The 51,995-nt window shown below is 65.4% G+C and carries 55 protein-coding genes (1 of these 55 running past the window's edge); 22 read left to right on the forward strand and 33 right to left on the reverse strand.

Features of this window, described 5'->3' with window-relative positions; genetic code table 11:
- Positions 1-97, forward strand: partial view of an antibiotic biosynthesis monooxygenase family protein gene (locus tag N5A93_RS07435; protein WP_268954444.1) — the 3' end only. 191 nt of this gene lie to the left of the window's left edge; only the last 97 of its 288 coding nucleotides appear in the window; its start codon lies off the left edge, out of view; it ends in the stop codon at positions 95-97.
- Positions 98-135: 38 nt separating this feature from the next.
- Here N5A93_RS07435 and N5A93_RS07440 read toward each other — a convergent pair whose 3' ends face one another.
- Both N5A93_RS07440 and uvrB read right to left on the reverse strand, forming a co-directional pair.
- Positions 136-447: an aspartate aminotransferase gene (locus tag N5A93_RS07440; RefSeq protein WP_328405721.1), complete on the reverse strand. Its 312-nt coding sequence runs from the start codon at positions 445-447 to the stop codon at positions 136-138.
- 47 nt (positions 448-494) lie between these two features.
- A complete protein-coding gene (gene uvrB / locus N5A93_RS07445; RefSeq protein WP_328405724.1) occupies positions 495-2,693 on the reverse strand; it encodes an excinuclease ABC subunit UvrB in 2,199 nt (732 codons plus the stop codon).
- Between the two features lie 177 nt (positions 2,694-2,870).
- Here uvrB and N5A93_RS07450 point away from each other — a divergent pair, with 177 nt between their 5' ends.
- The 5 genes from N5A93_RS07450 (at position 2,871) to N5A93_RS07470 (ending at position 7,367) form a co-directional block, all read left to right on the forward strand.
- Complete coding sequence (locus N5A93_RS07450) at positions 2,871-3,182, forward strand: ETC complex I subunit (protein ID WP_268954445.1); 312 nt, start codon at positions 2,871-2,873, stop codon at positions 3,180-3,182.
- Between the two features lie 166 nt (positions 3,183-3,348).
- Positions 3,349-4,212: a polyphosphate kinase 2 gene (ppk2, locus tag N5A93_RS07455; protein ID WP_268954505.1), complete on the forward strand. Its 864-nt coding sequence runs from the start codon at positions 3,349-3,351 to the stop codon at positions 4,210-4,212.
- 89 nt (positions 4,213-4,301) lie between these two features.
- Positions 4,302-4,961, forward strand: coding sequence for a DUF1007 family protein (locus tag N5A93_RS07460; protein ID WP_268954446.1), 660 nt, complete (start codon positions 4,302-4,304; stop codon positions 4,959-4,961).
- The gene (locus tag N5A93_RS07465; protein WP_268954447.1) at positions 4,943-5,914 is read left to right on the forward strand and encodes a nickel/cobalt transporter; all 972 of its coding nucleotides are present in this window, start codon (positions 4,943-4,945) and stop codon (positions 5,912-5,914) included. The genes N5A93_RS07460 and N5A93_RS07465 overlap by 19 nt, the downstream gene beginning before the upstream one ends.
- 67 nt (positions 5,915-5,981) lie before the next feature.
- Complete coding sequence (locus tag N5A93_RS07470; protein ID WP_268954448.1) at positions 5,982-7,367, forward strand: MATE family efflux transporter; 1,386 nt, start codon at positions 5,982-5,984, stop codon at positions 7,365-7,367.
- Between the two features lie 10 nt (positions 7,368-7,377).
- Here the strand turns inward: N5A93_RS07470 and N5A93_RS07475 are convergent, their stop codons facing one another.
- The 6 genes from N5A93_RS07475 to N5A93_RS07500 all read right to left on the reverse strand — a co-directional run bounded on the left by N5A93_RS07475 (position 7,378) and on the right by N5A93_RS07500 (position 11,837).
- Positions 7,378-7,803: a DUF4864 domain-containing protein gene (locus tag N5A93_RS07475; RefSeq protein WP_268954449.1), complete on the reverse strand. Its 426-nt coding sequence runs from the start codon at positions 7,801-7,803 to the stop codon at positions 7,378-7,380.
- A 70-nt stretch (positions 7,804-7,873) separates the two neighbouring features.
- A complete protein-coding gene (locus N5A93_RS07480; RefSeq protein ID WP_268954450.1) occupies positions 7,874-8,284 on the reverse strand; it encodes a c-type cytochrome in 411 nt (136 codons plus the stop codon).
- An 18-nt stretch (positions 8,285-8,302) separates the two neighbouring features.
- Positions 8,303-8,716, reverse strand: a complete 414-nt coding sequence (locus N5A93_RS07485; RefSeq protein ID WP_268954451.1) for a c-type cytochrome — start codon at positions 8,714-8,716, stop codon at positions 8,303-8,305.
- A 97-nt stretch (positions 8,717-8,813) separates the two neighbouring features.
- Positions 8,814-9,797: an Ldh family oxidoreductase gene (locus N5A93_RS07490; RefSeq protein WP_268954452.1), complete on the reverse strand. Its 984-nt coding sequence runs from the start codon at positions 9,795-9,797 to the stop codon at positions 8,814-8,816.
- Positions 9,798-9,904: 107 nt separating this feature from the next.
- Complete coding sequence (locus N5A93_RS07495) at positions 9,905-10,576, reverse strand: ABC transporter ATP-binding protein (protein WP_268954506.1); 672 nt, start codon at positions 10,574-10,576, stop codon at positions 9,905-9,907.
- Positions 10,577-10,586: 10 nt separating this feature from the next.
- Positions 10,587-11,837 carry a lipoprotein-releasing ABC transporter permease subunit gene (locus N5A93_RS07500; RefSeq protein ID WP_268954507.1) on the reverse strand — a complete coding sequence of 417 codons (1,251 nt, stop codon included), beginning with the start codon at positions 11,835-11,837 and terminating at the stop codon, positions 10,587-10,589.
- A gap of 194 nt (positions 11,838-12,031) precedes the next feature.
- On the opposite strand from N5A93_RS07500, the gene N5A93_RS07505 reads away from it, so the two are divergent.
- A complete protein-coding gene (locus N5A93_RS07505; protein ID WP_268954453.1) occupies positions 12,032-13,354 on the forward strand; it encodes a ferredoxin reductase family protein in 1,323 nt (440 codons plus the stop codon).
- A 102-nt stretch (positions 13,355-13,456) separates the two neighbouring features.
- Here the strand turns inward: N5A93_RS07505 and N5A93_RS07510 are convergent, their stop codons facing one another.
- Both N5A93_RS07510 and proS read right to left on the reverse strand, forming a co-directional pair.
- Positions 13,457-13,975 carry a DUF2937 family protein gene (locus tag N5A93_RS07510; RefSeq protein ID WP_268954454.1) on the reverse strand — a complete coding sequence of 173 codons (519 nt, stop codon included), beginning with the start codon at positions 13,973-13,975 and terminating at the stop codon, positions 13,457-13,459.
- Between the two features lie 44 nt (positions 13,976-14,019).
- Positions 14,020-15,414, reverse strand: coding sequence for a proline--tRNA ligase (gene proS / locus N5A93_RS07515; RefSeq protein ID WP_268954455.1), 1,395 nt, complete (start codon positions 15,412-15,414; stop codon positions 14,020-14,022).
- Between the two features lie 152 nt (positions 15,415-15,566).
- Here proS and N5A93_RS07520 point away from each other — a divergent pair, with 152 nt between their 5' ends.
- The 4 genes from N5A93_RS07520 (at position 15,567) to N5A93_RS07535 (ending at position 21,142) form a co-directional block, all read left to right on the forward strand.
- Positions 15,567-16,631, forward strand: a complete 1,065-nt coding sequence (locus N5A93_RS07520) for an AI-2E family transporter (RefSeq protein ID WP_268954456.1) — start codon at positions 15,567-15,569, stop codon at positions 16,629-16,631.
- A complete protein-coding gene (locus N5A93_RS07525; protein ID WP_268954457.1) occupies positions 16,631-17,296 on the forward strand; it encodes a P-loop NTPase family protein in 666 nt (221 codons plus the stop codon). The genes N5A93_RS07520 and N5A93_RS07525 overlap by 1 nt, the downstream gene beginning before the upstream one ends.
- Before the next feature lie 58 nt (positions 17,297-17,354).
- Positions 17,355-19,529 (forward strand): RNA degradosome polyphosphate kinase, encoded by a 2,175-nt coding sequence (locus tag N5A93_RS07530; RefSeq protein WP_268954458.1) that lies wholly within the window; start codon positions 17,355-17,357, stop codon positions 19,527-19,529.
- Between the two features lie 62 nt (positions 19,530-19,591).
- The gene (locus N5A93_RS07535) at positions 19,592-21,142 is read left to right on the forward strand and encodes a Ppx/GppA family phosphatase (protein ID WP_268954459.1); all 1,551 of its coding nucleotides are present in this window, start codon (positions 19,592-19,594) and stop codon (positions 21,140-21,142) included.
- A gap of 7 nt (positions 21,143-21,149) precedes the next feature.
- On the opposite strand, the gene N5A93_RS07540 is transcribed toward N5A93_RS07535, so the two are convergent.
- The 8 genes from N5A93_RS07540 to N5A93_RS07575 form a co-directional block, all read right to left on the reverse strand.
- The gene (locus tag N5A93_RS07540) at positions 21,150-21,527 is read right to left on the reverse strand and encodes a hypothetical protein (RefSeq protein WP_268954460.1); all 378 of its coding nucleotides are present in this window, start codon (positions 21,525-21,527) and stop codon (positions 21,150-21,152) included.
- A 31-nt stretch (positions 21,528-21,558) separates the two neighbouring features.
- On the reverse strand, positions 21,559-22,596 hold the full coding sequence (locus N5A93_RS07545; protein WP_268954461.1) for an endonuclease/exonuclease/phosphatase family protein: 1,038 nt from the start codon (positions 22,594-22,596) through the stop codon (positions 21,559-21,561).
- Positions 22,577-23,275 carry a molecular chaperone DjiA gene (locus tag N5A93_RS07550; RefSeq protein ID WP_268954462.1) on the reverse strand — a complete coding sequence of 233 codons (699 nt, stop codon included), beginning with the start codon at positions 23,273-23,275 and terminating at the stop codon, positions 22,577-22,579. The genes N5A93_RS07545 and N5A93_RS07550 overlap by 20 nt, the downstream gene beginning before the upstream one ends.
- Positions 23,276-23,316: 41 nt before the next feature.
- Positions 23,317-23,805, reverse strand: coding sequence for a GNAT family N-acetyltransferase (locus N5A93_RS07555; RefSeq protein WP_268954463.1), 489 nt, complete (start codon positions 23,803-23,805; stop codon positions 23,317-23,319).
- On the reverse strand, positions 23,802-24,413 hold the full coding sequence (locus tag N5A93_RS07560) for a VOC family protein (protein WP_268954464.1): 612 nt from the start codon (positions 24,411-24,413) through the stop codon (positions 23,802-23,804). Before N5A93_RS07560 ends, N5A93_RS07555 begins: the two co-directional genes overlap by 4 nt.
- A gap of 19 nt (positions 24,414-24,432) precedes the next feature.
- A complete protein-coding gene (locus N5A93_RS07565; RefSeq protein WP_268954465.1) occupies positions 24,433-24,936 on the reverse strand; it encodes an MAPEG family protein in 504 nt (167 codons plus the stop codon).
- Positions 24,937-25,024: 88 nt separating this feature from the next.
- Complete coding sequence (gene scpA / locus N5A93_RS07570; protein WP_268954466.1) at positions 25,025-27,154, reverse strand: methylmalonyl-CoA mutase; 2,130 nt, start codon at positions 27,152-27,154, stop codon at positions 25,025-25,027.
- Positions 27,126-28,073 carry a hypothetical protein gene (locus N5A93_RS07575; RefSeq protein ID WP_268954467.1) on the reverse strand — a complete coding sequence of 316 codons (948 nt, stop codon included), beginning with the start codon at positions 28,071-28,073 and terminating at the stop codon, positions 27,126-27,128. Before N5A93_RS07575 ends, scpA begins: the two co-directional genes overlap by 29 nt.
- A 214-nt stretch (positions 28,074-28,287) precedes the next feature.
- Here N5A93_RS07575 and N5A93_RS07580 point away from each other — a divergent pair, with 214 nt between their 5' ends.
- On the forward strand, positions 28,288-28,710 hold the full coding sequence (locus N5A93_RS07580; protein WP_268954468.1) for a DUF4174 domain-containing protein: 423 nt from the start codon (positions 28,288-28,290) through the stop codon (positions 28,708-28,710).
- A gap of 13 nt (positions 28,711-28,723) precedes the next feature.
- On the opposite strand, the gene N5A93_RS07585 is transcribed toward N5A93_RS07580, so the two are convergent.
- The 8 genes from N5A93_RS07585 to N5A93_RS07620 all read right to left on the reverse strand — a co-directional run bounded on the left by N5A93_RS07585 (position 28,724) and on the right by N5A93_RS07620 (position 35,034).
- On the reverse strand, positions 28,724-29,266 hold the full coding sequence (locus N5A93_RS07585) for a hypothetical protein (protein ID WP_268954469.1): 543 nt from the start codon (positions 29,264-29,266) through the stop codon (positions 28,724-28,726).
- A gap of 4 nt (positions 29,267-29,270) precedes the next feature.
- The gene (locus tag N5A93_RS07590; protein WP_268954470.1) at positions 29,271-31,271 is read right to left on the reverse strand and encodes an acetyl-CoA carboxylase biotin carboxylase subunit; all 2,001 of its coding nucleotides are present in this window, start codon (positions 31,269-31,271) and stop codon (positions 29,271-29,273) included.
- Positions 31,272-31,388: 117 nt separating this feature from the next.
- Positions 31,389-31,598, reverse strand: a complete 210-nt coding sequence (locus N5A93_RS07595) for a hypothetical protein (RefSeq protein WP_268954471.1) — start codon at positions 31,596-31,598, stop codon at positions 31,389-31,391.
- A gap of 382 nt (positions 31,599-31,980) precedes the next feature.
- Positions 31,981-32,340, reverse strand: coding sequence for a hypothetical protein (locus N5A93_RS07600; RefSeq protein ID WP_268954472.1), 360 nt, complete (start codon positions 32,338-32,340; stop codon positions 31,981-31,983).
- A gap of 201 nt (positions 32,341-32,541) precedes the next feature.
- Positions 32,542-32,685 (reverse strand): hypothetical protein, encoded by a 144-nt coding sequence (locus N5A93_RS07605; RefSeq protein WP_268954473.1) that lies wholly within the window; start codon positions 32,683-32,685, stop codon positions 32,542-32,544.
- Positions 32,686-32,899: 214 nt separating this feature from the next.
- Positions 32,900-33,319, reverse strand: a complete 420-nt coding sequence (locus N5A93_RS07610; protein WP_268954474.1) for a DUF6497 family protein — start codon at positions 33,317-33,319, stop codon at positions 32,900-32,902.
- A 13-nt stretch (positions 33,320-33,332) separates the two neighbouring features.
- Positions 33,333-34,865, reverse strand: a complete 1,533-nt coding sequence (locus tag N5A93_RS07615) for an acyl-CoA carboxylase subunit beta (RefSeq protein WP_268954475.1) — start codon at positions 34,863-34,865, stop codon at positions 33,333-33,335.
- A 10-nt stretch (positions 34,866-34,875) separates the two neighbouring features.
- On the reverse strand, positions 34,876-35,034 hold the full coding sequence (locus tag N5A93_RS07620; RefSeq protein WP_268954476.1) for a hypothetical protein: 159 nt from the start codon (positions 35,032-35,034) through the stop codon (positions 34,876-34,878).
- Positions 35,035-35,068: 34 nt separating this feature from the next.
- Here N5A93_RS07620 and N5A93_RS07625 point away from each other — a divergent pair, with 34 nt between their 5' ends.
- Complete coding sequence (locus tag N5A93_RS07625) at positions 35,069-36,286, forward strand: multidrug effflux MFS transporter (RefSeq protein ID WP_268954477.1); 1,218 nt, start codon at positions 35,069-35,071, stop codon at positions 36,284-36,286.
- A gap of 6 nt (positions 36,287-36,292) precedes the next feature.
- Here N5A93_RS07625 and N5A93_RS07630 read toward each other — a convergent pair whose 3' ends face one another.
- Positions 36,293-36,886 carry a LysE/ArgO family amino acid transporter gene (locus tag N5A93_RS07630; RefSeq protein WP_268954478.1) on the reverse strand — a complete coding sequence of 198 codons (594 nt, stop codon included), beginning with the start codon at positions 36,884-36,886 and terminating at the stop codon, positions 36,293-36,295.
- A gap of 267 nt (positions 36,887-37,153) precedes the next feature.
- Between N5A93_RS07630 and N5A93_RS07635 the strand changes: the two genes are divergently transcribed.
- Both N5A93_RS07635 and N5A93_RS07640 read left to right on the forward strand, forming a co-directional pair.
- The gene (locus tag N5A93_RS07635; protein WP_268954479.1) at positions 37,154-38,041 is read left to right on the forward strand and encodes a BRCT domain-containing protein; all 888 of its coding nucleotides are present in this window, start codon (positions 37,154-37,156) and stop codon (positions 38,039-38,041) included.
- A 203-nt stretch (positions 38,042-38,244) separates the two neighbouring features.
- A complete protein-coding gene (locus N5A93_RS07640) occupies positions 38,245-38,751 on the forward strand; it encodes a fasciclin domain-containing protein (protein WP_268954480.1) in 507 nt (168 codons plus the stop codon).
- 110 nt (positions 38,752-38,861) lie between these two features.
- Here the strand turns inward: N5A93_RS07640 and N5A93_RS07645 are convergent, their stop codons facing one another.
- The gene (locus tag N5A93_RS07645) at positions 38,862-39,611 is read right to left on the reverse strand and encodes a YebC/PmpR family DNA-binding transcriptional regulator (RefSeq protein WP_268954481.1); all 750 of its coding nucleotides are present in this window, start codon (positions 39,609-39,611) and stop codon (positions 38,862-38,864) included.
- Between the two features lie 124 nt (positions 39,612-39,735).
- On the opposite strand from N5A93_RS07645, the gene N5A93_RS07650 reads away from it, so the two are divergent.
- The 3 genes from N5A93_RS07650 (at position 39,736) to N5A93_RS07660 (ending at position 42,680) form a co-directional block, all read left to right on the forward strand.
- Positions 39,736-41,517 carry an SLC13 family permease gene (locus tag N5A93_RS07650; RefSeq protein ID WP_268954482.1) on the forward strand — a complete coding sequence of 594 codons (1,782 nt, stop codon included), beginning with the start codon at positions 39,736-39,738 and terminating at the stop codon, positions 41,515-41,517.
- Between the two features lie 112 nt (positions 41,518-41,629).
- Positions 41,630-41,833: a hypothetical protein gene (locus N5A93_RS07655; RefSeq protein ID WP_268954483.1), complete on the forward strand. Its 204-nt coding sequence runs from the start codon at positions 41,630-41,632 to the stop codon at positions 41,831-41,833.
- A gap of 10 nt (positions 41,834-41,843) precedes the next feature.
- Positions 41,844-42,680, forward strand: a complete 837-nt coding sequence (locus N5A93_RS07660) for a 5-bromo-4-chloroindolyl phosphate hydrolysis family protein (protein ID WP_268954484.1) — start codon at positions 41,844-41,846, stop codon at positions 42,678-42,680.
- A 28-nt stretch (positions 42,681-42,708) separates the two neighbouring features.
- Here the strand turns inward: N5A93_RS07660 and N5A93_RS07665 are convergent, their stop codons facing one another.
- The 5 genes from N5A93_RS07665 to mgtE form a co-directional block, all read right to left on the reverse strand.
- Positions 42,709-44,487, reverse strand: a complete 1,779-nt coding sequence (locus N5A93_RS07665) for an SLC13 family permease (RefSeq protein ID WP_268954485.1) — start codon at positions 44,485-44,487, stop codon at positions 42,709-42,711.
- Positions 44,488-44,637: 150 nt separating this feature from the next.
- A complete protein-coding gene (locus tag N5A93_RS07670; protein ID WP_268954486.1) occupies positions 44,638-45,450 on the reverse strand; it encodes a TIGR00282 family metallophosphoesterase in 813 nt (270 codons plus the stop codon).
- A gap of 62 nt (positions 45,451-45,512) precedes the next feature.
- On the reverse strand, positions 45,513-45,983 hold the full coding sequence (locus N5A93_RS07675) for an OsmC family protein (RefSeq protein ID WP_268954487.1): 471 nt from the start codon (positions 45,981-45,983) through the stop codon (positions 45,513-45,515).
- Entirely contained in the window at positions 45,970-46,536 is a 567-nt protein-coding gene (locus N5A93_RS07680) for a 5-formyltetrahydrofolate cyclo-ligase (RefSeq protein ID WP_268954488.1), read from the reverse strand. The genes N5A93_RS07675 and N5A93_RS07680 overlap by 14 nt, the downstream gene beginning before the upstream one ends.
- Complete coding sequence (gene mgtE, locus N5A93_RS07685; RefSeq protein ID WP_268954489.1) at positions 46,533-47,927, reverse strand: magnesium transporter; 1,395 nt, start codon at positions 47,925-47,927, stop codon at positions 46,533-46,535. The genes N5A93_RS07680 and mgtE overlap by 4 nt, the downstream gene beginning before the upstream one ends.
- A 135-nt stretch (positions 47,928-48,062) precedes the next feature.
- On the opposite strand from mgtE, the gene guaD reads away from it, so the two are divergent.
- The 4 genes from guaD to N5A93_RS07705 all read left to right on the forward strand — a co-directional run bounded on the left by guaD (position 48,063) and on the right by N5A93_RS07705 (position 51,926).
- Entirely contained in the window at positions 48,063-49,355 is a 1,293-nt protein-coding gene (gene guaD, locus N5A93_RS07690) for a guanine deaminase (RefSeq protein WP_268954490.1), read from the forward strand.
- A gap of 287 nt (positions 49,356-49,642) precedes the next feature.
- Entirely contained in the window at positions 49,643-50,089 is a 447-nt protein-coding gene (locus N5A93_RS07695) for a hypothetical protein (RefSeq protein ID WP_268954491.1), read from the forward strand.
- The gene (locus tag N5A93_RS07700; protein WP_268954492.1) at positions 50,089-51,471 is read left to right on the forward strand and encodes a tyrosine-type recombinase/integrase; all 1,383 of its coding nucleotides are present in this window, start codon (positions 50,089-50,091) and stop codon (positions 51,469-51,471) included. Before N5A93_RS07695 ends, N5A93_RS07700 begins: the two co-directional genes overlap by 1 nt.
- 140 nt (positions 51,472-51,611) lie before the next feature.
- Entirely contained in the window at positions 51,612-51,926 is a 315-nt protein-coding gene (locus N5A93_RS07705) for a hypothetical protein (RefSeq protein WP_268954493.1), read from the forward strand.
- Positions 51,927-51,995: the final 69 nt, after the last annotated feature.

Genomic DNA, 51,995 nt, shown 5'->3' on the forward strand with positions numbered 1-51,995 from the left:
CGACAAGGTGACCGCGCTCTGGACGCGGATGGCGGACCACCTGGCCGAGACACCCCAACCCGAAGGGTTCGACGTGCGCGCGCATTGGACAAATTGACAAGGCGTGCGGCCTGCCACCCGGCGGGCCGCGCTTCATCATCGGTCCGGGCGTGCCGTGGCGCCGAAATCCTGAAAGGATTTCCGACCGATTTCTTTTGAAGAAATCTGGTCTGCGCCGGGGGTGAGCCAGCGGACCGGCGCACGGTTGCAGAATATCACGATCTGCCCCGAATTTTCCACCACCTGGTATCCGCGCCGGTGAATTTCACGCATGAACCGCTCCATCCCCGCGAAGCGCTCGATATCGCGCGCCTTGCGCCGGATCACTTCGCCCTGCTGCACCGCCTTGGATGCAAAGAGGTCACGCAGCCAGATGTCGGGCGAGAGGGGCGAGTTTCGGTTCTTCATGCGGCTCAGGATGGGACCAGCGTGGTAAAGGCGGGGTTAACGGCTGATCACCGCCCCCGCCGCTTCACATTCCCGCCCCGTTGCCCCGGACGTCCCGCCGTCGAGCGGCCGCGCGATTTGGTGGCCTCCGCCGAGGCCTTTTCCACCGCCTGCTGGCGCGCCAGCGGGTCGTCATGCACCGCCAGATCCACCGCCTCGAGCCGCTTGACCTCGTCGCGCAGGCGCGCCGCCTCCTCGAATTCAAGGTTTTCGGCGGCCTTGCGCATCTCGCTGCGCAGCCCGTCGAGATGCGCTTGCAGATTTGGCCCCATCAGGGGCGTGTCGATGGTGGCGGTGACGCGGTTCATGTCCACATCGCCCTGGTAAAGACCGGCCATGATATCCTCGACGTTCTTCTTGATCGTCGAGGGGGTGATGCCGTGCTCCTCGTTATAGGCAATCTGCTTGGCGCGGCGCCGGTCGGTTTCATCCAGCGCGCGCTGCATCGAGCCGGTGATGCGGTCGGCATACATGATCACCCGCCCCTCGGCATTGCGCGCGGCGCGCCCGATGGTCTGGATGAGCGAGGTTTCCGAGCGCAGGAAACCTTCCTTGTCGGCATCCAGAATCGCCACAAGCCCGCATTCGGGGATATCCAGCCCCTCGCGCAGAAGGTTGATGCCGATGAGCACGTCAAAGGCCCCGAGGCGCAGGTCGCGCAGGATCTCGATCCGTTCGATCGTGTCGATATCGGAATGCATGTAGCGCACGCGGATGCCCTGTTCATGCAGGTATTCGGTCAGGTCCTCGGCCATGCGCTTGGTCAGGGTGGTGCACAGCGTGCGCATCCCCGCCGCCGACACGCGGCGCACCTCTTCGAGCAGGTCATCGACCTGCATGTCCACAGGGCGGATCTCCACCTGCGGGTCCAGAAGCCCCGTGGGGCGGATCACCTGTTCGGTGAAGACCCCGCCGGTCTGCTCCATCTCCCAAGAGGCGGGCGTGGCGGAGACGAAGACCGATTGCGGGCGCATGGCGTCCCATTCCTCGAATTTGAGGGGGCGGTTATCCATGCAGCTGGGCAGGCGGAATCCGTGTTCAGCCAGGGTGAACTTGCGCCTGTAGTCGCCCTTGTACATGCCCCCGATCTGGGGGACGGACACATGCGATTCATCGGCGAAGACGATGGCGTGGTCGGGGATGAATTCGAACAGCGTCGGGGGCGGCTCGCCGGGGGCGCGCCCGGTCAGATAGCGCGAATAGTTCTCGATCCCGTTGCACACGCCGGTCGCGTCCAGCATCTCGAGGTCGAAATTCGTGCGTTGCTCCAGCCGCTGCGCCTCCAGCAGCTTGCCCTCGCCGACAAGCTGGTCGAGCCGCTGACGCAGCTCCTTGCGGATACTGACGATGGCCTGCTGCAGCGTCGGTTTGGGCGTCACGTAATGCGAGTTGGCATAGACCCGGATCTGCTCGAAGCTGCCGGTCCTGGCGCCGGTCAGCGGGTCGAATTCGGTAATCGCTTCAAGCTCTTCGCCAAAGAAGCTGAGCTTCCAGGCGCGATCCTCCAGGTGGGCGGGCCAGACTTCGAGGCTGTCGCCGCGCACCCGGAAACTGCCGCGCTGGAACGCTTGGTCATTCCGCTTGTATTGCTGGGCGACGAGATCGGCCATGATCTTGCGCTGGTCGTAATCCAGCCCGACCTTGAGGTCCTGGGTCATCGCGCCATAGGTCTCGACCGAGCCGATCCCGTAAATGCAGCTGACCGAGGCGACGATGATCACGTCGTCGCGTTCCAGCAGCGCGCGTGTGGCCGAGTGGCGCATCCGGTCGATCTGTTCGTTGATCTGGGATTCCTTCTCGATATAGGTATCCGAGCGCGGCACATAGGCTTCGGGCTGGTAATAGTCGTAGAAGCTGACGAAGTATTCCACGGCATTGTTGGGAAAGAAGTGCTTGAACTCGCCGTAAAGCTGCGCCGCCAGGGTCTTGTTGGGGGCGAGGATGATGGCGGGGCGTTGGGTTTCCTCGATCACCTTGGCCATGGTGTAGGTCTTGCCGGTGCCGGTGGCGCCCAGCAGGACCTGATTGCGCTCGCCCGCATCGACCCCGCCCGCCAGCTCCCGGATCGCGGCGGGCTGGTCGCCGGCGGGCTGGAATTCGGTCACCATCTCGAAGCGGATGCCGCCTTCCAGCTTTTCACGCGTCTCCACATCGGGCGCGGCGGCATGCATCAAAGGTTCGGATTTGTCGGAATGGGCGTAGGGCATCTGGGTCCGGTCCTTGCTGTCGTTCCACACTTGTTCCGTTTCGCGCGGTGTTCAAGGGGTGTCGGCACCGCACAGGCCCGGTTTCGCGCAGGCCGCACGGCGCGCTCGCGGCGATTTGTTCCCTTGCCCCGTCCCCGCAATTTTGGAATAACCACCCCACAGCAAGGAGGCACGACCATGTCCGCCCGTATCTACAAGCCCGCGCGCAGCACCACCCAATCGGGCAATGCCCGCTCGCAGCACTGGGTGCTGGAATATGTCGCCGAGACCGCGCGCGAGGTCGATCCGCTGATGGGCTGGACCAGTTCCGCCGATACTCAGGCTCAGGTCAGGCTGACCTTTCCCACCCGCGCCGCCGCCATGGAATACGCCGAGGAACATGGCATCGACGCCATCGTGCTTGAACCCCATAAACGCAAGCCCAATATCCGCCCCGGCGGCTATGGCGAAAATTTCGCCACCAACCGGCGCGCCACCTGGACCCACTGAGGCAGACGCGCAACATGCGCCCGCCCCGACCCCGGACTTGAGCGGGATCAACGCGCATTCCGGCCTGATCCGTTAGGCTTCTTCACCCGGACAGAGCGTGAAGGAGACGCAGATGACCGCCAGCCCCAAGGCCAACGCCGCAGCAGCACCGCAGAACCCCGAGGATATGAAACCCGCCGACAAGCTTGCCGAGTTCCGGCAGGCCTTCGAGGCGGGCGAGTATCCCTATCAGGACAAGATGAGCGGGCGCAGCTATGAGAGCCGGAAGGCCAAGCTGCAGGCCGAGCTGCTGAAGGTTCAGCTTTGGGCGCAGGAGACCGGCGAGAAGTTCATTCTGATCTTCGAGGGGCGCGACGCGGCCGGCAAGGGCGGCACGATCAAGCGCTTCACCGAGCACCTGAACCCGCGCCAGGCCCGCGTGGTGGCGCTCAACAAGCCCACCTGGGAGGAAAAGGGGCAATGGTTCTTTCAACGCTATATCGAGCATCTGCCGACCGTGGGCGAAATGGTGTTCTATGACCGGTCTTGGTACAACCGCGCCGGAGTCGAGCGGGTAATGGGCTTTTGCGAGCCCTGGGAATACCTCGAATTCATGCGCCAGACCCCCGATCTTGAGCGGATGCTGGTGCGCTCGGGCATCCGGCTTTACAAATACTGGTTCTCGGTCACGCAGGATGAACAGAAACGCCGCTTCGAGTCGCGCGCCACGGATCCGCTCAAGCAATGGAAGCTGAGCCCGATCGACAAGCAGAGCCTTGGCAGATGGGACGATTACACCGAGGCCAAGGAGGCGATGTTCTTTTACACCGACACCGCCGATGCACCCTGGACGGTGATCAAGTCGAACGACAAGAAGCGCGCGCGCCTCAATTGCATGCAGCATTTCCTGAGCACGCTGGATTATCCCGGCAAGGATCCCAGGATCGCGCGGGCGCCGGATCCGCTGATCGTGTCGACCGCGCAGCATGTGCTGCATGGTTCGGAGCATATCCTGGGCAAGTCGATGCATCCCGAAACGCGCAAGAGCTGACCAGCGCAGCGGCGGGCACGGCGGCGGGCGCGCGCGCATGAGGCGCGCCCCGACTTGCCCGCTCGCCCGCATGGCCCTAAACCTGAGCCATGATCCGCCGGTTGTCCCTGATCCTTGCCATTGCCATTGCCCTGCCCCTGGGGCTGTTCGCGCGCGCCCCTGCGGCGCTGGCGCATCCGCATGTCTTTGTCGATGTCACCCTGCGCTTTCTGCCCGATCAGGACGGGCGGCTGACCGGGGTCGAGGTCATCTGGCGCTATGACGATTTCTTTTCGCTGCTGGTGCTCGAGGATATGGGGCTCGACCCTGACGGCGACATGGAGCTGACCGGCGAGGAACGCGCGGCGCTGAAGGGATTTGACCTTGCCGATTGGCCCGAGGGGTTCGAGGGCGCGCTGTTTCTGGAGGCGGGCGGCGAGACGATCGCACTGGAGCCGCCCGAACCCATTTCTGCGCATCTGGATGAAGGGCGCATCGTGACCCGCCACCTGCGCCGGTTCACGCCGCTTCGCCCCGCGTCGCTGGTGGTGCGCCCCTATGACCCCACGTATTACGCGGCGCTGACGCTCTCGCGCGTGGGCGGGCTGCCCGATGGCTGCAAAAGGCGCATCGAGGAGGCCGACAAGGATGCCGCCGACGAGATCGTCGCCGGGCTGGGCGGGCCGGCGAATGAAAGCCTGTTCGAAGAGGTCGAAGTGGGCATCCATTACGCCGATACGCTGGAGATCGCATGCGCGCCCTTGTCCTGATCGCCTCGCTGGGGCTGATCGTGCTGGCTCTTTGGCTGTGGGGTCTGGGCGGCGCCGATATCGTCACGCGATGGGCCGCCGAAAGCCAGCGCGAGGTGCAACAGGCGATGGCGGGCTACCTGCGCCGCCTGCGCGGCGGCGACAGCGCGGCGATGGCGGGGCTTTGGGCCTTGTGTTTCGCCTATGGGTTCTTTCATGCCGCCGGGCCGGGCCATGGCAAGCTGTTGATCGGCGGCTATGGGCTGGGCGCGGGGGTGCCGGTGCTGCGCCTGTCGGGGCTGGCGCTGGCGTCGAGCCTTGCACAGGCGGCGACGGCGGTGGGGCTGGTCTATGCGGGTGTGTTCGCGCTGGGGCTGACGCGCCAGGCGTTGGTCGGCGCCAGCGACCGGATCCTGGCCCCCGCCAGCCATGGCGCGATCGCGCTGGTGGGGCTGTGGCTGGTCTGGCGCGGGCTGCGGCGCTGGCGCGCGATGCGGCGCGCGGACCGTCGCCATGATCACCACGGGCACGGGCGCGGGCAGGACCACGATGATGATCATACCCATCACCACCACACCGGGGGCCTCTGCGATACATGCGGCCACCGCCACGGCCCGACCGCCGAGGAGGCGGCGCAGGTTCACAGCCTCGGCGCGGCGCTGGCGCTGGTGGCGGCGGTGGCGATCCGGCCCTGCACCGGGGCGATCCTTCTGCTGATCCTGACTTGGCGCATGGGTCTGGACATGGCGGGGATCGTCGGCGCCTTCGTCATGGGACTGGGCACCGCGAGCGTGACCGTGGCCGTCGCCGTGGCCGCCGTGACCCTGCGCAAGGGGCTTCTGGCGCGCCTTGCGGGGGGCGAAGGCGGCGCGGCGCGCATGATGCTGCCCCTGATCGAGATCGCCGCCGGGCTGATGGTGGCGCTTCTGGCGTTCGAACTCATGCGCGGCGCGCTTCAGGCCCCGGCGTTCTGAGGCACGCTGCCGCCTGTCGTCCCGGCTCCCTCTTGCGCGCCCGCGCGCGCCAGCCTAAGGGCGTGGCATGACGACGCGCCTTTCATATCGCCAGCATGTCCGCGCGACGCTGGGGCTGGGCCTGCCGCTGATCGGCAGCCATGTGGCGCAATTCGCCATCACGCTGAGCGACGCGCTGATGCTGGGCTGGTATTCGGTCGAGGCGCTGGCCGCCGAGGTGCTGGGCGGCACGTTGTTCTTCGTTCTGTTCATCATGGGATCGGGATTCGCCTGGGCAGTGCTGCCCATGGTCGCCTCGGCGCGCGCCGCCGGGGACGAGACGCAGATCCGCCGCGTGACGCGCATGGGGGCCTGGGCGTCGATCCTGTTCGGGCTGGCCTGCCTGCCCTTCATGGTCTTGTCCGCCCCCATCTTCCGGGCGCTCGGACAGGATCCGGCCATTGCCGGATTGGCAGGGCAATACCTGTCGATCATGGGCTGGGGCATCCTGCCCGCGCTGCTGGTGATGGTTCTGAAATCCTATCTTGCCGCGCTGGAGCGCACTCAGGTCGTGCTGTGGATCACGGTGGCCGCCGTGGGGCTGAACGTGCTGGTCAACCATGCGCTGATCTTTGGCAACTGGGGCTTTCCGGAACTGGGCGTGCGCGGTGCGGCGATCGCCTCGCTGACGGTCAACACCGCCTCGCTGATCGCACTGGCGATCTATGCCGCGCTTGTGCAGCCCGATCATGCGCTGTTCCAGCGGGTCTGGCGCCCCGACCCCGAGGCGCTGGCGCAGGTGTTTCGCCTGGGATGGCCCATCGGCATCACCAACCTGGCCGAGGTCGGTCTGTTCGCCGCCTCGTCGATCATGATGGGATGGCTGGGCGCGCTGCCGCTGGCGGCGCATGGGATTGCGCTTCAGGTGACATCGGTGGTCTTCATGGTGCATCTTGGCCTTTCGAACGTGGCCACCGTGCGCGCCGGGCAGGCCTATGGACGCTCGGACGCCGTGGCGCTGCGCGACGGGGCGGCGGTAGTGCTGACGATGTCGGGTGTGGTGGCGCTGGCGACGGTGGCGCTGTTCCTGGCCGTTCCGGAATGGATGATGGGCCTGTTCATGAGCCCTGATGAGCCGAGCCGCGCCGATGTCATCGCCATCGGCACCGGGCTGCTGGCGGCGGCGGCACTGTTTCAGCTGGTGGATGCAGGACAGGTGATGGCGCTTGGCCTGTTGCGCGGGGTGCAGGACACGCGCGTGCCGATGCTGATGGCGGCGCTGAGCTATTGGGTGATCGGGGTCCCGGCAAGTTACCTCATGGGATTCACCTTCGGGCTGGGCGGTGCGGGTATCTGGCTGGGACTGGCGGTCGGGCTGGCCTGCGCGGCGGTGCTGATGCTGGCGCGCTTCATCGCCTGGTCGGGACGCGCCGACGCCGCAAGCGCGACCACCACACCGCCAACGGCCCGCTGACCGCGTCGGCTCAGGCCGCGCCGGCGGCGGGTGCGCGCAGGCGCACGCCGTCGATCTTCCAGCCCTCCGCGCCCTCGATCATCTCGTATTCCAGGATATGCAGCGCCCCTGCCCCGTCGCGGACCATGACATTCTGAAAGAGCCGCCCGCCGCGTTCTTCGGTCGCCAAGAACGTCACCTCGGCCGGGCGCCAGACCATCGGATAGCCCCGCTGCACCATGTCCCCAAAGCGTTCGGGCGTGCCGAAGATCTGCCTGATCGTCGGGCTGGCATGCTCGAAGGCGGCCTCTACGTCATCGGCCAGGAACGCGTCGATCTGCGACGAGATCACATCGCGGATCGCCTGGCTGTCGGCCCGCGCCGCTGGCGCAAGGCCAAGCGCGACACCCGACACCAGCAGAAACAGCGCGGCGGTGGCAAGACGTAAACGGACCATGGCGCATCTCCCTTGAACTGATCCAAGGATAGCGCCGCCGCCGCGCGTTTCAAATCGCCCCTGAAGGGGCTCAGGGCTGCTGAACCGATTCGATATAGGCGATCAGGTCGGTGACAGGGGTGCTGGTCAGGATCGGCTGGCCGCTTTCGGTCTTGAGCGAGGCATCGGAACCCTCGAAGAAATCGCCATAGACCGGCATCTCGCTGCCATGCGCCACCAGCGGGTCGCGCCCGTCGATGCGCTTGACCACGCGGGTCATCGGAAAGGTGCCGCCATTGTCGGCGCTGAGCGCGGTGAGGTCGCTGGGCTGCACCGTCAGCACCGCGCGCATCGGCCCTTGGCCGGTGGCCTCACTGCCGTGACAGGCGGCGCAGTAGCGGTCATAGATCGCCTCGCCGGTATCGGCGTCGCCCCCTGCATCGGCAGGCAGGCCCGGCAGGGCGGCGACAAGAAAGGCTGTCAGAATGGCTTTGCTGTTCATGATCGGTCTCCCTGAAAATTATCCGGGCGCGGGCGCCTGGATGGTGGAAAGATAGGCCGAAAGAGCAACCAGTGCACGCGGCGTTTTCATGGCCGCGCCGGTATCGGGGTCGCGCCAGATCGCGGTTCTGTCCGCGAAGAGCGGGCCATATTCGGGCATCACGTCGAACTGGCCGGGATAACCGTGGATTCGCGCGATGACATCCTGCGCGGGGTATTTGCCGCCATTGCGCGCCGCGAGCTGCGTCAGGTCCGAGGGCGCGGTGTCGAGCATCGGCGCCATCACCCCGTCACCGCGCCCCGCGTCACCATGACAACGGGCGCAATAGACTTCAAACAGCCCCTGCCCTGTCATCGCCGCGTCATCGCCCGGCCGCGTGACAGTGCCGCCATCGGGCGCACAGCCCGCAAGGACGGGCAAGGTCAGGATCATGATCAACGGCAAGACAAGACGCATGGGTTTCTTTCGGTATTCGCCCCGATCCTGACCAATGCGGGCGGCGCGCGCATTGACCTGTATCAGCCGCAGATCAGGCGATCCCGGCCAGCGCGCGGGTCTGCTGCCAGATCGCGTCCTCGAGCGTGACCGGATCAGCGGCCTGCTTGCCCTGCCCCGGCATCCGCGCCCCCGAATCCTGCGCGACACCCGCGCCGACCGCAGCGAGCCGCTCGAAGAACACGCCCGACACGTCGGGATCGAGCAACAGGTAATATTGCCCAAGGTCATGCGGCTTGCCCTCGGGCACCTTCAGGGGCGCCACGTCGCGGCTGACGACGCCGCCGGTCATGCCCGCCGCCAGCAGTTCGGCCATCAGGCCGAACCCCCAGCCCTTGTAGCCCCCGATGCTGACCAGCGACCCGGCCAGCGCGGCTTCGGGGTCGGTCGTGGGGCGGCCCTCGGCATCGACGGCCCAGCCTTCGGGGATGGGCTCGCCCGCCGCCTTGGCCATGGTGATCTTGCCCAGTGCCACGGTCGTGGTGGACTGGTCGAACTGCATGGCGATCCCGCCCGCGTCGTCAGGCACCGAAAAGGCGATCGGGTTGGTGCCGATCACCCGCGTCTTGCCGCCAGGCGGCGCCACTATGGGCGAGGCATTGGTCACCCCCAGCCCGATCAGCCCGGCGCGGGCGATCTGTTCGGTGAAATAGCCAAGCGAGGTGCAGGTATGCGCATGGCCCACGGCAAGGCTGGCGACACCGCATTCGCGCGCCGCCGCCACCGCCTTTGGCAGGGCGCGGGCAAATGCGGGCTGGGCAAAACCCAGACGCGCATCGACCGCGACCACGCCGGGGCGCGGCTGGCTGACCTCGGGAGTCACATCGCCCCGCACACGGCCAGTTTCCAGCTGCTTGCAGTAGCTTTCAAGATAATAAAGGCCGCAGATCCGGTTGCCGACGCTTTCGGCCTTGCGCACCGCGTCGGCCACATGGGCGGCGATCCATTCGGCCGCGCCGTGGCGCATCAGCGCCGCCTTGGTGGTGCTTTCGATTTCGTCGAGGGTGACGGCAACCATGTCGCTCTCCGGCTGTTCTGAACGTCGCGGCAGATTGGGTGCCGGGGTCGTTGAGGTCAATTCAAACCTTCTGAAGCTCGGTTCAGCCGCGCCGTAACGTGGCGGCCCTACTGCCCGACCACACGGCCTTGATCCAGCTTGACCACCCGGTCCATCCGCGCCGCCAGTTCAAGGTTATGTGTGGCGATGAGCGCCGCCAGTCCGGTGCCGCGCACCAGCGCCACGAGGGTGTCGAAGACCTGCTCCGCGGTGGCCGGATCAAGATTGCCGGTCGGCTCATCCGCCAGCAACAGGCGCGGCGCGTTGGCCAGCGCGCGGCAAAAGGCGACGCGCTGCTGCTCGCCCCCCGACATGGCCGAAGGGCGGTGCCCGGCGCGCCCGCCAACCCCCACCCGCGCCAGAAGATCGGCGGCGCGGGTTTCGGCCTCGGTCTTCTGGATGCCATTGGCCAGTTGCGGCAGCACGACGTTTTCAAGCGCGGTGAATTCCGGCAGCAGGTGGTGAAACTGGTAAACGAAGCCCACCTCGCGCCGCCGTGCCACGGTGCGGCGGCGATCGCCAAGGCCTGTGTAATCGACCCCGCCGATCTCGACCGTTCCGGTATCGGGCGTATCGAGAAGCCCCGCGATATGGAGAAGCGTCGACTTGCCCGCGCCCGAGGGCGCGACCAGCGCCACCATCTCGCCTGCTGCGAGCGTGAGATCGGCCCCGTCCAGCACCCTCACTTCGTTTTCGCGGCCCTGATTATAGGTCTTCGAGACCCCGGACAGGCGCAGCATCGCCTCACCACTACTCATAGCGCAGCGCCTCCACCGGGTTCATCCGCGCAGCACGGCGCGCGGGAAAGATCGTCACCACGAAGCTGAGGCCCAGCGACAGCGACACCGCCGACATCACGTCGCCCAGTTGCAGCTGCGCAGGCAGGTAATAGATGCCCCGGATTGAGGGATCCCAGACCTCGCCGCCCATCATCATGTTCACGAAGCTGAAGATCGGGTCGATATAGATCGCGAAGAGACACCCCAAAGCCACCCCGGCGGCGGTGCCGATCAGCCCGGTGAAGGCGCCGCAGATGAAGAACACCCGCAGCACCGCGCCTTCGGTCAGGCCCATGGTGCGCAGGATGCCGATATCGCGGCCCTTGTTCTTGACCAGCATGATCAGCCCCGAGGTGATGTTCATCGCCGCGATCAGCACGAGGATCGAAAGGATGATGAACATCACGTTATCCTCGACCTCGAGCGCGCGCAGATAGCCGCCCGAGGCGTCGCGCCATGTCCAGATCTGCGCCCGCTCGCCCGCCGCGCCAAGCAGCCGGTCGCTCATGGCCTCGACCCGTTCGGGGTCGGCGACCATGACCTCAAGCTCATCGGCGCGACCTTCGCGGTTGAAGAACCCCTGCGCCTCTTCGAAGGGCAGGTAGACGCGCACCTGGTCGATGTCATAGCGCCCTGCCGAGAAGATATAGACCACCTCGTAGGCGTTGATGCGGGGCGTGGTGCCGAAGGCGGTCTTGTTCCCGTTGGGCGAGATCAGCTTGATGCGGTCCCCCAGATCGACATTGAGCTCGCGCGCCACGCCTGAACCGATGGCGATGCCATCGGGAAACTGGCCGATATCGCCGCGCGCGGTTTCGGGGTTGGCAATGCGCGGGATGGTCGCAAGATCGCCGGGGGCGATGCCGAACACCTGCACACCGGCGTTGCGCTCGCGGGCATTGGCCATGACCTGCCCCTTGATCAGCGGCGCGACACGGGTCACATCCTCGACCTCGCGCAGACGCGCGGCCATGCCCTCGTAATCGGCGATGGTGCGGTCGAGGCGGCCGGTCTGTTCGTCGACCGCGCCGATATTGTAGACGGTGACATGGGCATTGGCCCCAAGGATCGTATCCACCAGCTCGGCGCGGAACCCCGAGCGCACAGCCAATGTGGCGACCAGCGCAAAGACCGCCAAAGTGATGCCGACAAGGCTGATCCAGGTCATCACACTGACGCCGCCCTCGGCCCGCTTGGCCCGCAGGTAGCGCCATGCGATCATCCATTCGAAGGGCGCGAATGGCGCGGGGACGGGTGTGCGACGCTCGGAGCCTGCCACGTGGAAACCTCGGTTTTCATTTTGCGCGAACACTGCGTTTTATCGGGGTCAGGGTCAAGACCGGCGACCCTGTGCCAAAGGCGCGTTAGCATGACCGGGAATCGAGACGATTCGCCATCCGGAAGGAGCAATCGGCAATGCCCGCAGCCGCGCTGATCGCGATCTATCTCGGCCTTGTGCTGACGCCGCTGGCGCTGGTCTGGGCGCAGGGGCTGGCGCCGCGCACGCCATGGGACGAACTGGCCAGCGGGCTGGGGCTGCTGGCGTTGGCGATGATCCTGGTGGAGTTCCTGCAGCTGGGCCGCTTCCGGGCGGTCACGTCGCGGGTCGGCAGCGACGTAGTGATGCGCACCCACCAGTTGCTGGCGCGCGTGGCGCTGATCTTCGCGCTGGCGCATCCGTTCTTCTATGTCTCGCCGCTGGCGCCCGCACCCGACTGGGATACGACGCGCCGGATGGCGGTGGAATATTCATGGCCCGCGATCTGGCCCGGCATCCTGGCGTGGCTGGGGCTGGGCGCGGTGGTGGCCATGGCGCTGGCGCGTGACGTCGCGGGATACCGCTATGAGATATGGCGTTTCCTGCACGGGCTGGGCGCGGTGCTGGTGGCGGGCGCGGGCGTGCTGCATGCGCTGCGCGCGGGGCGCTACAGCGCCGATCCCACGCTTGGCTGGGTCTGGGTGGCGGGGCTGGTGCTGGCACTGGCGGCGCTGGCGCAGATCTACCTGGTGGCGCCCCTGCTGCGGGCCCGGCGGCCGTGGCGGGTGGCCTCGGTCACGCCTGCGGCGCTCAACACCTGGCGGCTGCGGCTCATGCCCGAGGGCGGACACCGGCTCAACTATCGCGCCGGGCAGTTCGCATGGCTCAATATCGGGCATTCGCCCTTTTCGCTGAACGAGAACCCGTTCTCGATCGCGTCGGCCCCGTCAGAGGGGCCGCAGCTGGAGTTCATCATCAAGGAGCTGGGCGATTTCACCGACCGCATCGGGCAGATCGCGCCGGGCACGCGCGCCCATGTCGAAGGCCCCCACGGCCATCTGACGGTGCAGGGCCATGCCGATGCGCCCGGTCTTGCGCTGATCGCCGGGGGCGTGGGCATCGCGCCCTTGCTGGGCATCCTGCGCGAACTGGCCGCAACCAATGATCCGCGCCCCACGCTGTTGATCTATGGCAACCGCGAGGAGTCGCAGATCGTCTGCGCCGACGAGCTTCAGTCGCTGGCGCGCGATCATGGGACCGAAATCCTGCATGTCCTGTCCGAGCCGCCCGAAGGCTGGCAGGGGCCGCGCGGCCTGATCGACGCGGATCTTCTGCGCCGTCATGTGGCCGATGCGGGACGGCAGGACTGGCTGTTCGTGCTGTGCGGGCCGCCGCCGATGCTGCGCGGGGTCGAGGCCGCGTTGATTGACATTGGCGTGCCTGCGCCGCGCATCCTGTCGGAACAATTCGTCTATGATTGACCTGAAGCGATCCCCCGCCGCAAGGCGCATCCGGCTGGCCCTTGGTCTGATACTGGTGCTGCTTTGCCTGGCGATGGCCGTCTTTGCCCTGCGCGGTCTTTTCTAGGCGCCCGGAAGCGCACGGCTGCGACGGCTGGCCAGACGGCCCAGCGCGCCCAGACCGGCCAGCGCGCCGCCTGACAGCCCATAGCCCAGCATGAAGCCCACCGCGCCAAAGCCGACACCCGCGCCGCTGACCGGCAGCGCCGGGCGAAAGGCCGCCCAGGCCTCACGCGCGATCGCGGGATCGCCAAAGCGCCAGCCATTGAGCGCCAGGCCCGCCGGACCCGCGCCGCGCAGATGCGCCAGATCGGCGCTCAGCGCCGCGTGACGCGCCAGAACCTCGCCCATGGACTGCGCGCGCGCCTGGCCCATGCGGCTGCCCCGGCGCAGATCGTCAAGCGCCGCCGCGCGATCGAGCCCCAGCCCGGCGGCATCGGCATCGAACCGCGCCACCACACCGTCAAGTTCATGCACCGCGCCTGCAAGGCGCTGCGTGTATTGCTGCGCATATTCGGGAAATTGCGAAAGCCCGGCCGCCCCGGCCAGGCCACCCGCCAAAGCGATGGCCCTGAAAAGCATCGTTTCTCTGTCCTGCCTCGTTTTTTATGAGGCAGTATAGCGGCTCAGAGCCAGGTGTGGAACGACCGTTTCGCCATCGGCTCGCGCAGCGGCGCGCCGTGATGGGGCGCATAGATCTGCGCTATCTTTTCAACGGCTTTCTCGGGTGGCAATTCTTCGCTTGCGCCCGTGCGGCGGCTGGTCAGTTCGACCACCCCGTTCTTGAGCCCGCGCGGCCCCACCGTGATGCGCCAGGGCAGACCGATCAGGTCCTGCGTCGCGAATTTGGCCCCGGCCCGGTCGTCGGTGTCGTCATAAAGCGGCTCAAGGCCCAGCGCCTCGACGGATTTGTAGATCGCCTCGCAGGCGGCGTCGGCCTCGGAATCGCCCTGCTTGAGATTGACGATCCCCACATGGAAGGGCGTGACCCCCTCGGGCCAGATGATGCCCTTGTCGTCATGGCTGGCCTCGATGATCGCGCCCACAAGGCGGCTCACGCCGATCCCGTGGCTGCCCATATGCACCGGCACCGGCTTGCCGTCCGGCCCCTGCACGGTGGCGCCCATCGGTTCTGAATACTTGGTGCCGAAATAGAAGATCTGCCCGACTTCGATGCCCCGCCCCTCGCGGCGGCGGGCCTCGGGGACGCGCTCGTGGAAGGCGGCCTCGTCATGGGTGTCGTCGGTGCGCGCATAGCGCGAGGTGAATTCCTCCATCACCGACTGGCAGGCGGCGACATCGTCATAATCGATCTCGCGGTCGCCGAAACGCAGGTCGGTGATCTCGCTGTCATAGAACACGCCGGATTCGCCGGTCTCGGCCAGCACCAGAAATTCATGAGTGTCGTCGCCGCCGATCGGGCCGCTTTCGGCGCGCATCGGGATCGCCTGAAGGCCCATGCGCTCATAGGTGCGCAGATAGCTGACGAGGTGGCGGTTATAAGCATGCAGCGCGTCTTCGCGCGTCAGGTCGAAATTGTAGCCGTCCTTCATCAGGAACTCGCGCCCCCGCATCACGCCGAAACGCGGGCGGATCTCGTCGCGGAACTTCCACTGGATGTGATAGAGCGTCAGCGGCAATTCCTTGTAGCTGCCCACATGGCTGCGGAAAATGTCGGTGATCAGCTCTTCGTTGGTCGGCCCATAGAGCATGTCGCGCCCGTGCCGGTCGGTGACGCGCAGCATCTCCTCGCCGTAATCGTCATAGCGCCCGCTTTCGCGCCAGAGGTCGGCCGATTGCAGCGTCGGCATCAGCATCGGGATGTGACCGGCGCGGATCTGCTCCTCGTGGACGATGTTTTCCAGCTTGCGCAGCACCTTGAAGCCCATCGGCAACCATGAGTAGTTGCCGGCGCTGGCCTGCTTGATCATCCCCGCGCGCAGCATCAGACGATGGCTCGCGATCTGGGCTTCGGCGGGCGTTTCCTTGAGCACGGGCAGGAAATAGCGGGACAGACGCATTGCGGCGCACCTTGTGGCTGTTGGCGTTCGCCCCCCGTTTATGGCTTTGCAGGCGGGCAGACAAGCCGTCGCGCGGCTTTTTGACAAAGCGCGCCCTTGCAAGCGGGACGCGCTTGGGCGATGTCTGATAAAGGCTCAATCCCGAGGCGCAGATGGCTTTGCCTGTCGGCACACAACTGAAATACTGGGGCATCGCATCGGCGGTGTTCCTGGTCGTGCTGTGGTTTCTGGGCGACGTGATCCTGCCCTTCGTGCTGGGCGGCGCGATCGCCTATTTCCTTGATCCGCTGGCTGACCGGCTGGAGCGGCTGGGCGCATCGCGCGCGGTGGCGGTGACGCTGATCACACTGATGGCGCTGGTGGTCTTCGTGGTGATGGCGCTTCTGGTGGTGCCAACGCTGATCCAGCAATCTCTGGCCCTGTTCGATACCGCCCCCAAGCTGTTCGATCAGGTCCAGCGGTCGCTGACCGATCGTTTCCCGTCGATCGTCGATGAGAATTCCACTCTGCGCAAATCGCTGATCGCCCTGGGTGAGACCATCAGCGAACGCGGCGGACAGGTGCTTGAATCGGTGCTGAGTTCCGCCGCCTCGCTGATCAACATGTTGCTGCTCTTCGTGATCGTACCGGTCGTGGCGTTCTATTTGCTCTACGACTGGGACCGCATGATCGCGCGCATCGACGACCTGCTGCCGCGCGACCATGCGCCGGTGATCCGCCACTTGGCGCGTGATATCGACCGTACATTGGCCAGCTTCATCCGCGGCATGGGCACTGTGTGCCTGATCCTTGGCACCTATTACGCGGTGACGCTGATGCTGGTGGGGCTGCAATTCGGCCTGGTGGTGGGGGCCGTCGCGGGATTGATCACCTTCATCCCATATGTCGGGGCGGTGGTGGGCGGCGCGCTGGCGATCGGGCTCGCGCTGTTCCAGTTCTGGGGCGACTGGATCACGATCGGACTCGTGGCGGGAATCTTCGTGCTGGGCCAGGTGGCCGAGGGCAATTTCCTGACACCGAAGCTGGTCGGTCACTCGGTGGGACTGCATCCTGTGTGGCTGATTTTCGCGCTCTCGGTCTTCGGCGCGCTGTTCGGTTTCGTCGGCATGCTGGTGGCCGTGCCAGTGGCCGCCGCCGTCGGCGTGCTGGCCCGGTTCCTGATTGCACGCTATCTGGGCAGCCGCCTCTATCGCGGCCTGTCCTCCACGGACGAATGATGCCCGAACAGCTCAGCTTCGATCTGCCCGTGCGCGAAGCGCTGGGGCGCGACGATTTCTTCGTCGCACCGGCCAATGCCCAGGCCGTGGCGATGATCGAATCCTGGCAGACCTGGCCGGCGCGCAAGCTGTTGCTGATCGGCCCCGAAGGCGCGGGCAAGACGCATCTGGCGCATGTCTGGGCGGTGCTGTCGGACGCGCGCATCGTGGCCGCCCGCGACCTGGCGCAGGCCGATATTCCCGCGCTCGCCCAGACACATCTGGCGATCGAGGATTGCGACGCGGTCGCGGGCGACCCTGCCGCCGAGGAGGCGTTGTTTCACCTCCATAACCTGGCGCTGGCCGAGGGGCGCTCGATCCTGATGACAGGCACGCGCGCGCCGCGCGACTGGGGTCTCATGCTGCCCGACCTTGCCAGCCGGATGCAGGGCACGCCCGCCACCACCCTGCGCGAGCCCGACGATGCGTTGCTGGCGGCGGTGCTGATGAAGCTGATGGATGACCGCCAATTGTCGCCCACACCCAACACGATTCCCTATCTCGTGCGCCGGATCGACCGCTCGTTCGCAGCCGCCCGCAAGGTTGTGGCCGGGCTGGACGCGCTGGCGCTGGAAACCCACAGCCCGATCACCCGCCGCCTTGCCATAAAGCTTCTGGACAAGTGACGCGCCGCCCGGCAGACTCCGTCACCTTTACGTTACACGTCAAAGCCATAAGGCCCTTATGAATACTGCAGATTTTCTCAAGTCCCCGACACCCGAACCGATCGAGCTGCCGGATCTGGACCTCGACGGGCCGGGGCGCTTTTACAATCGCGAACTCAGCTGGCTGGGTTTCAACTGGCGTGTGCTGGGCGAGGCGCAGAACCCCCGCGTTCCGCTGCTCGAGCGGCTGCGCTTCCTGTCGATCTCGGCCACCAATCTCGATGAGTTCTACAATGTGCGTGTCGCGGGGCTGCGCGAACTGGCCCATGCGGGCAACACCACCCCCGCCGATGACGGGCTGACCCCCGCCGAACAGCTGGTGCTGATCAACGAGAATGCCCGCCGCCTCCTCGACGCGCAGCAGGAAACCTTCGAGACCCTGCGCAGCGAGATGGAGGACGAGAATATCTCGATCCTCGACGCCGCCAGCCTGACCGACACCGACCGCGCCTATCTGGGCGAGATGTTCCTCAACAAGGTATTCCCGGTGCTGTCGCCGCTGGCCATCGACCCGGCGCATCCCTTTCCCTTCATTCCCAATCTGGGCTATTCGCTGGCGCTTCAGCTTGAACGCAAATCCGACAAGCGCCCGCTTCAGGCGCTGTTGCCGATCCCCCAGCAGATCGATCGCTTCGTCAGCCTGCCCGCAGAGCCCGGATTTCACCGCGTGATCCCTCTGGAAGAGCTGCTTCTGGTGCATCTCGACAGCCTGTTTCCGGGCTATGTCCACAAGGGGCATTGCGCGTTCCGGGTGCTGCGCGACAGCGATCTGGAGGTCGAGGAAGAAGCCGAGGACCTGGTGCGCGAATTCGAAGTGGCGCTGAAGCGCCGCCGCCGCGGCGAAGTGGTGCGCATGAAGATCTCGACCAACGCCCCCGAGGCCCTGCGCCGCGTGATCATGGACGAATTGCACGTCATCCCCGACGAAGTCGTCGAGGTGCGGGGCATGATCGGTCTGGCCGACCTCAAGGAACTGGTGCTGGATGATCGCCCCGACCTTCTGTGGCCATCCTTTACCCCGCGTGTGCCCGAACGGGTACAGGACCATGACGGCGACATGTTCGCAGCGATCCGCCAGAAGGACATGCTGCTGCACCACCCTTATGAGACCTTCGACATGGTGGTGCGATTCCTCGCGCAGGCGGCCCGCGATCCCAATGTGGTGGCGATCAAGCAGACGCTCTATCGCACATCCAAGGACAGCCCGATCGTCAGCGCGCTCTGCGAGGCGGCCGAGGATGGCAAATCCGTCACCGCGCTGGTCGAACTCAAGGCGCGCTTTGACGAGGCTGCCAATATCCGCCAGTCGCGCCGGCTGGAACGTGCGGGCGCGCATGTGGTCTATGGCTTCCTCGACCTCAAGACCCATGCCAAGATTTCCACGGTGGTGCGCCGCGAGGGCGACAGCCTCGTGACCTATACCCATTACGGCACCGGCAATTACCACCCGATCACCGCCAAGATATATACCGATCTCAGCCTGTTCACCTGCGATGCCGCGCTGGGGCGCGACGCGACCAAGGTGTTCAACTACCTCTCGGGCTATGCCCAGCCCGAAAAACTGGACAACCTGGCGATCTCGCCGATCTCGCTCAAGCCGCGCCTGATCGAGATGATCGCGCGCGAGGCCGACCATGCCCGCGCCGGCAAGCCGGCCGCGATCTGGGCCAAGATGAACGCGCTGATCGAGCCCGACGTGATCGACGCGCTATACGCCGCCAGCCAGGCGGGGGTGAAGATCAACCTCGTGGTGCGCGGCATCTGCGGGCTGCGCCCCGGCGTCAAGGGCCTGAGCGAGACCATCCGCGTCAAGTCCATCGTCGGGCGGTTCCTCGAACATTCACGCATCGTCTGTTTCGGCAATGGCGCCGACCTGCCCTCCAGGAAAGCACGGGTCTATATCAGCTCGGCCGACTGGATGGGGCGCAACCTCAACCGGCGCGTTGAAACCCTGGTCGAAATCCAGAACCCCACCGTGAAAGCCCAGATCGTCAGCCAGGTGATGGCCGCCAACATGGCCGATGTGGCGCAAAGCTGGGTGATGTCGGGCGATGGCAATTTCACCCGCGCCAAGGTCGCCGAAGGCGAATTCGCCTTCAACTGCCACCGCTTCTTCATGGAAAACCCGTCACTGTCGGGTCGCGGCTCGGCAGGCGCGTCGGATGTGCCCAAGCTGACTCATACCGAAGACTGATCGGGTGATTGACCCCTCGGTTCACCTGGCCCATAACGGGGCCGCACAGACCCGAGAGGCACATGGACGGCACCAGCGATCCGGCGCATCAGGATGATGGCGGGCCATTTGGCCGCCCCCTGTTCGACAAGCCCTCGGCCCGCGCGCTCAGCCGCGTGGGCGTGGTCGATGTGGGCTCGAACTCGGTGCGTCTGGTGGTGTTCGACGGCGCCGCGCGCAGTCCCGCCTATTTCTACAACGAAAAGATCATGTGCGGGCTTGGCGCGGGCATGTCCGATACGGGGCGCCTCAATCCCGAGGGGCGCGAACGCGCGCTGGCCGCGCTCAGGCGCTTCAGGCTGCTGGGCGACGGGATGGGCACCGGGGCACTGACTGCCGTTGCCACCGCCGCCGTGCGCGACGCCGAGGACGGCGCGGAATTCCGCGACCAGGTCGAACGCGAAACCGGCATCCGGCTCTGGGTGATCGACGGGCGCGAAGAGGCGCGGCTTTCGGCGCAGGGTGTGCTGCTGGGCTGGCCCGGCTCCTATGGGCTGGTCTGCGATATCGGCGGCTCGTCCATGGAACTGGCCGAGATCGACGGCGGCAACGTGGGCAAGCGCATGTCATCCTCGCTCGGGCCGCTCAAGCTGCGTGACCTCAAGGGCGGCAAGAAGGCGCGCAAGGCGCTGATCCGCGACACCGTCGCCCGGATGCGCGAGGAACTGGGCGAGCAGAAGAACCGCCTGTTCCTGGTGGGCGGCTCATGGCGCGCCATCGCCAAGATCGACATGGCGCGGCGCGGCTATCCGCTTCAGGTGCTGCATGAATACCGCATGACCCCCAAGGCAGTGCGCGAGACCGCCAAGTTCATCGACAAGAACGACCTTGAGGAGTTGCGCAGCCGCGCCGGGGTCTCGTCGGCGCGCGCGGTGCTGGTGCCTTACGCCATCGAGGTCCTGCGCGAGGTTGTGCGCACCTTCAAGCCGCGCGACATCGCCGTATCCAGCTATGGTATCCGCGAGGGGCTGCTTTACGAACAGATGCCCCAGCAACTGCGCGACCGCGATCCGCTGATCGAGGCGTGCCGCTTTGCCGAATCCAAGGATGCCCGCCTGCCCGGCTTTGGCCGCGTGGTCTATGATTTCATCGAGCCGCTGTTCCGCTCGGCGCGCGCCGACCGACGGCGCATCATCAAGGCCGCCTGCCTTCTGCATGATGTCTCATGGCGCTCGCATCCCGATTACCGCGCCGAGGACTGCTTTGACAACGCCACCCGTGCCAACCTGGGCGGTCTCAAGCATTCCGAACGGGTCTATCTGGGCCTTGCCCTGCTGCACCGTTACTCCAACCGCCGCGAGGGGTCGCGCTTTGAGGATCTTTACGAACTGATCCCCGAGAAGGATGCCCACGAGGCCGAGGTGCTGGGCAAGGCGATGCGCTTTGCCGCGATGCTGTGGCTGCGCGAAGACGCGAAACTGGGCCATATGCGCTGGTATCCCAAGAAAAAACGGCTTGAGCTGAAACTATCGCCCGATGCCGCGCCGCTTTTCGGCGAGGTGGCCGAAGCGCGGTTCCGCTCACTCGCCGAATCGCTGTCAGCGGAGCCCGTCATCGTCACGCCCGGCGCCTGAGCCCGCGTCAGATGTCGATCTCGCCCTCGCCGGGCGGGTCGACCGCTTCGCCATCCGGGTCCAGCGGTGTCTTGCGGCGCAGAATGATATCGCCATTGGGCAGCATTTCGGGCGGATGATAGGCGTTGATATCTCCGATCCGCCCCATCAGCTCGCCAAAGGCCGGGCCCATTTCCTCGACAAAGCGCCTGAGCTCCGGGCCCATCTCCTCGGCCAGCCCGCGCAGATCGTCCATCGCCGGCTCCATCTCGCGCATGATGCCTTCCATGAACAGGCGCGCGCCGCGCTCCATCAGGGACAGGCCCTCATCCTCCGGCGCCTCCTGGGCGCTGGTCGGCAGGGCAAGGCACAGGGCCAGGGCGAAACTGAGTGCAATCCGTGTCATGACGCCAATATAGGCAAAGCCCGCAACGATTTTAAGTCGGCAGGTCAATATCCATCGTGACCGGAAAATGATCCGAGGCCATGATCAGCGCCTCGCGCAGTTCCGGCAGCTTCCAGCAGACGGGATCGTCGAACGGATGCCATATCCGCCAGACCGGATCGCGCGCCGCCAATTCGGGCGACACCATCACGTAATCCAGCAAGGCCTGAAGATATCGCTTTTCGCTGGGCAGGTAGAACCGCGCCGTGGTGCTGCGTGCCCCGATGGCGCGGGTCAGCGCGCGCCGCGCATGCGGATCGAACAGATGCGCCCCCGCCCCGGCCCCCTCGCCCATCACGATCTCGACCGAGGAGCGCCCGAACAGATGCTCATATTCGTCAAGGCCCGGACCGTCATTGAGATCGCCCAGCACGATCAGCGGCTCGCTTGCCCGCAAATGCTGCTCGATGCGGCGGCGCAGCCAGACCGCCTGCGCCTGCTGCTTGCGCCGGTTGGCGATGGCCAGCCGCATGATCTGGTCGCGCGTGCGCGCCCCGTGCGGCGCCTTGGATTTCAGATGCGCCCCGATCATGCGCAACGCGAAGCCTCCGGCGGTCTCGCAGGCCAGCTCCAGCGGCGGCTTGGAAAATTGCACCAGATCCTCGGTATCGTCGATATCGAGGTCGATACGGAAAACGCCGTCGAACCGCGGCGCCTCGCCCGACCCCTTCTTCCCGGTGGGTTCGCCAAACGGGTCATGTCGGCATGTCAGCTTGTCGGGGTCGTAAAGCAGCGCGATTTCCTGCTGCGTCTGGTTGGGAAAACCCGCCACCGCCTTTCGCGCGCGCAACCCCGCGAAAGCGGCGAATGCCTCCAGCGCGGGCTCCGTGGCACGCCGCCCGTTATCGTCTGGCGCCTCGATCACCATCACCGCATCGGCATCCATCGCCGTGAACACGATCCCCAGCGCGGCCAGCTGGTCGGCCCGGGTCACCTCATGGCGGCCAGACCATTCATCATCGGCCAGAAGCCCGCCATCCTCATCGAACAACGCATCGAACCATTCGACATTATAGGTGGCTATCCGCACCCGCGGCCTCCTCGTTGATCTCTTCCCAGGCGCGGTTGATGTCGACCATGCGCTTCTCGGCCATGCGGATCGCCTCGGGCGGCACGCCGCGCGCGATCATCCGGTCCGGGTGGCTCTCGCGCACCATCTTTTGCCAGGCCTTGCGGATCTGGGGCAAGGGCGTGTCGGGGCGCACGCCCAGCACACTGTAGGGATCGGGCTTGGCATCGGCCACGAAACGGCTGCGCAGGCGGCGGAAATCGCCCTCATCAAGGCCGAAGATCTCGGCCACCCGGCGCAGGAAGTCATCCTCGTCCGGGTGATAGGCGCCATCCGCCATGGCGATATGGAACAACCCCTCCATGAGATCGCAAAGCGTGCCATCCTGCCCGTCGAACATCCGGTGGATACGGCGGGCGTAATCCTCGAATCCCGCCACGTCCTGACGCGCAAGGTTGAAGACCCTTGCCGCGCCCGCCTCGTCCTCGCGCGCGATCTGGAACACCTCGCGAAAGGCCGTGACCTCGTCGCGCGTCACCTGCCCGTCGGCCTTGGCCATCTTCGCGCCCAGCGCGATCACCGCGATGGTGAAGGCGACACTGCGCTCGGGCGGGCTGCGCAGCTTGTCAAAGACCGCGCTCAGCCCCTCGCCCTTGGCAAGTGACGAGATCGCTTGGGATATCCGCGTCCAGATCGACATCACTCAACCTACCCGGTTTCACAATCCTTGTCAGCGCGGGATCACAGACGCTTCTGCAACAGGACAAGATCCATCCAGCGCCCGAATTTCCAGCCCACCTGCGCCAGCACCGCGATGCGCAGGTACCCCAAACGTTCGTGAAAGGCCACAGCCGATGGGTTCTCGCCACTCACCCCGGCGAACATCATGTGCATCCTTGCGCCGCGCGCATGATCCTCGATCGCGCCCAGAAGCGCGCGCCCCACACCGCGCCCGCGCGCGCCGTCGCCAAGGATAATGGTATGCTCGCCCGTGCGCGCATAGCCCGGACCACCCCGGAACTGTCCATAGGCGGCAAAACCCAAAAGCGCGCCGTCCTTCTCAGCCAACAGGAACGCATGGCCCGCCGCATTGCGCGCGGCGATATCGCCCGCCACGTCGGCGGCGGTCTTTTCCTGGCTGTTGAAGGTGATCGCCGTGTCGCGGATCACCGGGTTCCACAACGCGGCGATGGCCGGTGCATCGCCCGCCTGCGCGGCGCGGATGATCATTCCAGCACCCTCAGTCCGCCGGGCGTCGAGATTTCAGCCCTCAGCCCCGGTGCGCCGCGCTCGAACACCACGCGCGCATCCGAAAGTTCAGGCCCCAGCAGATCGGCCAGCCGCCCGGCCTCGGGATGGCTCACCACCAGCCGCGCCAGCGCACAGCCCGACGCCGCCAGCCGCGCTGCGGGATGCGCATCCCCCGCCCATTCGATCAGCGCGGGAAAGCAATTGTCGAACGCCAGCACCCCGTCGCGCGGCACCGCCATGCGCCAGCTCAGATCGCCACGCTCCAGCGCGATGGGGTCGCCCGCCCCCGGATAGCGCGTCAGCGCCGCCCCCAGATCGTCGCAGCGGCAGATCCAGCATTGCAACGCGGGCGGCCCGTCGAAGCGGTCCAGATCGAACCAGCGCGCGCCCTCGGGCGCCGGCGCCCCGGGGTCGATCGCGATCACCTCAAGGTAAATCCCGTCTTCCAGACCCAAAAGCAGGTTATGCGTGCCGAAGCGCGCGTGCTGCCCGCCCGCCTGCAGGCGTACACCCAACACCTCCTCGACCGCCGCGCGCCCCTCGTTAAGGTCGCGCGCCGCCACCGCCAGATGATCCAGTTCCAGCATCGCTCATCCCTTTCACCGCCTATCCCGTCGACGCCATGCCAAGCCGCAGCAAGGCCCAGAGCGCCACCAGGATCGTCGGCCAGAAACTGCCCGCAAAGCCGAAGACACGCAAGAGCGGCGCGCGGTGATAACCCAGCCAGAACACCAGCCGCATCAGCGCGAAACCGAACCCCAGCACCACGATCACGCCCGGCCCCGCATCGCCCAGCATGATCGCGGCAGCCGGCCAGACGCAAAGCGCGATCACCAGTTGCTCCAGCGTGTTCTGCAAGACCCGCTGATCCACGCTCGCAGGTCCCTGCAGCGCACCACCCGCAAGCATCGCCTCATCGCCAAGACGGCGCATCGCCACGCGCAGAACCATCGCCGCAAGAACCAGCCCCGGCGCCATGAATGCCATCATGATCGTCGGCATCAGCGTGAAAACCGGCAGGGTCACATGACGCGCCGCCACCCATAACAGCAGCGCGGCCCACAAAAACCCTGCCCCCGACGCCATCATCACCCGGTATCTTGTCGTCATGCCCGCACCCTTCATCTTGCTTCGAAATACTCTGAGGGTGAATTGGCCACAGGCCAAGAGGGGGCAAGGCCCCCTCCCGCTCCCGTGATCAGCCGCGCGCCGCGCGGATCAGGCGCAGGATATCCTGCGCGGCCTCCGGAATATTGGTGCCGGGGCCAAAGATCGCCTTGACGCCGGCCTTCTTCAGGAAATCGTAATCCTGTTGCGGGATGACCCCGCCGCAGATCACGATGATGTCGCCCGCGTCCTTTTCCTTCAGCGCCTCGATCAGCTGCGGCGCCAGCGTCTTGTGGCCCGCCGCCTGGCTTGAGATGCCGACCACATGCACGTCGTTGTCGACCGCATCCTGCGCCGCCTCCTCGGGGGTCTGGAACAGCGGGCCGACATCCACGTCGAAACCGATATCCGCAAAGGCGGTGGCAATCACCTTGGCGCCGCGATCATGGCCGTCCTGGCCCATCTTGACAACCAGCATCCGCGGTCTGCGCCCCTCGTCCTTTGCGAAATCCTCGACCGATTTCTGGATCGCCGCAAAGCCCTCGTCGCCCTCATAGGCGGCGCCATAGACACCGGCCAGGGTCTTCACCTCGGCGCGGTGGCGGCCGAATTCCTTTTCCATCGCCATGCTGATCTCTCCTACGGTGGCGCGTTGGCGCGCGGCCTCGACCGCCGCCTCCAGAAGGTTGCCGCCCTCGCGGGCGCGGCGGGTCAGTTCCTCGAGCGCCGCGTCGCAGGCGGCGCTGTCGCGGGTCTTGCGGATCTTCTCCAGCTGCACGATCTGCGACTTGCGCACCTTGACGTTATCCACATCCAGGATGTCGATCGGGTCTTCCTTGTCCTTGCGATACTTGTTGACGCCCACGATCACCTCGTCGCCGCGGTCGATCATCGCCTGGCGGGTGGCGGCGGTTTCCTCGATGCGCAGCTTGGGCATGCCGGATTCGACCGCCTTGGTCATGCCGCCCATCTCCTCGACCTCCTCCATCAGCGCCCAGGCCTTCTCGGCCAGGTCCGCCGTCAGGCTTTCGACGTAATAGGACCCCGCCAGCGGATCGACCACATTGGTGACGCCGGTCTCCTCCTGCAGGATCAGCTGCGTGTTGCGCGCGATCCGGGCGCTGAAATCGGTGGGCAGCGCGATCGCCTCGTCAAGCGCGTTGGTATGCAGCGACTGCGTGCCGCCCAGCACCGCGCTCATCGCCTCATAGGCGGTGCGGATCACGTTGTTGTAGGGATCCTGCTCCTGCAACGAGACACCCGATGTCTGGCAGTGGGTGCGCAGCATCTTGGAGCGATCGCTCTTGGCGCCGAACTCGCTCATCACCCGGTGCCAGAGCAGCCGCGCGGCGCGCAGCTTGGCCGCCTCCATGAAGAAATTCATGCCGATGGCGAAGAAGAACGACAGCCGCCCGGCGAACTTGTCCACATCCATGCCCGCCTCGATGGCGGCGCGCACATATTCGCGCCCGTCCGCCAGCGTATAGGCCAGCTCCTGCACCAGGTTCGCGCCAGCCTCCTGCATGTGGTAGCCCGAAATGCTGATCGAGTTGAACCGCGGCATGTTGGCCGAGGTGTATTCGATGATGTCGCTGATGATCCGCATCGAGGGCTTGGGCGGATAGATATAGGTATTGCGAACCATGAACTCCTTGAGAATGTCGTTCTGGATCGTGCCCGACAGGAGGCTCTTGTCATGGCCCTGTTCCTCGCCGGCGACGATGAAGCTGGCCAGCACCGGGATCACCGCGCCGTTCATCGTCATCGAGACGCTGACCTCGTTGAGCGGGATGCCGTCGAACAGCGCCTTCATGTCCTCGACACTGTCGATGGCGACGCCCGCCTTGCCCACATCGCCCACCACGCGCGGATGGTCGCTGTCATAGCCGCGATGGGTCGCCAGATCGAAGGCCACCGAGACGCCCTGCTGGCCCGCGGCCAGGTTGCGCCGGTAAAAGGCGTTCGATTCCTCGGCCGTCGAGAAGCCGGCATACTGGCGAATCGTCCAGGGCCGCCCGGCATACATCGTGGCGCGCGGGCCACGGGTGAAGGGGGCCTCACCGGGGATCGAGCCCAGATGCTCCAGCCCCTCGACATCCTCCTCGGTATAGAGCGGCTGGATGTCGATCCCTTCAAGGGTCTTCCATGTCAGGTCTTCCAGCGGGCGGCCCTTCAGCTCGCCCTCGGCGATCTTACGCCATTCGTCTTTCCTGCGTCCCATTTCGATGTCCTCTTGTCATCTGACCGGCGGGCGGATGTGCCTCTGCCTTTGCCGGTCCGGTTTCCTCGATCAATGTCGCCAATCCGTCCGCCCCGGCGCGCAGCCAATGCAGATCGTCGGCATATGCTTCGCGCAGCGCGGCGGTCTGCACCTTGTCGAATGGTTGCCAGCGCGCGCTGTCCGCACCTTCGCCCAGACGCGCAGGCGCGCCGCCGCGCGCCGCCACCGCCTCGCGCAGCGCCCCCAGAAGGGGCGCGCGGTTCAGCCATTCGCGCGCATGGGCGCGCGGCATCGCCTCAAGCGGGCGCGCGGCCATCACCGCCAGCCGCGCCTCGGGGCGCGACGCCAGCGCCTCATGCGTCAGCACCAGGATCTCGGCACCGCCAAAGGCGCAGGCCACATCGGCGATCACGTCGCGCCAGCCGCGCGCGCCGCGCGCCAGTGCCTCAAGGTCGCGTCCTTCTGGCAACCGGTGCCCGCGCGCCACCGCAAAGGCCAGCGCCGAACTCCAGTAACTGTCCTGCGCGCGCACCGACAGCACCACGCGATCCACGCGCCCGTCAAAAGCCTGTGCAAAACGCGCAAGCCGCAGCCCCGCATCGCCATAAAGGCTTTTTTCGCGCAGGTTGCGCCGCGCGGCACCCAGCATGTTCTCGTCGCTGACCACCAGCGCGGCACAGCCAGACCGCGCCGCCGCCTGAAGGTTGAGCATGATTCGCCCGCGCGCCCGGTCCAGCTGCGCGCGCGCATTCCGCCGTCCGGCGACCGGGATCACCCCGCTCAGGAATCCGGCCCGCGTGCGCCGCGGATGCCAGACCCCGATCCCCGCCTCGCCGAGCGCCGCCACATTGTGGCGCATGTAATGCTGAAGGCTGGATGAGGCGGTTCTGTGCGCCCCCAGATGCAACGTGATTTTCATGGTTTTTCGCGCCCTTTGCCGGATTGCCGCATGATGCGGGCTGGGGGGGTCCCCTGCCCGCCATGCTGCGCCCCGAAAGCTGAGCAAGCGATTAATGATCGAATTTTCCGTGACGCAGCGGCATTGAGCCTTCGCATTTGCGTCTTGTCCGCCTATATCTTGCCTGACAGGTAGGACCATGCAGAAAATTATAGCTCTTGTTTTCATGGCCTTGATGGCCACACCGATCGCCGCGCAAGACAGCGCCGAGGGCGATGCCGCGGGTGATCCACCCATCATTTTCTCCGCCGACGAGGTGGATTTTAATGAAATCCTCTGGATCAAACGACCGCTTCTGGTCTTCGCCGACTCGCCCGCGGATCCGCAATTCATCCAGCAGATGGAGTTCATCACCAGCCGACTCGATGCCCTGGATGCGCGGGACGTGGTGATCATCACCGATACCGACCCCGGCGCGCGCGGCGAGCTGCGCCAGCAATTCCGCCCGCGCGGCTTCATGCTGCTGCTGATGGACAAGGACGGCACGATATACCTGCGCAAACCCGCACCTTGGGATGTGCGCGAGATCAGCCGCTCGATCGACAAACTGCCCATCCGCCAGCGCGAGATGCGCGAAGAGCAGCAGGGCGACAGCTGAAGCGGCGCGCCCATCACGGCGCCCCCATCGCGACGACCAGCAGGCCGGTGACCGGATCCAGCATCATGACCGTGCCATTCTCCCCGTCATAGGCCAGCACGCTGCGCGGCCCCTCGATGGCGGCGCGAAAGGCGCTCTGGGCAACCGCGTCCATGCAGGTCCGCCCCTCCAGCGCGGCGCGGCGCATCGCCATGCCGGTGGCGCGCTCGGCATTGGCCAGCGCCACCAGCCCCGCATCGGGCGACTGGCGGCTTGAATCGAGCGCCGCACGGCCACCGCGCTTGAGCTGCACCAGCATCCCCATCGGGTCCGACACCACCGGCATCGGCGCCTTCACATCCGCCGAGGTCAGCCGGAACACCGCCGCCACGCAATCGCCCCGCGCCTCGAAGGCCAGGGTGTCGCCAATGGCGAACCACTGGTCCAGCCGGTCGCGCAAAGCGGCCTCGCTCTCGCGCGCGCAGGCGGCGGTCCATGCAAGGCCGAGCAGCGAGACAAGGGTCACCACCCTGGCCCCGCGCCACTGCGCCCGCATATGCCCGCCGCCCGCGATCATCCCTTCACTCGAACTCCATGATCACGTCATCCACCGCGAGGCTGTCACCCGGCCCGGCATTGACCTTGCTAACAACCGCCTTCTTCTCGGCGCGCAGGATGTTTTCCATCTTCATGGCCTCCACGGTGCACAGCGCCTGCCCCTCCTGAACCTCGTCGCCCACGGCCACGTTCACCGACACGATCAGGCCGGGCATCGGGCAGAGCAGCATCCTGGATGTATCAGGCGGGAGTTTCTCGGGCATTAACGCCGCCAGTTCCGCCTGACGCGGGCTGCGCACATGCACCTTCAGATCAGCGCCCCGGCTGCGGATACGGAACCCGCCCGAGATCTTGCCGACCTTCAGCACCAGGGGTTCGCCCCCGACATCGAGACGCGCCAGGCTGTCGCCCGGTGTCCAGCCGCTGGCGACGCGCAGCGTGCTGCCATCCTCGAAACTCACCGTCGACCCCTCGCGGTCGGCGGCCACGTTCACCGCGAATTCGCGGCCCTGCAACGACACCACCCAGGTCTCGCCCACATGGCGTTCGTGGTTGTCCATCCGCCCCGAAACGCGGGTACGGCGGATCTCGGCGACCCGGTGCATCGCCGCCGCGCTGGCCGCGATCCGGCGCAACGAATCCTCGCTGAGCGTCACCCCGCCGAAGCCGTCGGGATATTCCTCGGCGATGAAGGCGGTGGTGATATCGCCCGACACGAATTTGGGATGGTCCATCACCGCGCTCAGGAAGGGCAGGTTATGGCCGATTCCCTCGACCTCGAAAGCATCAAGCGCATTGCGCATCCCCTCGATCGCCTCAAGGCGCGTATGCCCCCAGGTGCACAGCTTGGCGATCATCGGGTCGTAATACATGGATATCTCGCCGCCCTCATAGACGCCGGTATCGTTGCGCACCACCGCGCCTTCGATGTCCAGCTCCCGGGGCGGGCGATATTGCGTCAGCCGCCCGATCGAGGGCAGGAAATTGCGATAGGGGTCCTCGGCGTAAAGCCGGCTTTCCATCGCCCAGCCATTGAGCTTCACATCGGCCTGGCTCAGCGACAGCTTTTCGCCTGCCGCCACGCGGATCATGTGCTCCACCAGATCGACGCCGGTGATCAGTTCGGTCACCGGATGCTCCACCTGCAGGCGGGTGTTCATTTCCAGGAAATAGAAATTGCGCTCGCCATCGACGATGAATTCCACCGTGCCCGCGCTGGCATAATCCACCGCATGCGACAGTTTCAGCGCCTGCTCGCCCATCGCCTTGCGGGTCTCCTCGTCCAGAAACGGGCTCGGGGCCTCCTCGATGACCTTCTGGTTGCGCCGCTGGATCGAGCATTCGCGCTCGCCCAGGTAAACCCCGTTGCCATGCTGGTCGCACAGCACCTGGATCTCGATATGGCGCGGCTGGGTCACGAACTTCTCGATGAAGATGCGGTCATCGCCGAAACTGCTGGCCGCCTCGTTCTTGGAGCTCTGGAACCCCTCGCGCGCCTCCTCGTCGTTCCAGGCGATGCGCATCCCCTTGCCACCGCCGCCCGCGCTGGCCTTGATCATGACCGGATAGCCGATCTGGCCGCTGATCTTCACCGCCTCATCGGCATCCGCGATCAACCCCATCACGCCGGGCACGGTGCTGACCCCGGCCTCCTGCGCGATCTTCTTGCTGGTAATCTTGTCGCCCATCGCCTCGATGGCGCCCTTGGGCGGCCCGATAAAGGCGACGCCCTCTTTCTCCAGCGCCTCGGCGAAGCGCGGGTTCTCGGACAGGAAACCATAGCCGGGATGCACCGCCTCGGCCCCGGTCTGGCGGATCGCCTCCATCACCTTGTCGATGACGATATAGGATTCATTCGCCGGGGGCGGGCCGATATGCACCGCCTCGTCGGCCATCTGCACATGCAGCGCCTGCGCGTCGGCATCCGAATAGATCGCAACGGTCTTGATACCCATTTTCCGCGCCGTCTTGATCACGCGGCAGGCGATCTCGCCCCGGTTGGCGATCAGGATCTTCTTGAACATCTCTCGTCCCTTCTTCCGGTTACTGGCCTTTCGGGGCCACAAATGAAAAAACCACCGGCGCGGATCGCACCGATGGTCACGTCATGTCTGCCGCGCGCCACGCGGGCGCGGGCGGGATTACCTGCAGCGGCCGGGATAGGCCTTGCAATAGGCGACATTGCCGGCTGCGCCCACAAGCGCACCCGTGGCGACGCTGCCGCCGATGACGGCCGACGTGCCCGCCCCTGCGCCGGCCCCCAGAAGGGCCTGTTCGCCGAAACTGTCGCCGCATGCCGCGAGGGCGAAAAGCCCGGACCCGGCAATGATCGTGATGAATGCTCTGTGCATGACTGTCTGCCTTTCGTGATGTCGCCTATGTTTGGCAATCTAACGCGCTTAGCATGCACCAGGTTCCCGGCTTCGTCAAAACCCTGCGCATACCCGACATCGCCCCGGGCAAGGCTACGCAAGACCGGCGAAGCCGCTGAAATCCCCGAAAAAACGGACGGTGGGCGCACAAGGCCGCCGCACCGCCCGTCAGGGGAAGGGTAACGGATCAGACAATCAGTCCCGGCCCGAAGGGGATGGGCCTCCACTACAGGGTCAGCATGGCCGCGCCACACGGCCCCTGCCAAGCCGGGCGCGCGCCCATCCGGCAATTCGGCTGCATTTCGCGTATCCCGCCGTGCCTTGGGCAGGAACCTGCCGCCCGGCACCGCATCCTGCGCTCTCACCATTCCTCGTCCTCCTCGAAGACCTCGGGAAAGGCGGCGCGCGCAGCGGCCACGTCGATCACCAGAAGCGCCTCGTAGCTTGCGGGATCGAACGGGTCTTCGGCGGGCTTGACCTCGCGGCCGAACAGCCAGCTCAGCCGCCCGGCATCCAGATTGCCGCGCTCAAAGGGCTCTTCGCCGAAATGCTCCCAAAGCGCCGCCATGAAGGCCAGATCGGCGCGTCGGTCGGCGGGCCTGCGGTCACGGTAACGCTCGCGCCGGACGATCTCGGTGGCCCCCTTGGGGTTGGCGCGCCGGATGGTGAACTGGAAATCCGTGCTCGGCAGACGGCCGGGGAACCCGCGATGCTTCAGCATGGCGCACCTGCTTTCAGCAAGCCGGACAGGCCGGTTTCCACGCACCCGCGATTCGCCGCGCGATTCGAGGCGCGGTGCGGTGTCCTGACAGGTTTTCCGGGGATGGGTTCGGCGCGAGTCACATCGCGACCTGACGCGCTCAGCCTTGCGCGGGGGGACGGGACAGGCCCGAAGGCCTGTCCCCGCAATTCCGAATCGGAATTACTTGTACTTACCGGTGTAAACCGGCTCTTCCGATACGGGCTCGACGACCACGAACTCTTCTTCTGCTTGCTGCTGCTGTGCGCATGCAGCGACAAAGGCAACCAGGCCAATGGCCAGAATGCTCTTGATGCTCTTCGACATAAGTGTCTCCTGTCTTCTTGATCGGACAAACGCAGCGTTAATCGCCCCATCTGCCCCAGTTCCGAGGTATGGGTTACTTGGGTGCAACCGATGGCCAACATAGCGGAATTATTTTGGAATGCATATGCGGCATGCGCAAACGCGTCCGTATGTGGCGGCAAAGCCTCAACTGGCGCAGGAAATGCGGTTTTCTTCGCAAAATCTAGTGGTTGCATCAGAAAACCTCCCAGATGCAGGTGCCATTCTCGATCCTGTAAGCCTCGAACACCTGCTTTACCTCGGGGTCGATCACCCCGAAGACAGATTCGCGGTCGGCGACCGATATGATGACCTGCGCAGGTTCAGGCCCGATCGGCGACAGGCGGGGCACCGCGTAGGTTGTGCACAGATGCTCAAGATCGGCCATGATAGTTTCGAACTCTTCCTCGCCGGTGAATCCGGGCACCACGAATCGGAAACGATAGGTCAGCCCCTGCCCCGGACGGTCCCAGAGCATTTCGTGAAACGTGGCCTCCAACCCCGAGGGCAGGACAAGGCGCTCCTCCTTCGCCTTGTCCGCCTCGCCCGCGGCGGCACCGGCCACCAGGGCCAGCGTCAGCGCCGCGGCGGGAATATGAATCCCCAGGGGCCTCACCCCGCGCGCTCCCTCACAGCGGGATGTTGTCGTGTTTCTTCCATGGCAGCTTGCGCTTCTTGTTGCGCAGCGCCGCAAAGGCGCGGCTGACGCGCTTGCGGGTGCTGCGCGGCTGGATCACCTCGTCGATGAAGCCACGCTCGGCGGCGACGAAGGGATTGGCGAAGCGGTCCTCGTAATCGGCGGTGCGCTGCGCGATCTTCTCGGCATCGCCCAGCTCCGAGCGATAAAGAATCTCGGTCGCGCCCTTGGCGCCCATCACCGCCACTTCCGAGGTCGGCCAGGCATAGTTCAGATCGCCGCGCAGGTGCTTTGACGACATCACCACATAGGCTCCGCCATAGGCCTTGCGGGTAATCACCGTGACCTTCGGCACCGTCGCCTCGCCATAGGCAAAGAGCAGCTTGGCGCCATGCTTGATCACCCCGTCATGCTCCTGCTTGGTGCCGGGCAGGAAGCCGGGCACATCGACGAAGGTCAGGATCGGGATCTCGAAACAGTCGCAAAAGCGCACGAACCGCGCCGCCTTGCGGCTGGAATCGATATCCAGGCACCCCGCCAGCACCATCGGCTGGTTGGCCACCACCCCCACCGTGCGCCCCTCGAGGCGGATGAAGCCGGTGATGATGTTCTTGGCGAAATCCTCCTGGATCTCGTAGAAATCCCCCTCATCGGCGACCTTGGTGATCAGTTCCTTCATGTCGTAAGGCGTGTTCGGATTGGCCGGAACCAGCGTATCGAGGCTCGGCTCGGCGCGGTCGGGCTTGTCGAAGAACGGGCGCACCGGCACCGATTCGCGATTGTTGAGCGGCAGGAAATCCACCAGCCGGCGTACTTCAGCCATCGCTTCAACATCGTTCTCGAAGGCCCCGTCGGCAACCGAACTTTTGCGCGTGTGGGTCGAGGCCCCGCCCAGTTCCTCGGCGCTCACCTGCTCGTTGGTGACGGTCTTGACCACATCGGGGCCGGTCACGAACATGTAGGAACTGTCGCGCACCATGAAGATGAAATCGGTCATCGCGGGCGAATAGACAGCGCCGCCCGCACAAGGCCCGGTGATGACACTGATCTGCGGTACCACGCCCGAGGCCTCGATATTGCGCTGGAACACCTCGCCATAGCCCGCAAGGCTGTCGACACCCTCCTGAATACGCGCGCCGCCCGAATCGTTGATCCCGATCACCGGCGCGCCATTCTGCATCGCCATGTCCATGATCTTGCAGATCTTCATCGCATGGGTCGCGCTGACAGAACCGCCCAGCACGGTGAAATCCTGACTGAACACATAGACCTGACGGCCATTGATCGTGCCCCAGCCGGTCACCACCCCGTCGCCGTAAGGGCGGTTGTCCTCCATGCCGAAATCGGTGCAGCGATGGGCGACGAACATGTCGAACTCTTCAAAGCTGCCTTCGTCCACCAACAGGTCGATGCGCTCGCGCGCCGTCAGCTTGCCCTTGGAATGCTGGCTGTCGATCCGCTTCTGGCCGCCGCCCAGACGGGCCTCGCCGCGGCGGTCCTCGAGTTCCTGAAGAATGTCTTTCATGGCGCTCCCCTTAGCGATTTTGAGCGACCATAAGGAAAACCGCCCGCTTCACAAAGCAGAATTCGGCAAATTTGCAAATATCAGGAAAGGTTGGTGTGCTAAGCTGAATATCTGCAAATTCGCGCAGACCCGCCCGGTATTGTGCATCCCGCCACAGATAACTGTGCATGGACAAGCGGCGGGCGCGGGCCTAACCCTCTTTCATGACCGATTTGCCAGCGTCGCGCTTTCTGGATCGCGCGACCCCGCCCCATATCGTCACCCTGATCCTTCTCGCGGGCATTTCGGCCCTGTCGCTGAATATTTTCCTGCCCAGCCTTCCGGGGATGACAGAGTATTTCGACACCGAATACCGGCTCATGCAGCTGTCGGTGGCGCTGTATCTGGCGGTCAATGCGGCACTGCAGATCCTGATGGGGCCGATTTCCGACCGGCTCGGTCGCCGCCCGGTGATCCTTGGGGGTATGGCGATCTTCCTGCTGGCGACCCTGGGCTGCCTGCTCTCGACCAATGCCCTCATGTTCCTGACCTTCCGCATGGCGCAGGCCACCATCGTGGTCGCCATGGTGCTGAGCCGCGCCATCGTGCGCGACATGGTCCCGCAGGATCAGGCCGCCTCGATGATCGGCTATGTGACGATGGGCATGACCGTGGTGCCGATGCTCGGCCCGGCCCTTGGCGGCGTGCTCGACGAGCTGTTCGGCTGGAAGGCGAATTTCTGGGCGCTGTTCATTCTGGGCGCGCTGGTCACATGGCTGAGCTGGCGCGATCTGGGCGAAACCGCCCCGCGCTCGGGCCAGACACTGCGCCAGCAGATCGCCGATTACCCCGAATTGCTGACCTCACAACGTTACTGGGGCTATGCGCTGGCCTCGGCGCTCTCGTCGGGGTCGTTCTTCGCCTATCTGGGCGGCGCGCCCTTCGTGGGCGACCGGGTATTCGGGCTGGCGCCGGGGGAACTCGGCCTCTATTTCGGCGCACCCGCGGTGGGCTACTTGCTGGGCAATTTCGCCTCGGGCCGCTTCTCAGTGCGCATCGGGGTCAATCGCATGGTGCTCTGGGGCACGCTGTTCAACGCCGTCGGGATCGCGCTGAACCTCGCGGTTTTCTATGCCGGCCATGGCAGCCCGGTCAGCTTCTTCGGGCTGATGGTCCTGATGGGGCTGGGCAATGGCATGGTGATCCCCAACGCCACCGCCGGGGCGCTTTCGGTGCGCCCGCATCTGGCGGGCACCGCCAGCGGGCTGGCCGGGGCGCTGATGATCGGCGGCGGCGCGGCGCTTTCGGCGCTGGCGGGGGCGCTTCTGACACCGGGCTCGGGCGCGTTCCCGCTCCTCTGGATCATGCTCAGCACCGGGATCATGGCGATCGCCGCGATCCTCTTCGTGATGTGGCGCGAAACCCGGATCATCCTGCCCTGACCGGCGTCACCCCGCCAACAGCTTGGCGGCGATCGCCCACATGGTCAGCCCCACCACCAGGTCCAGCACCCGCCAGCTTGCCGGGCGGCGAAACAGCGGCGCCAGCAGGCGCGCGCCATAGCCCAGCGTGAAGAAAAACGTGAAGCTGGCCGCCACCGCGCCCGCACCGAAACCCAGCCTGTCGTCATATTGCGTGCTGATCGACCCCAGCAAAACCACCGTATCCAGATAGACATGCGGATTGAGCCAGGTCAGCGCCAGACAGGTCAGCACCGCCCGCGCAAGGCTCGCCGTGCCCTCGCCCGCCTCCAGAGCCTCGCCGCCGCGCCATGCCGACCACAGGTTACGCGCCCCGTACCAGACCAGGAACGCCGCGCCACCATAGCGCATCACCGTTTCCAGCCCCGGCACCATGCGCGCCAGCGCGCCGAACCCGGCCACGCCGGCGGCCACCAGAATCGCATCCGAGATCGCACAGACCAGCACCACCGGCAGGACATGCTCGCGCCTCAGCCCCTGTCGCAACACGAACGCATTCTGCGCCCCGATCGCCAGGATCAACGAGATCCCCAGCGCAAACCCCGCCCCGATCGCATGCATGAACCGATTTCTCCTGACAAAACACCGCGCCATGCAGGCCACAAGCCCGGCGCCGATGCAAGCCGGTTCCGCCTTTTCGACAGGCCGCACGACAAGGCCGCGCGCCTGCGCGGCGCGTGTCGACCCACATCCCCCCGACAATCCTCGCGCGGTCCTGCCATCCCTCCACGCTGCGAAATGCAGGAAAACAATCTATGGTTGCTCGCCCCTTTAAATGTCGCTTAGTCTGTGAAGATGAGATCGGGGTCTTCGTGAAGGAAGGTCAAAATGAGCCGTAAGCTTGCATATGAATCCGAGGTTCTTCAAACGATCCACGAAAAAGCCAACACCGAGAAGAACGAGTGTTTTTTCGTGGGATTTCTTGAAGGCGTGCTGGCCAACAACCGGATAGACGAAACCGAACTTGAACCGCTTCTTGCAGAGTGTGAAGCCATCTGTCGGCAGGTTCGGGACGCAGACGCGCTTGAAATCATTGCAGAGGCATCGGCAGGCCATCACGACACATCAAGGGAACTGCTGGATCTCCTAGCGCAGATCGCCGAGATCAGGAGCCAGAGCATCGACCCTGCCTGCACTCGATCGTCGGCGAACCGCCTGCTCGGTTTCTGCGCCGGGGTGAACTGTGACAGCATCATCACAGGGGCCGAAGCCCGCGTTCTAAATGATCGGATAAATGCCGGACATGATCTGGATGATGATCCCCGCGTCGCATCATTGCGCCGCGTTCTGCTCGACGCTCTCGAGGATGACATCATCGACCCAACCGAGTCGTCCGAGATCAGCGAACTCATCACGAGTCTGGTCGGCGACAGCTATGCCGATACCGGCATCGCAAGCAGCGAAACGCTTCCGGTAATTCAGGACCTCGACCAGATCACGGAAGAGATGATCGCCGATAGCATGATCGTCCTGACAGGGGCCTTTGCCTTCGGTACGCGAAGCGAAGTCTCCGAAGTGCTCGAATCCTATGGGGCTATCGTCCAAAGAACCCCGACCCGCGAGACGGATGTCGTGGTGATCGGAACCGTTGGGTCTGCACATTACACCCACAAGCATCACGGCGGAAAACTCGCCAAGGCTCTCAAGATGCGGGCGGACGGGCCTGCCCCGAGAATTTATCTCGAAGCCCAACTCCGGGCGTTCCTGTCGCGGTAATCAACGCGAGAAGGCCAAGATGGGGAGTCTCCCCCTCCGCGTCCGCTCGCGCGCGGCCATCGGCTGGCCGCTGCCTGTCGGGCATCGCCCGGATAGGCACCAATTCTGATCCGCACGCCATCCTGCACCGTATCGTTCGCGTGACCAGTGCAGAATGTGCGTGACCCGTTTGAATTGAATATTTGTCAGGGAGACATAACAACATGCAACGCCGCAGCCTTCTCAAAGCCGCCATTTTCACCGCCGCAGCGGGCGCGCTGTCCGCCTGTGCCCATACCGAGGCGCCGCGGGATATCGTCGACATCGCCGCGTCGAACCCCGAGTTTTCGACCCTCGTGACGGCCGTTCAGGCCGCAGGGCTTGTTGATACGCTCAAGAGCGACGGCCCCTTCACCGTCTTCGCCCCCACCAACGCCGCCTTTGCGGCCCTGCCCGACGGCACGCTCGACACGCTTCTCGAGCCCGAAAACAAGGACAAGCTCGCCCAGATCCTGACCTATCACGTCGTCCCCGGCGCGGTCACATCGGACCAGTTGGCCGGCCAGCGCATGAATGTCGCCACCGTCGAGGGCAGCAATGTGCATATCGACGCGCGCGGCGGCAAATACGGGCCGGGCGTGCGTGTGAACGACGCCAACGTGACCAGCGCCGATATCATGGCATCGAACGGCGTGATCCACGTCATCGACAAGGTGCTGCTGCCCGAGTGAGCGCAAGCCACCGGGGCCGAAGCCGCGCAAGCCCCCCTTGCGCGCATCCCCCGGAAACAACGAACGGCGCCCCGCAGGGCGCCGTTTTCGCGTGGCGGGGGCTGGCAGGCCTATTCGGCGGCCAGTTGCTCCATCACCTCGTCGGAAGCCTCGAAATTGGTGGTGACGCGCTGCACGTCGTCATCGTCTTCCAGCGCCTCGACCAGCCGCATGAGCTTTTGCATGCCTTCAAGGTCCATCTCGGTCGTGGTCGCGGGTTTCCATACCAGCTTGGTGGATTCGCTTTCCCCCAGCTCGGCCTCCAGCGCCGTCGAGACATCATTGAGATCGGTATCCGCGCACCAGATGATATGGCCGTCCTCGCTGGATTCGACATCCTCCGCGCCCGCCTCGATCGCCGCCATCATCACCGAATCCGCATCCCCCGCTTCCGCCGGATAGCTGATCTCGCCCTTGCGCTCGAACATGAAGCCGACGCTGCCGGTCTCGCCCAGATTGCCGCCATGCTTGCCGAAGGTCGAGCGCACGTTGCTGGCGGTGCGGTTGCGGTTGTCGGTCATCGCCTCGACGATCACCGCCACGCCGCTGGGGCCATAGCCCTCATAGCGGATTTCCTCGTAATCCTCGCTGTCACCGGCCTGCGATTTCTTGATGGCGCGGTCGATCACGTCCTTGGGCACCGAACTGGACTTGGCCTCCTTCACCGCCATGCGCAGGCGGGGGTTCTTTTCCGGGTCCGGGTCGCCCATCTTGGCGGCGACGGTTATCTCTTTGGAAAGCTTCGAGAAAAGCTTGGATCGCGCGGCGTCCTGGCGCCCCTTGCGATGCTGGATATTTGCCCATTTGGAATGGCCGGCCATGCGTGCCTCCGATCATTTTATCGCGGAATCTGGCCTGATATAGGGCACCCTTGGGGGCCATCGCAAGCCGGTTGCACCCCGGCGCGCGATGGGATTGGCTATGGCGACCCAGAGGGAGCGCGCCATGACCACCGACCAGATCATTCTCCTCGGCCTTTTCGCGGGGCTTTTCGCGATGCTGATCTGGGGGCGCTACCGCTATGATCTGGTGGCGTTCTCGGCGCTTCTTCTGGGGGTGGTGCTGGGGGTGGTGCCCTATGACACGGCGTTCACCGGCTTTGGCCACCCGGCCACGATCATCGTGGCGCTGGTGCTGGTGGTGTCGGCGGGGCTGGTCAATGCGGGGGTGGTGCAGATGATCACCCGCAAGGTGGTGGATGGCGGGCGCTCGCTGCACACGCATATCGCGATCATGGGCGGCGTCGGTGCCGTGCTGTCGGGCTTCATCAACAACGTCGCCGCACTGGCGCTCCTGATGCCGGTCGACGTCCAGTCGGCCCGCAAGGCCAAGCGCGCGCCCGGCCTCAGCCTGATGCCGCTCAGCTTCGCCACCATCCTTGGCGGCATGGTCACGCTGATCGGCACGCCGCCCAATATCATCATCGCCTCGATCCGCGAGGACCAGCTGGGGCAATCCTTCGCGATGTTCGATTTCGCCCCGGTCGGCGCGGTCGCCGCCATTGCGGGCATGGCGTTCATCACGCTGATCGGCTGGCGGCTCATTCCCGACCGCGCCGCCACCTCGGACCCCGTCGACGCCCTGCAGGAAACGTCGGCCTTCCTTGCCGAACTGTCGGTCCCCGAGGACAGCGATGCCGTCGACCAGCGGCTCGCCGATCTGGACGAGGCCGCCAACAGCGCCGATGTGACGATCCTGGGCCTGATCCGCGACGGAAACCGCCGCTATGGCAGCTCGCGCAGCACCAAGCTCAAACCCGAGGATATTCTCGTTCTCGAGGCCCGGCCCGAGGCGCTCGACGATTTCCGCGCGGCGCTCGGGCTGGCCTATACCGATGCCGACGGGCGCGAGCGCATCGAGGACGAAACCGACGGGCTGTCCCTGACCGAAGCGGTGGTGCCGCGCGATGCGCGCATCGCCGACACCTCGGCGCAGGCGGTCGGGCTGCACTGGCGCCAGCGCTCGGTGATCGTGGGGATCTCACGCCAGGGGCGGCGCATCAAAAGCAACCTGCGCCGTGCCAAGATCATGGCGGGCGATATCCTGCTTCTGCTCACCCCCGCCGATTCCGGGCCGCAGGTGATCCGCTGGCTGGGCTGCCTGCCTCTGGCCGAACGCGGCCTGTCGGTCACCCGGCAGAAAAAGGCCTGGCTGGCCATCGGCCTTTTCGCGCTTGCCGTGGCCGCCGCCACCGCGCAGCTTGTCCCGCTTCCCATCGGCCTTGGCGCCGTGGTCGTGGGCTACGTTCTGAGCGGCATCATCCCGATGCGCGATCTCTATGACGAAATCGAATGGTCGGTGGTGGTGCTTCTGGGCTCGCTCATTCCACTGGGCGCGGCGCTCAACAGCAGCGGCGGCACGGAACTGCTCGCCTCGCAGCTTGTCGGGCTGGCGGGCGACCTGCCCGCCTGGGCCATCCTCGCGATCCTGATGGCGGTGACGATGACGCTGTCGGATGTGCTCAACAACACCGCCACGGCGATCGTCGCCGCCCCCGTCGGGATCGAGATCGCCAACCGGCTCGACGCCGCGCCCGACGCCTTCCTGATGGCCGTGGCGGTGGGGGCCTCATCGGCGTTTCTCACCCCCATCGGGCACAAGAACAACACGCTCATCCTGGGGCCGGGCGGCTATCGCTTTTCGGATTACTGGCGCATGGGACTGCCGCTCGAGATCATCGTGATCGCGGTCTCGGTGCCCACGATCATGCTGGTCTGGCCGCTTTAGGCGCGGCGTCCTGGCGGGGCCTGCCCCGCAGGGGGCCGGCAACGGGCCATGTTTCTTCGATCCGCCCGGATTGTGCCAAAGCCGTGCCGCAATCACGCATTACCAAGGTTGCATGAGTGACTTTATCTATCTCCTGGCGTGTATCGCCGCAATCCTCGCCGTTGTTCAGCTTGTGCGCTTCACGCGGCGGCTGATCCACCGCTCGGCCGCCATTGTGAACGCCAGCCTCGAAGCGGGCCTCATCAGCAGCGGGTTCATCGCGAACGCCGCCTATCTGGTGCTGTTTGTCCTGATTTTCCGTATCTGCCTTGTCTGAGGGGGCGCCAATGCTGTTCCAGAAAACCGAGTTTCCCTTCAGCCTTCCCAAGAACCCGCGGAACCTGAAATCCGCGCAGTTCCTGGGTTTCGCGACCCTGCCGCTCCTGTCCGCCACCCTCTTCGGTGTCGCCATGTCGGTGGTCGAGGGGCTTTTCCTGATGCTGCTCTTCGGCACGTCGATCTGGACACTGACACTGGGGCTGCGCGCCGAACAGGCCTATGACGCGGCGACCATCGCCCGCAAGCCCAAGCTGCCGCTCAAGCTCGGGGCGGCGGCGCTGATGGGGCTGGCCGTGGGCACCACGGTCTTTTTCCGCCACGGTCTCACAACCGAGGCCGCGCTGGTGGGTCTTGTCGCCTCGGGGCTTTTCGTCGCCGCCTTCGGGCTCGACCCGCTGAAGAACAAGGGCGTGACCGGTCCCATGGCCGAAGAGGTGTTGCGCGTCAACGATACCCTTGAGAACGCCGCGACGGTGCTGAAGGAAATCGAAGCCCGCGTCGCCACCATCGGCGACACCGAGGTCAGCATCGGCTTCATGGGCTTGCGGCGCAGCGCCGAGCGCCTGTTCCGGGTTCTGCGCGAGGATCCCGAACGCCACCGCGATCTGCGCCGCCTGCTCGGCGTCTATCTGGACGCCGCACGCGACGCCACCGAACGTTTCGCCATCCTGCACGGCGCTCTCGCGGACGCCGAAGCCAAGGCGCGTTACCTCGGCATGCTGGACCGGCTGCGGGACCAGTTCGAAACCCGCACCCGGAAATACCTGAACGACGGGAAATCGAAACTGGATGTGGAAATCGACGTGCTCCAGAGCCGGCTGAGAACCGAGTCCCGCCGTCCCTGACGCGCGGCGGGCATCGCGCAGCGACGGATCACAGTGGCCAGAACAGCGGAATAAGTGCGCTTGAAAGCAGCGCGATACTCAGGTTGAGCGGGACACCCACCCGCATGAAATCGGTGAACCTGTAACCCCCCGGCCCATAGACCAGCGTGTTGGTCTGATAGCCGATGGGCGTCGCAAAGGCACAGCTTGCCGCGATCATCACCGCGATCACAAGCGGGCGCGGGTCGACCCCCATCGCCTGACCCAGCCCGATGGCGATCGGCGTCACCACCACCGCCACCGCGTTGTTGCTGACCATCTCGGTCAGCGTGGTGGTCAGCAGGAACACCGCCAGCACGACCAGGAAAGGCGGCAACCCGACCAGCCCCGGCATCACCGCATCGACGATCAGCGCAACGGCGCCAGTATGATCCAGCGCCGCGCCGATCGCCAGCATCCCGAAGATCAGCGCCAGCAACCGGCCATCCACAAAGGAAAACGCCTCGTCCGCATCGATGCAGCGCGTCAGCAGCACCACCGCCACCGCGATCACCGCCAGCGGCAGGATCGGCGCGATCCCAAGACCCGCCAGCACCACGACCCCGAGCAGGGCCGCCACCGCCACCGGCGCATGGCCACGCCGGAACGCCCGCGCCGACGGTTTGGTGACATCCACCAGATCCATCTCGCGCGAAAGGCGCTGGATGTCCTCGGGCGCGCCCTCCAAAAGCAGCGTGTCGCCGACCCGCACCACCAGATCATCCAATTGCCGCCCGATGTTCTGACTGCGCCGGTGCACCGCCAGCGGGTAGACGCCATAGCGCCGCCGCAGGCGCAGCGCGCCCAGCGTGCGCCCGACCATCTTGCAGCCCGGCGTGATCAGCACCTCCACCGTGGTGGTCTCGACCGCCGACACCTGGTCCACGCGCTTGAGGCTCTTGTCGCGTTGCAGGCTCAGCAATTCGGTCATCTGCGTGCGCAGCACCACCCGGTCGCCAACCTGCAACTCGACCCCCTTGAGGTCGCGCCGCAGCGACTGGTCGCCCCGGATCACGTCGATCAGGCGCACGCCCTCGCGCCTGAACAGCTGCACGCCATTCACCTCGCGCCCGATCAGGTTGCTGTCGGGCGGGATCACGGCCTCGGTGAAGAACTTCATCTTCGAACGGTCCGACAGCATCGTCGCCATGCTGTCGCGGTCCGGCAGCAGCATCGGGGCGAAGATCGTCAGAAACAGCAGCCCCCACAGCACCACAATCGCGGCCATCGGCGTGACCTCGAAAATGCCAAAGGGCGTCATTCCGGCGCTGCGCGCCACACCATCCACAAGAAGGTTGGTCGATGTCCCCACCAATGTCAGCGTGCCCCCCATGATCGCCGCATAGCTGAGCGGGATCAGCAGCTTGCTGGCGGTCTGGTTCAAGGTTTTGGAAAGCTGCACGAAAACCGGGATCATCACCACCACGACCGGGGTGTTGTTCATGATCGCCGAGGCCAGCACCACCGCCCCCATCAAGACCGCGATCGCCATGCGCGGGCTGGTCCGTGCCAGCCGGTCGGCAAACCCCGTCAACAGGTCCAGCGCCCCGGTGCGCACCAGCGCCCCCATGACGATGAACATCGCCGCGATCGTCCAGGGCGCCGGGTTCGCCAGCACCTGAAGCGCCGTTTCATAGGGCACCAGCCCCAGCGTCAGCATGACCGCCGCGCCGCCAAGCGCGACCACTTCGGGCGGATAGATCTCGCGCACGAAAAAGGCGAACATCACCGCCATCACGACCAGCGCGCTGATACCCTGGCCCGTCTGGGACATCGCTAGAAAATCCATCGCTACCACCCGCTACCCGCGCCGTTCAGGGCGTCATCGCACACCGTCTCATGATCCCGCATGGCGCCAACAGGAGCAAGAGGCATCCGGCGTCGCACCCTTCTGCGCACCCTTCTGCGCATCGCTGCGCGCAGCCGCGCGCCCTTGCGCTCACGGCCCCGACTGCGCCAGGCGTCCGCCCTGGCGCACCATCTCGACGCGGGTCGCCTTGCCGGTCCGGTCATCGGTCTCGACATAAAGCCCCGACAGGGTCACATCGCCCATCGCCGGCTGAAACCGGCCCCGCGCCATGCCGCCGATAAAGCGCCGCATCGGCTCGGTCTTGTCCATGCCGATCACCGAATCGTAATCCCCGCACATGCCCGCATCGCTCTGAAAGGCGGTGCCGCCGGACAGGATCTGCGCATCTGCGGTCGGCACATGGGTATGGGTGCCCACCACCATGCTCGCCCGCCCGGCGCAGAAATGCCCCATCGCCATCTTTTCCGATGTCGCCTCGCAATGCACATCCACCAGCGCGGCCTGCACCACGCCCCCCGGCGGATGCGCGCGCAACACCGCGTCCACCGCCGAGAACGGATCGTCAAAGCAGCGCTTCATGAAGACCTGCCCCAGCACCTGGCAGACAAGCACCTTGCGCCCGCGCGCATCCTGGAACACCCCGTGCCCGCGCCCCGGCGCCTCCTTGGCATAGTTGAGCGGCCGCACGACACGCGGCTCGCTCTCGATGAATTGCATCATGTCCTTCTGATCGAAAGCATGATCGCCCAGCGTCAGCACATCCGCGCCGCTCGCCAGCAACGCCCGCGCATGGTCGCCGGTCAGCCCCATCCCCCCCGAGGCGTTCTCGCCATTCACCACGACGAAATCCAGCCGCCACTCTTCGCGCAGCCTTGGCAGGGTATCGGCCACCGCAGACCGCCCCGCACGGCCCACGACATCGCCCAGAAACAGAATTCTCATGGCACAGGTGGTATGTCCCGCAGCCCCGAAGGGCAAGAGCACTGTTGCAGGCCGCGCTCCCCTCAGCCCGAAACGCGATAGCGCGCGGCGATCTTCACCGGGAAATTGACCGAGCGCGCGATGAAACAGACCGCGTGGATGCGCCCGTGCAGCGCATCCGCCGCCGCAAGGTCGGTGCCCTTGGGCACCGTGATCCGGGGCCGCAGCGTGGCGCTCAGAAAGCGGCTCGCGCCGCCCGCGTCCGTCTCGCCCACCGCCAGCGGCTCATCCTCATATCCCGCCACCGCGATCCCCGCATCCGACGCGAAATGCAGATACCACAGCATGTGGCAGGCGCTCAGCGCCGCGATCAGCATGTCCTCGGGATTATGCAGCCCCGGATCACCCCCCAGCAGCGGGTCGTTCGAGCAGCGGATCACCGGCTTGCCCGGCGTCTCCACGTTCCAGCTGCGCGCGTAGGCGTTGTAATGCGCCGTCCCTTCGCCGCGATTACCGGTCCACACCACGCGGGCGCTATAGTCATGCTCGGCCAATCTCGATCACCTCGGATTCAGTCACCACCATGTCCAGCGGCTGGTCGGTCGCCTCGAGCGGCAAGGCGTCATCCTCCTGCGCACCATAGGCGAACCCGATCGCCATGGTCGGGCGCGCCGCGCGCAGCAGTTCCAGCGTGCGGTCATAAAAACCCCCGCCATAGCCCAGCCGCCCGCCGCGCCGGTCAAAGGCCACCAGCGGCACGATCACGATCTCGGGGGTCATGACCTCGCCTTGGGCCGGGATCATCGCCCCGAACGGCCCCGGTTCAAGCGCGCAACCAGGCGTCCAGCGCGCAAATGTCAGGGGCATCCCAGGACCCGCGATCACCGGCACGCCCACCGGCCCATGCGCCGCCGCCTCCTCCATCGCCGCCAGCGGGTCAATCTCCGAACGGATCGCCATGTAGCCCGCCACAGGCACCCCGCGATACCCCGCCAGCACCCCCGACAACAGCGCCGCCTCGCCCGGCCCGGATGCCTCATGCGCCGCCTTGCGCCGCGCGAACGCCGCCTTGCGGGCGCGTTGCTTGACCTCTTGCAGATCGCTCACAGCAACACCATCGACGCCAGCCCCAGAAAGGCGAAGAACCCGACCACATCGGTGATCGTGGTCACGAACGGCCCCGAGGCCAGCGCCGGATCGATCCCGATCCGCGACAGGCCCATCGGAATGACGATCCCCCCCAGCGCGGCACAGATCTGCGTCATGATCATCGCCAGCGCGATCACCGCCGCCAGCATCGGCACCCCGAACCAGACCCCCGCAACCAGCGCCATCAGGCAGCCGAACAAAACCCCATTCAGTGCACCCACCACCACCTCGCGGCGAATGACCCGCAGCGCGTTCTGCGCCGTCAAATCGCGCGTGGCCAATGCCCGCACCGCAACGGTCATGGTCTGGGTGCCCGCATTGCCCCCCATCGAGGCCACGATCGGCATCAGCACCGCCAGCGCGACCATCTGGTCGATCGTATCGGCGAACTGGTCGATCACGACCGAGGCCAGGATCGCCGTCAACAGGTTCACGAACAGCCACACCGCGCGCCCCCGCGCCGTCGTCATCACCCGGTCCGAGAGGCTCGATTCATCGCCCACCCCGCCAAGGCGCAGGATGTCCTCCTCGTGCTCCTCGTCCAGCACCGCCATGGCGTCGTCGATGGTGATGACGCCGACCAGCCGGTCATCCTCGTCCACCACCGGCGCCGAGATCAGGTGATACTGGTTGAACGCATAGGCCACATCGGCCTCGGCCTGGGTGACGGGAATGGTGTGAAAGGTCTCCTCCACCAGGTCCTTCAAAAGCACCTCGCGGCGCGATGCCATCAGCTTGCCCAGCGTGACATTGCCCACCGGGCGCAGCCGCGGATCGACCAGGATGATGTGATAGAACTGATCCGGCAGATCCTCCTGGTCGCGCAGATAGTCGATCGCCTCGCCCACATTCCAGTGCTCGGGCGCCATCACCACTTCGCGCTGCATCAGGCGGCCGGCGGAATATTCCGGATAGGTCAGCGATTTCTGCACCGCCAGCCGGTCGCCCGCCTCCAGCGCGCTCAGGATCGCTTCCTGCTCGTGATCCTCCAGATCCTCGACCAGATCGACCACATCGTCCGAATCCAGGTCGCGCACCGCATCGGCCAGAACATCGGGCGGCAGAAGGGCGATCACCTCCTGGCGCAGCCCCTCATCCAGTTCCGACAGCACATCGCCATCGAAATCCGGCCCGTAAAGCTCGATCAGGCGGCGCCGGTCAAAGGCGTTGATCTGCTCCAGAAGGTCGGCGATATCGGCCGGGTGCAGCCCGGACATTTCCCTCAGCAGCAGCGCGCGGTCGTCGATATCGACCGCATAGATCATCCGCGCCACCGCCTGCGGATTGAGCGCATAAGCGCTGTCCTCGCGTTCGCCCTCGGCCTCTGCCAGATGCTCGTCTTCCGCCATGAGACCCTCCGCCGCTACGCCTGGATGCAGAACTAATGAAGCCGCGCGCGGAAAACAATCATAATGCCCGATTTACCACGCCCGCCCGCTGCCCTATCGTCCGGCCCGATCGCCCCTCCAGCAGAAGGCACGCAGATGCCCCGCGACACCATCCTCACCGGCCATGTGCTCTCGTTTCATGCGAATCCCCTGACCAACCCCGCCGCGCAATCCGCCCGCATCAGCGAGGCCGTGCTGATCCGCGACGGCCATATCGCCGCCAGCGGCGCGATTGATGATCTTCGCGCGGCTGCGCCCGATGCACAGGTTGACCGCCATGACGGCCATCTGATCTGCGCAGGCTTCATCGACGCCCATGCCCATTATCCCCAAACCGCGATCATCGCCAGCTGGGGCAAACGCCTGATCGACTGGCTGAACGATTACACCTTTCCCGAGGAAATGCGCCTCTCGGATCCCGCCTACGGCGCCCGGATCGCCGAACGCTACCTCGACCTCACACTGGCCCACGGCACCACCACCACGGTCAGCTTCTGCACCTCGCATCCCGCCAGCGTCGATGCCTTCTTCACCGCGGCCCGCGCGCGCGGCCTGCGCGCCGCCGCCGGCAAGACCTGCATGGACCGCAACGCCCCGCCCGGGCTTTGCGACAGCGCCCGAAGCGCCCATGACGACAGCGCCGCGCTGATCGCCCGCTGGCATGGGGTGGACCGGCTCTCCTATGTGATCACCCCGCGCTTCGCCCCCACCTCCAGCGCCGAACAACTCGATGCGCTCGGGGCGCTCTGGGCGGCGCATCCCGATTGCCTGATGCAGACCCATCTTTGCGAACAGATTGAGGAAATCGCCTGGGTAAAACGGCTCTTCCCGAAGGCGCGCGACTATCTCGATGTCTATGAAAGCCACGGGCTCCTCAGCGAACGCGCGCTCTTTGGCCATGCCATCCACCTCGCGCCGCGCGAAACCGCCCGCCTCGCCGAATCCGGCGCCGCGCTCATCCACTGCCCGACCTCCAACAGCTTCATCGGCTCGGGCCTCTTCGATATCGGCCAGCGCCTGTCCGAAGGCCAGCGGATCGGCCTCGCCACCGATACCGGCGGCGGCTCCAGCTTCTCGATGCTGCGCACCATGGCCGCCGCCTACGAGATCGCGCAACTGACCGGCACCGCGCTCCATCCCGCCCAACTTCTCTGGCTCGCGACCGGCGCCGGCGCCGCCGCGCTCCACATGCAGGACCGCATCGGCAATATCGCACCGGGGCTGGAGGCCGACCTCGTCATCCTCGACCTCGCCTCGACCCCCGCCATCGCCCAGCGCCATGCCCGCGCCGATGACATCTGGGAGGCGGTCTTCCCCACCATCATGATGGGCGACGATCGCGCCATCCGCCAGGTCTGGATCGCAGGGTGGCCTTATGATCCTCAATGACCAATAATGAATTGCTTTCAAAAGGTTTTTTATAAACCCAATTCTATGCCAGTTGCTCATCTAGGTAACTGGTAGTCATCTCTAGTAACTCTGTGGCACAGGAAAGTGTGCCACGAACTGTGCCACTAGGCTTGCCAATTTGCTGCGACACAGTTATAAATTCTTAGCGTTTTGAATGCGGGCATGGCCCGCTGCCAACCGAGCGATCTCCGCCACGGTGGCTCTCCAATCAGGGAGGACGCGGCAGCCCCAGGCAATGGGGCGGGCAACAAAAGAGATGGCCCACCATGACCGACGAAACCTATACCCGACAGCAGGCGCGCGCAGACAAGCGTGCGATCTTCAACGCGCTCCGATCACTGAAGCACGGTGACACCGGCCCCGCCGACCGTCTGACAGAAATGAGCCGCCGGAACTTCCTGGCGACCAGCGCCGCAGCGCTCACGGTCGCGCCCGCGCCCGCGCTCCCTGCACCCGTCCCGCCCGCGCTCCCTGCACCCGCCGCGTCTTACATCAGTCTTCCGACCCCGGCAGCTCGACCGACCAGCATCTATCCCCCGGTCGTCTCGCAGCCCCGGAACGAAGGGTTGAAACTTGGCGGAGGCAGCATCGACTTCTTCCAAGGTCGCCGCAAGCGCCTCGCCGAGATGCGCAGGGAAAAGGCGCTCGCCCAGGCCACGCGCGCCGAGACGATAGTGGTTGCCCCGGTGCCGACGAAGACGGAGGACAACTGATGGCTGCGACGCGGAAGAACTTCACCAAGGAGTGCCTGCTGAAGCTCAAGCCCGGGGAGGTCATCTCCGATGCTGGCTACGGCGGATATGGCGCAGGGACGCTCTTGGCGCGGGCCGCCAAGAACGGCGATGTCACCATCACTCTGAAAGTGTGCGTCGACGGAAAGCAGCTGAAGCGCGAGATCGCGAAGGGCATGGTCGGCTACTTCGCAAGCGGTGGGTCGCTGAGCAAGCTTCGTCAGCGCGCCTACGAGATCGCCGAGGAGGCCAAGCTCAGGACGCACCGTCCCGGTCATGCGCGTCAGAATGCACCGACGACCATCGGTGACCTGGGCGACGCCTACCTCGCCTATCGCGCCGAGAACGACCCCTATGCCGATGCCGGTAAGCAGGCGAAGGTGGCGCTCAATAGAGCGACCGCATTCTGGGGTAACCTACCAGTAACCGAGTTGAACAAGAGCGAGGGTAGCGCGTTCCTGGACCACGTCATCGACGACGCGCGGAAGGCGTCTGGCAAGCGCGATAAGAGGGGCGACGTCGGCGGACGCGTAGCGGGCCGTCACCCCGGCCACGAGGCAGCGAAGTCCGCACGCAGCTTCGTCAAGATGGTGCTGACGCATGCCGCGACCGAATACGGCCTAGACGTCAGGACCGACATATTCGATGGCAAGAAGCTTAAGAACAACCCACCCAAGGAGGGAGCGATGTCAACCGAGGAGTGCGACCGCTTCCACCAGGCGCTCAGGGACTTCGTTGAAGGCCGTGGCGGCAAGCAGGGGACCAAGCACAAGCGCACCGGGCGACACCGTGCCGTGGCGGTCGAGACGGCCAGCATGATCGAACTGTGCTACCTCGCCGCCGGTCGTATGAAGGAGTGGAAGCAGGCGCGCTGGGGCGAGATCGACCTGGAGGCTGAAACGCCAACCTGGACCATCTACGAGGACGACCGCAAGCAACGCACCAAGCACGTCCAGGTGCTGACGCCCGACGCGGTCAACATCCTGAAGGCCGTCAAAGAGCGCCGCACGGCGCGCTGGGGCCGCCCTCCACGTAAGCAGGATTACGTCTTCCCGAGCATCCGCGCGAAAACACCCGACGAGGCCCACAGGGTATCGTACGATGCCGCCTTTAACACGATCCTGGACATGTCAGGTGTCAACGAGGGCCGGTCATACGACGACAAGATCACGCCGCACCGCGCCGTGCGGGCGAGCAGGATCACGGAACTGCGCGACGTCGAGGGCTGGACTGCCAGGGAAGTCGCCGACTATGTCGGGGCAACCGAGCAGGTCATCGAGAGCGTCTACTACAAGTCGCAGGTGAAGCTCGAACGACAGGCGGCAAAGGTCTCTGCGCTGAAGAGCAGAAGGGCGGTGGTCTGACCTACTATATGCGCTTGAGGCAGCCTGCGCGCGTTTCCCGCTCTGGCGCATTGCTGTTCAAAGGGATGCAGATCGCGGTCTACCTTTGACACTCTTGGGTTAGGTTTGCCATTAAAGAAATCGACCTAATTAAGAAAAATGTGAAGCGCGAAGGTCGTGGCAATGGCAATCGCACCAAGTCCCACGGTAACCTGCTTGATGATGAAAAACGTCGTTTGCAAAAGATAGGCGGGATGGTTTCTGTTGAACTTGTAGCCTTGCTCCTTCCTTTTCAAAGCATGCTTCACAGACAGGTATGCGCAAAGATACTGAAAATAGTCGCTCGCAATCGAAATGACTGCCAACGCTCCAGCTGTGTTGATCCAGATTTCATAAGCCTGAATATAGGTCTTCGAGAACGCGGCATCAGAGGCTTGAACGGCGAAGAGAGTGTCCGATCTTTTGTGTATGACTGATCCGGTTCATGCTTCACCAAAAGGAAGCATGCATGACCATCTCGAAAGAAATCCTGGACGAACTGCTTA

Origin of the sequence: Roseovarius salincola (assembly GCF_026891095.1) — a bacterium.
GTDB lineage: Bacteria > Pseudomonadota > Alphaproteobacteria > Rhodobacterales > Rhodobacteraceae > Roseovarius > Roseovarius salincola.

Bases quoted from the DNA above. Each gene is read 5' to 3' on its own strand.
- N5A93_RS07460 (WP_268954446.1), top strand. From the start codon at position 4,302: ATGATCCGCCGGTTGTCCCTGATCCTTGCCATTGCCATTGCCCTGCCC.
- N5A93_RS07595 (WP_268954471.1), bottom strand. From the start codon at position 31,598: ATGCACAGAGCATTCATCACGATCATTGCCGGGTCCGGGCTTTTCGCC.
- mgtE (WP_268954489.1), bottom strand. From the start codon at position 47,927: ATGGCGGAAGACGAGCATCTGGCAGAGGCCGAGGGCGAACGCGAGGAC.
- N5A93_RS07555 (WP_268954463.1), bottom strand. From the start codon at position 23,805: ATGATCATCCGCGCCGCGCAGGCGGGCGATGCACCGGCCATCGCCGCG.
- N5A93_RS07520 (WP_268954456.1), top strand. From the start codon at position 15,567: ATGGCTTTGCCTGTCGGCACACAACTGAAATACTGGGGCATCGCATCG.
- N5A93_RS07670 (WP_268954486.1), bottom strand. From the start codon at position 45,450: ATGAGAATTCTGTTTCTGGGCGATGTCGTGGGCCGTGCGGGGCGGTCT.
- N5A93_RS07635 (WP_268954479.1), top strand. From the start codon at position 37,154: ATGAGCCGTAAGCTTGCATATGAATCCGAGGTTCTTCAAACGATCCAC.
- N5A93_RS07535 (WP_268954459.1), top strand. From the start codon at position 19,592: ATGGACGGCACCAGCGATCCGGCGCATCAGGATGATGGCGGGCCATTT.
- N5A93_RS07480 (WP_268954450.1), bottom strand. From the start codon at position 8,284: ATGAACAGCAAAGCCATTCTGACAGCCTTTCTTGTCGCCGCCCTGCCG.
- N5A93_RS07575 (WP_268954467.1), bottom strand. From the start codon at position 28,073: ATGAAAATCACGTTGCATCTGGGGGCGCACAGAACCGCCTCATCCAGC.
- N5A93_RS07645 (WP_268954481.1), bottom strand. From the start codon at position 39,611: ATGGCCGGCCATTCCAAATGGGCAAATATCCAGCATCGCAAGGGGCGC.
- N5A93_RS07540 (WP_268954460.1), bottom strand. From the start codon at position 21,527: ATGACACGGATTGCACTCAGTTTCGCCCTGGCCCTGTGCCTTGCCCTG.
- N5A93_RS07625 (WP_268954477.1), top strand. From the start codon at position 35,069: ATGACCGATTTGCCAGCGTCGCGCTTTCTGGATCGCGCGACCCCGCCC.
- N5A93_RS07565 (WP_268954465.1), bottom strand. From the start codon at position 24,936: ATGACGACAAGATACCGGGTGATGATGGCGTCGGGGGCAGGGTTTTTG.
- N5A93_RS07550 (WP_268954462.1), bottom strand. From the start codon at position 23,275: ATGTCGATCTGGACGCGGATATCCCAAGCGATCTCGTCACTTGCCAAG.
- N5A93_RS07510 (WP_268954454.1), bottom strand. From the start codon at position 13,975: ATGCTTTTCAGGGCCATCGCTTTGGCGGGTGGCCTGGCCGGGGCGGCC.
- N5A93_RS07700 (WP_268954492.1), top strand. From the start codon at position 50,089: ATGGCTGCGACGCGGAAGAACTTCACCAAGGAGTGCCTGCTGAAGCTC.
- N5A93_RS07665 (WP_268954485.1), bottom strand. From the start codon at position 44,487: ATGGATTTTCTAGCGATGTCCCAGACGGGCCAGGGTATCAGCGCGCTG.
- N5A93_RS07490 (WP_268954452.1), bottom strand. From the start codon at position 9,797: ATGGTTGCCGTCACCCTCGACGAAATCGAAAGCACCACCAAGGCGGCG.
- N5A93_RS07695 (WP_268954491.1), top strand. From the start codon at position 49,643: ATGACCGACGAAACCTATACCCGACAGCAGGCGCGCGCAGACAAGCGT.
- N5A93_RS07465 (WP_268954447.1), top strand. From the start codon at position 4,943: ATGCGCGCCCTTGTCCTGATCGCCTCGCTGGGGCTGATCGTGCTGGCT.
- N5A93_RS07500 (WP_268954507.1), bottom strand. From the start codon at position 11,837: ATGATCGCATGGCGCTACCTGCGGGCCAAGCGGGCCGAGGGCGGCGTC.
- scpA (WP_268954466.1), bottom strand. From the start codon at position 27,154: ATGGGACGCAGGAAAGACGAATGGCGTAAGATCGCCGAGGGCGAGCTG.
- N5A93_RS07525 (WP_268954457.1), top strand. From the start codon at position 16,631: ATGCCCGAACAGCTCAGCTTCGATCTGCCCGTGCGCGAAGCGCTGGGG.
- N5A93_RS07440 (WP_328405721.1), bottom strand. From the start codon at position 447: ATGAAGAACCGAAACTCGCCCCTCTCGCCCGACATCTGGCTGCGTGAC.
- ppk2 (WP_268954505.1), top strand. From the start codon at position 3,349: ATGAAACCCGCCGACAAGCTTGCCGAGTTCCGGCAGGCCTTCGAGGCG.
- N5A93_RS07650 (WP_268954482.1), top strand. From the start codon at position 39,736: ATGACCACCGACCAGATCATTCTCCTCGGCCTTTTCGCGGGGCTTTTC.
- N5A93_RS07450 (WP_268954445.1), top strand. From the start codon at position 2,871: ATGTCCGCCCGTATCTACAAGCCCGCGCGCAGCACCACCCAATCGGGC.
- N5A93_RS07590 (WP_268954470.1), bottom strand. From the start codon at position 31,271: ATGTTCAAGAAGATCCTGATCGCCAACCGGGGCGAGATCGCCTGCCGC.
- N5A93_RS07630 (WP_268954478.1), bottom strand. From the start codon at position 36,886: ATGCATGCGATCGGGGCGGGGTTTGCGCTGGGGATCTCGTTGATCCTG.
- N5A93_RS07615 (WP_268954475.1), bottom strand. From the start codon at position 34,865: ATGAAAGACATTCTTCAGGAACTCGAGGACCGCCGCGGCGAGGCCCGT.
- guaD (WP_268954490.1), top strand. From the start codon at position 48,063: ATGCCCCGCGACACCATCCTCACCGGCCATGTGCTCTCGTTTCATGCG.
- N5A93_RS07655 (WP_268954483.1), top strand. From the start codon at position 41,630: ATGAGTGACTTTATCTATCTCCTGGCGTGTATCGCCGCAATCCTCGCC.
- N5A93_RS07580 (WP_268954468.1), top strand. From the start codon at position 28,288: ATGGCCACACCGATCGCCGCGCAAGACAGCGCCGAGGGCGATGCCGCG.
- N5A93_RS07620 (WP_268954476.1), bottom strand. From the start codon at position 35,034: ATGCACAGTTATCTGTGGCGGGATGCACAATACCGGGCGGGTCTGCGC.
- N5A93_RS07660 (WP_268954484.1), top strand. From the start codon at position 41,844: ATGCTGTTCCAGAAAACCGAGTTTCCCTTCAGCCTTCCCAAGAACCCG.
- N5A93_RS07505 (WP_268954453.1), top strand. From the start codon at position 12,032: ATGCCCGCAGCCGCGCTGATCGCGATCTATCTCGGCCTTGTGCTGACG.
- N5A93_RS07605 (WP_268954473.1), bottom strand. From the start codon at position 32,685: ATGTCGAAGAGCATCAAGAGCATTCTGGCCATTGGCCTGGTTGCCTTT.
- N5A93_RS07530 (WP_268954458.1), top strand. From the start codon at position 17,355: ATGAATACTGCAGATTTTCTCAAGTCCCCGACACCCGAACCGATCGAG.
- N5A93_RS07495 (WP_268954506.1), bottom strand. From the start codon at position 10,576: ATGCTGCGCCTGTCCGGGGTCTCGAAGACCTATAATCAGGGCCGCGAA.
- N5A93_RS07485 (WP_268954451.1), bottom strand. From the start codon at position 8,716: ATGATCCTGACCTTGCCCGTCCTTGCGGGCTGTGCGCCCGATGGCGGC.
- proS (WP_268954455.1), bottom strand. From the start codon at position 15,414: ATGCGTCTGTCCCGCTATTTCCTGCCCGTGCTCAAGGAAACGCCCGCC.
- N5A93_RS07600 (WP_268954472.1), bottom strand. From the start codon at position 32,340: ATGCTGAAGCATCGCGGGTTCCCCGGCCGTCTGCCGAGCACGGATTTC.
- N5A93_RS07640 (WP_268954480.1), top strand. From the start codon at position 38,245: ATGCAACGCCGCAGCCTTCTCAAAGCCGCCATTTTCACCGCCGCAGCG.
- N5A93_RS07585 (WP_268954469.1), bottom strand. From the start codon at position 29,266: ATGATCGCGGGCGGCGGGCATATGCGGGCGCAGTGGCGCGGGGCCAGG.
- N5A93_RS07475 (WP_268954449.1), bottom strand. From the start codon at position 7,803: ATGGTCCGTTTACGTCTTGCCACCGCCGCGCTGTTTCTGCTGGTGTCG.
- uvrB (WP_328405724.1), bottom strand. From the start codon at position 2,693: ATGCCCTACGCCCATTCCGACAAATCCGAACCTTTGATGCATGCCGCC.
- N5A93_RS07560 (WP_268954464.1), bottom strand. From the start codon at position 24,413: ATGCTGGAACTGGATCATCTGGCGGTGGCGGCGCGCGACCTTAACGAG.
- N5A93_RS07470 (WP_268954448.1), top strand. From the start codon at position 5,982: ATGACGACGCGCCTTTCATATCGCCAGCATGTCCGCGCGACGCTGGGG.